General features: G+C 45.4%; 35 protein-coding genes, 6 tRNA genes, 9 rRNA genes and 1 riboswitch (2 of these 51 cut by a window edge). Of the genes, 36 read left to right on the top strand and 14 right to left on the bottom strand.

Going from position 1 to position 57,671, the window contains the following annotated elements:
• Positions 1 to 781: the 5' portion of a homoserine kinase gene (locus MN210_RS12555; RefSeq protein ID WP_155587286.1), read on the bottom strand. 461 nt of this gene lie to the left of the window's left edge; only the first 781 of its 1,242 coding nucleotides appear in the window; the start codon lies at positions 779 to 781; the stop codon falls past the left edge of the window.
• Positions 782 to 926: 145 nt separating this feature from the next.
• Complete coding sequence (locus MN210_RS12550; RefSeq protein ID WP_338412296.1) at positions 927 to 2,789, bottom strand: Na/Pi cotransporter family protein; 1,863 nt, start codon at positions 2,787 to 2,789, stop codon at positions 927 to 929.
• A 343-nt stretch (positions 2,790 to 3,132) separates the two neighbouring features.
• Here MN210_RS12550 and hisF point away from each other — a divergent pair, with 343 nt between their 5' ends.
• From hisF to glmS, 7 genes are all read left to right on the top strand, one after another.
• Positions 3,133 to 3,903 carry an imidazole glycerol phosphate synthase subunit HisF gene (gene hisF / locus MN210_RS12545; RefSeq protein WP_011961498.1) on the top strand — a complete coding sequence of 257 codons (771 nt, stop codon included), beginning with the start codon at positions 3,133 to 3,135 and terminating at the stop codon, positions 3,901 to 3,903.
• Positions 3,904 to 4,134: 231 nt separating this feature from the next.
• Positions 4,135 to 4,659, top strand: coding sequence for a 6,7-dimethyl-8-ribityllumazine synthase (ribH, locus tag MN210_RS12540; RefSeq protein WP_011961497.1), 525 nt, complete (start codon positions 4,135 to 4,137; stop codon positions 4,657 to 4,659).
• A 139-nt stretch (positions 4,660 to 4,798) separates the two neighbouring features.
• Complete coding sequence (gene nusB, locus MN210_RS12535; protein ID WP_110817173.1) at positions 4,799 to 5,557, top strand: transcription antitermination factor NusB; 759 nt, start codon at positions 4,799 to 4,801, stop codon at positions 5,555 to 5,557.
• 203 nt (positions 5,558 to 5,760) lie between these two features.
• The gene (thiL, locus tag MN210_RS12530) at positions 5,761 to 6,879 is read left to right on the top strand and encodes a thiamine-phosphate kinase (RefSeq protein WP_338412295.1); all 1,119 of its coding nucleotides are present in this window, start codon (positions 5,761 to 5,763) and stop codon (positions 6,877 to 6,879) included.
• The gene (locus MN210_RS12525) at positions 6,866 to 7,489 is read left to right on the top strand and encodes a phosphatidylglycerophosphatase A family protein (RefSeq protein ID WP_338412294.1); all 624 of its coding nucleotides are present in this window, start codon (positions 6,866 to 6,868) and stop codon (positions 7,487 to 7,489) included. Before thiL ends, MN210_RS12525 begins: the two co-directional genes overlap by 14 nt.
• Before the next feature lie 335 nt (positions 7,490 to 7,824).
• A complete protein-coding gene (gene glmU, locus MN210_RS12520) occupies positions 7,825 to 9,192 on the top strand; it encodes a bifunctional UDP-N-acetylglucosamine diphosphorylase/glucosamine-1-phosphate N-acetyltransferase GlmU (RefSeq protein ID WP_338412293.1) in 1,368 nt (455 codons plus the stop codon).
• 179 nt (positions 9,193 to 9,371) lie between these two features.
• On the top strand, positions 9,372 to 11,219 hold the full coding sequence (gene glmS, locus MN210_RS12515; RefSeq protein WP_011961492.1) for a glutamine--fructose-6-phosphate transaminase (isomerizing): 1,848 nt from the start codon (positions 9,372 to 9,374) through the stop codon (positions 11,217 to 11,219).
• A 177-nt stretch (positions 11,220 to 11,396) separates the two neighbouring features.
• Here the strand turns inward: glmS and MN210_RS12510 are convergent, their stop codons facing one another.
• The 5 genes from MN210_RS12510 to MN210_RS12490 form a co-directional block, all read right to left on the bottom strand.
• On the bottom strand, positions 11,397 to 12,218 hold the full coding sequence (locus MN210_RS12510; protein ID WP_201545577.1) for a sulfite exporter TauE/SafE family protein: 822 nt from the start codon (positions 12,216 to 12,218) through the stop codon (positions 11,397 to 11,399).
• Positions 12,219 to 12,348: 130 nt separating this feature from the next.
• Positions 12,349 to 12,861: a flavin reductase gene (locus tag MN210_RS12505; protein WP_241878732.1), complete on the bottom strand. Its 513-nt coding sequence runs from the start codon at positions 12,859 to 12,861 to the stop codon at positions 12,349 to 12,351.
• 68 nt (positions 12,862 to 12,929) lie between these two features.
• Positions 12,930 to 13,958 carry a methionine synthase gene (locus MN210_RS12500; RefSeq protein WP_011961489.1) on the bottom strand — a complete coding sequence of 343 codons (1,029 nt, stop codon included), beginning with the start codon at positions 13,956 to 13,958 and terminating at the stop codon, positions 12,930 to 12,932.
• 78 nt (positions 13,959 to 14,036) lie between these two features.
• Entirely contained in the window at positions 14,037 to 15,056 is a 1,020-nt protein-coding gene (locus tag MN210_RS12495) for a DUF1852 domain-containing protein (protein WP_241878731.1), read from the bottom strand.
• A gap of 492 nt (positions 15,057 to 15,548) precedes the next feature.
• The gene (locus tag MN210_RS12490) at positions 15,549 to 16,067 is read right to left on the bottom strand and encodes an META domain-containing protein (RefSeq protein WP_011961487.1); all 519 of its coding nucleotides are present in this window, start codon (positions 16,065 to 16,067) and stop codon (positions 15,549 to 15,551) included.
• A gap of 467 nt (positions 16,068 to 16,534) precedes the next feature.
• On the opposite strand from MN210_RS12490, the gene MN210_RS12485 reads away from it, so the two are divergent.
• The gene (locus MN210_RS12485; protein ID WP_155587293.1) at positions 16,535 to 17,425 is read left to right on the top strand and encodes a fructose bisphosphate aldolase; all 891 of its coding nucleotides are present in this window, start codon (positions 16,535 to 16,537) and stop codon (positions 17,423 to 17,425) included.
• 125 nt (positions 17,426 to 17,550) lie between these two features.
• Here the strand turns inward: MN210_RS12485 and MN210_RS12480 are convergent, their stop codons facing one another.
• The 3 genes from MN210_RS12480 to MN210_RS12470 all read right to left on the bottom strand — a co-directional run bounded on the left by MN210_RS12480 (position 17,551) and on the right by MN210_RS12470 (position 23,530).
• The gene (locus MN210_RS12480) at positions 17,551 to 20,496 is read right to left on the bottom strand and encodes an autotransporter domain-containing protein (RefSeq protein ID WP_241878730.1); all 2,946 of its coding nucleotides are present in this window, start codon (positions 20,494 to 20,496) and stop codon (positions 17,551 to 17,553) included.
• 151 nt (positions 20,497 to 20,647) lie between these two features.
• Positions 20,648 to 22,648, bottom strand: a complete 2,001-nt coding sequence (thiC, locus tag MN210_RS12475) for a phosphomethylpyrimidine synthase ThiC (protein ID WP_338412292.1) — start codon at positions 22,646 to 22,648, stop codon at positions 20,648 to 20,650.
• Positions 22,649 to 22,936: 288 nt separating this feature from the next.
• A riboswitch (TPP riboswitch) is annotated at positions 22,937 to 23,075 on the bottom strand.
• Between the two features lie 92 nt (positions 23,076 to 23,167).
• Positions 23,168 to 23,530, bottom strand: coding sequence for a septal ring lytic transglycosylase RlpA family protein (locus tag MN210_RS12470; protein WP_241878729.1), 363 nt, complete (start codon positions 23,528 to 23,530; stop codon positions 23,168 to 23,170).
• Positions 23,531 to 24,020: 490 nt separating this feature from the next.
• On the opposite strand from MN210_RS12470, the gene pstS reads away from it, so the two are divergent.
• The 5 genes from pstS (at position 24,021) to phoU (ending at position 29,128) form a co-directional block, all read left to right on the top strand.
• A complete protein-coding gene (pstS, locus tag MN210_RS12465) occupies positions 24,021 to 25,187 on the top strand; it encodes a phosphate ABC transporter substrate-binding protein PstS (protein ID WP_241878728.1) in 1,167 nt (388 codons plus the stop codon).
• 108 nt (positions 25,188 to 25,295) lie between these two features.
• Complete coding sequence (gene pstC, locus MN210_RS12460; protein WP_241878727.1) at positions 25,296 to 26,246, top strand: phosphate ABC transporter permease subunit PstC; 951 nt, start codon at positions 25,296 to 25,298, stop codon at positions 26,244 to 26,246.
• A gap of 147 nt (positions 26,247 to 26,393) precedes the next feature.
• A complete protein-coding gene (gene pstA, locus MN210_RS12455) occupies positions 26,394 to 27,293 on the top strand; it encodes a phosphate ABC transporter permease PstA (RefSeq protein ID WP_011961480.1) in 900 nt (299 codons plus the stop codon).
• A gap of 86 nt (positions 27,294 to 27,379) precedes the next feature.
• Positions 27,380 to 28,291: a phosphate ABC transporter ATP-binding protein PstB gene (gene pstB / locus MN210_RS12450; RefSeq protein ID WP_011961479.1), complete on the top strand. Its 912-nt coding sequence runs from the start codon at positions 27,380 to 27,382 to the stop codon at positions 28,289 to 28,291.
• An 87-nt stretch (positions 28,292 to 28,378) separates the two neighbouring features.
• Complete coding sequence (gene phoU / locus MN210_RS12445) at positions 28,379 to 29,128, top strand: phosphate signaling complex protein PhoU (RefSeq protein ID WP_110817161.1); 750 nt, start codon at positions 28,379 to 28,381, stop codon at positions 29,126 to 29,128.
• Positions 29,129 to 29,212: 84 nt separating this feature from the next.
• On the opposite strand, the gene MN210_RS12440 is transcribed toward phoU, so the two are convergent.
• Positions 29,213 to 29,512, bottom strand: a complete 300-nt coding sequence (locus tag MN210_RS12440) for an oxidative damage protection protein (RefSeq protein ID WP_110817160.1) — start codon at positions 29,510 to 29,512, stop codon at positions 29,213 to 29,215.
• Positions 29,513 to 29,539: 27 nt separating this feature from the next.
• On the bottom strand, positions 29,540 to 30,925 hold the full coding sequence (gene argH, locus MN210_RS12435) for an argininosuccinate lyase (RefSeq protein ID WP_041773855.1): 1,386 nt from the start codon (positions 30,923 to 30,925) through the stop codon (positions 29,540 to 29,542).
• A 334-nt stretch (positions 30,926 to 31,259) separates the two neighbouring features.
• On the opposite strand from argH, the gene hemC reads away from it, so the two are divergent.
• The 4 genes from hemC (at position 31,260) to MN210_RS12415 (ending at position 34,496) form a co-directional block, all read left to right on the top strand.
• A complete protein-coding gene (gene hemC / locus MN210_RS12430) occupies positions 31,260 to 32,279 on the top strand; it encodes a hydroxymethylbilane synthase (protein ID WP_011961475.1) in 1,020 nt (339 codons plus the stop codon).
• Between the two features lie 69 nt (positions 32,280 to 32,348).
• Positions 32,349 to 33,227: a uroporphyrinogen-III synthase gene (locus MN210_RS12425; RefSeq protein ID WP_338412291.1), complete on the top strand. Its 879-nt coding sequence runs from the start codon at positions 32,349 to 32,351 to the stop codon at positions 33,225 to 33,227.
• Between the two features lie 73 nt (positions 33,228 to 33,300).
• Positions 33,301 to 33,786 carry an acyl-CoA thioesterase gene (locus MN210_RS12420; RefSeq protein WP_155587298.1) on the top strand — a complete coding sequence of 162 codons (486 nt, stop codon included), beginning with the start codon at positions 33,301 to 33,303 and terminating at the stop codon, positions 33,784 to 33,786.
• 38 nt (positions 33,787 to 33,824) lie between these two features.
• Complete coding sequence (locus MN210_RS12415; RefSeq protein ID WP_338412290.1) at positions 33,825 to 34,496, top strand: hypothetical protein; 672 nt, start codon at positions 33,825 to 33,827, stop codon at positions 34,494 to 34,496.
• 116 nt (positions 34,497 to 34,612) lie between these two features.
• Here MN210_RS12415 and upp read toward each other — a convergent pair whose 3' ends face one another.
• A complete protein-coding gene (gene upp / locus MN210_RS12410) occupies positions 34,613 to 35,251 on the bottom strand; it encodes a uracil phosphoribosyltransferase (protein ID WP_011961471.1) in 639 nt (212 codons plus the stop codon).
• A gap of 307 nt (positions 35,252 to 35,558) precedes the next feature.
• Between upp and MN210_RS12405 the strand changes: the two genes are divergently transcribed.
• The 17 genes from MN210_RS12405 to MN210_RS12325 all read left to right on the top strand — a co-directional run bounded on the left by MN210_RS12405 (position 35,559) and on the right by MN210_RS12325 (position 55,709).
• Positions 35,559 to 36,194: a DNA glycosylase gene (locus tag MN210_RS12405; RefSeq protein WP_338412289.1), complete on the top strand. Its 636-nt coding sequence runs from the start codon at positions 35,559 to 35,561 to the stop codon at positions 36,192 to 36,194.
• A 675-nt stretch (positions 36,195 to 36,869) separates the two neighbouring features.
• Positions 36,870 to 38,404 (top strand): 16S ribosomal RNA (locus MN210_RS12400).
• A 61-nt stretch (positions 38,405 to 38,465) separates the two neighbouring features.
• A tRNA-Ile gene (locus tag MN210_RS12395) sits at positions 38,466 to 38,542 on the top strand.
• 10 nt (positions 38,543 to 38,552) lie between these two features.
• Positions 38,553 to 38,628 (top strand) — tRNA-Ala (locus tag MN210_RS12390).
• A 335-nt stretch (positions 38,629 to 38,963) separates the two neighbouring features.
• Positions 38,964 to 41,817 (top strand): 23S ribosomal RNA (locus MN210_RS12385).
• A gap of 189 nt (positions 41,818 to 42,006) precedes the next feature.
• Positions 42,007 to 42,120: ribosomal RNA gene (rrf, locus tag MN210_RS12380) — 5S ribosomal RNA — on the top strand.
• A gap of 728 nt (positions 42,121 to 42,848) precedes the next feature.
• Positions 42,849 to 44,383, top strand: a 16S ribosomal RNA gene (locus tag MN210_RS12375).
• A gap of 61 nt (positions 44,384 to 44,444) precedes the next feature.
• Positions 44,445 to 44,521: transfer RNA gene (locus MN210_RS12370), tRNA-Ile, on the top strand.
• 131 nt (positions 44,522 to 44,652) lie between these two features.
• Positions 44,653 to 44,728, top strand: a tRNA-Ala gene (locus MN210_RS12365).
• A 415-nt stretch (positions 44,729 to 45,143) separates the two neighbouring features.
• Positions 45,144 to 47,997 (top strand): 23S ribosomal RNA (locus MN210_RS12360).
• A 163-nt stretch (positions 47,998 to 48,160) separates the two neighbouring features.
• Positions 48,161 to 48,274: ribosomal RNA gene (rrf, locus tag MN210_RS12355) — 5S ribosomal RNA — on the top strand.
• 727 nt (positions 48,275 to 49,001) lie between these two features.
• Positions 49,002 to 50,536, top strand: a 16S ribosomal RNA gene (locus MN210_RS12350).
• A gap of 61 nt (positions 50,537 to 50,597) precedes the next feature.
• Positions 50,598 to 50,674 (top strand) — tRNA-Ile (locus tag MN210_RS12345).
• Positions 50,675 to 50,805: 131 nt separating this feature from the next.
• Positions 50,806 to 50,881: transfer RNA gene (locus MN210_RS12340), tRNA-Ala, on the top strand.
• A 415-nt stretch (positions 50,882 to 51,296) separates the two neighbouring features.
• A 23S ribosomal RNA gene (locus MN210_RS12335) occupies positions 51,297 to 54,150 on the top strand.
• Between the two features lie 163 nt (positions 54,151 to 54,313).
• Positions 54,314 to 54,427: ribosomal RNA gene (gene rrf, locus MN210_RS12330) — 5S ribosomal RNA — on the top strand.
• Together the 16S, 23S and 5S rRNA genes with 6 tRNA genes alongside form the textbook arrangement of a ribosomal RNA operon.
• Positions 54,428 to 54,602: 175 nt before the next feature.
• Positions 54,603 to 55,709: an RNA-guided endonuclease InsQ/TnpB family protein gene (locus MN210_RS12325; protein ID WP_338412288.1), complete on the top strand. Its 1,107-nt coding sequence runs from the start codon at positions 54,603 to 54,605 to the stop codon at positions 55,707 to 55,709.
• A 52-nt stretch (positions 55,710 to 55,761) separates the two neighbouring features.
• On the opposite strand, the gene MN210_RS12320 is transcribed toward MN210_RS12325, so the two are convergent.
• Positions 55,762 to 56,028, bottom strand: coding sequence for a DUF1289 domain-containing protein (locus MN210_RS12320; RefSeq protein WP_041773368.1), 267 nt, complete (start codon positions 56,026 to 56,028; stop codon positions 55,762 to 55,764).
• Between the two features lie 198 nt (positions 56,029 to 56,226).
• Here MN210_RS12320 and MN210_RS12315 point away from each other — a divergent pair, with 198 nt between their 5' ends.
• Complete coding sequence (locus MN210_RS12315; protein WP_338412287.1) at positions 56,227 to 56,853, top strand: YqiA/YcfP family alpha/beta fold hydrolase; 627 nt, start codon at positions 56,227 to 56,229, stop codon at positions 56,851 to 56,853.
• A gap of 141 nt (positions 56,854 to 56,994) precedes the next feature.
• A protein-coding gene (parE, locus tag MN210_RS12310; RefSeq protein WP_162522620.1) for a DNA topoisomerase IV subunit B crosses the window boundary here: on the top strand, positions 56,995 to 57,671 show its start. Its footprint extends 1,213 nt past the window's final position; the window shows 677 of its 1,890 coding nt (coding positions 1-677); the start codon lies at positions 56,995 to 56,997; its stop codon lies off the right edge, out of view.

The raw sequence follows: 57,671 nt of genomic DNA, 5'->3' as shown, positions 1-57,671 counted from the left end.
GCATTTTTTGAGTGTCAAAATTCACCGATTCGCCATCACCGGCCACGCCCCAAGTCGTACAGAAGTCGTTGATCGTAATGGCAATATCCATCACATAATGCTCAACACTCACTTCAGTAAAGTCAAGTAATCCGGTCAGCTCTTCTTTGCCAGAGGTTAGGTTCCACAAGGTGTTATCAGCGAACATATCTAAGTGGCACAAACCTTTGGGCAAAGACTCTAAAGGCAGCGATTCATAGCTTTGCCAGATGTCTTGCATAAGCCGTGCTTCATCAGCGGGCATAAATTTGATTTCACGATCACGCACCTGATGCCAAGGGTATAACGGTACCCCGTAATCTTCGGCTGGCGTGAGACTTTGTAGCGTGTTGTGTAAGGTCGCTAGTGCTTGTCCCATGCTGTAACACATGCTGGGTGTGGTCTTGTCCGGATGACCACCTGATAGGCAAGGCACTAAGGTAATGGCTTTATTTTCGTATTGAATCAGATAGTCGGCTGAGCCATCAGCTTTTCGGGCTTTTTTGGCCAAAGGTGCTGCGACAGGCAAAGTGCCTTTTAAGCGGTTTAAAATGGTGGCCATTTTGGTGATATCAGCTGGTGGACGCTCCTCAAATAAGGTAAAGACATAAGAGTATTCACCGTCTGCATCCTCTGTGGTCTGAATGAACCAGTTTGAGTTTTTAATGCCTTGGGTAATGGGAATGGCTTTAGCAAAAGATACGCCGAAAGCTTGGCAAAAAGCAGCAAATTGGTCTTCTGAAAGATGAGTATAAACAGACATGAGGCTCTCTTAATCGATGAGGGGTTAATGGGTAAAAGCCAGTTAAAAGATACAGCACAAAGGCTCAAAGATAATCGCTAATTTATAGCCTATACTCTCATTATACGCAAAAGCAGGCAAGAGGCATCTGTCTGCACCGCTATAACTAAGCGTTATCTGACTTGTCTACACCAATGGGGGTGTCTATCACTTTAGTGGCAGACCCAGTTGTACTCACGCTGTTAAGGCTTAAATCTTGGCTATTGATTAAAATCTCAGACAATCCACTATTAATACGGCGCACATAGTTCATGTCGTTAATGAGCGAGGAGGCTTGCAGTTTATCAATCTTATGCTCTCTAAGCTTGTCGAGCACATGGTGGTGTGGTGACATGGATGCGTCTGTGTGCTGCACAAAAATCTCGGTGGCCTGCTGCCTATCAAGGCTTTGTTTTTGTAGGCTGCGTACCCGATTAAAGCTTATGAGCATATCAAAAAGATGCTGACGCAGCGCCATGTAATCTTGATAAATAGAGGTGCCAGGAGTATTTAAAAATTGCTGCATATTTTTTTGTAAGTGCTTGCTTTGCTTAACCATTTCTACCACGTGGAAGGCATTGATATGAGCATCGGTAAGCTTCTTTTGTACCTTATTAGCATGGATATCTATTTTACTGGTGAAATTCAATATTTCACTATACAGTGGCTTAATCTGCCACTCGTATAAGCTTTGCACATCAAGCTGCAGCGGCCGAGCAGGGTTAGGCAGCTCAGAAGAAGGCGTATATAGCTGCGCGTTGGGCACATAAATGGCATGACAAACCACCTCAAGCCCTAAGGTGGTTAAGTGCTCAATCTCTTTATGGACGGCATGAATGGCAGTGTCTGTGGACTTGAGCATATTGCGGTGCAAATGTAGGGGGTGTACAGCTTCTGCCCCATCGGGCAGTTGTTTTTTTGGTGATTTATCTGGCAAAAATAGGTGCAGCTTTTCGATAAACGGCTGCTGAATACCCCAAAATACTGAAACGCCCAATACGTTAAATAAGGTGTGGAACAAGGCCAGTTGCAACAACGGTGAGTGCATCCCAATGACAGTGGCAATCGCCCCCACAGCAAAGGTAAGAGGCAGCCATAGTATCAGGGCTAATAATGCGGTCACCCAGTTATATATCAGGTGCGCCAGTGCCAAGCGCTGACCATTTCTATCGCTGCTGAGCATGCCCACCAAGGCGGTGGTAAAGCTACTGCCTAAATTAGACCCTAGCGCAATGGCAAAGCTTTGGGTGAGGGTTAATTGGCCAGCAGCCAAAGCGGCCAATACCAAGATTAAAGTGGCGTGAGAGGACTGCAGTACACAAGTGAGCAAAAACCCCAGCAGGGTGAATAGCAGCACTTGAGAGATACCACTGGCCTTAATATCAGACAACTCAATTTGACCAAAGGCGCCAAAGCCGTCTTTAATGGAATCGATCCCTAAAAAAATTAACGCAATACCAATCAATGCCTGACCGAACACCTTGAGCCGCTTATCTATAAAGCCGAGCAAAACACCCACTACCAGCATGGGCAGTGCAGCCGGACTTAAGCTTAAGCTTTGTCCCGCCCAAGCCAAAAGCCATATACCACTGGTTGCCCCAAAATTGGTGCCCAATATCACCGCCAGTCCGCCGGCAAGACTAATCATGCCTGTGCTCAAAAAAGCGATGGTTAATAAAGAGACTAAGGTGGTGGACTGCAATAAAAAAGTGGCCCCAATGCCGAACAAAAAAGACTTAATCGGAGTCTCAGTGCTTTTGGCCATAATCTGCTCAAGCCTACCGCCAGCCGCGCTTTGCAATGCGCTCTCTATACACTGCATACCAAACAAAAATAGCGCCAGACCATAGCACAATACCAGCCAAGCTGAGCTCATGACAAAAGAGTACACCAAGGCGATAAGCAGCAGCCCCAATCCCAAGAACTTTGCTTTTTTAAGGTGCCTTAATATCACAGGGGGCACCATACTGTTGAGATAGCGATTTTTCATAAGACAGCCAATAAGTCACGGCAAGACAGGGCGATAGATCCGGCTATAATAAGCACAATTGATACTATCATAAGCTGAGCTGAAGATTATAGCCAACCCAGCGTGACAATAAGAGCGCTGTGGGTCATTGAATCAATGCGTATGGGCAGTTATCAGTCAAATGTTTGTTAAATTGTGGGCGTGACCAATAATAGAATAATAGCGCAAATATTACGGTCAATTTTTGCTAAAATGCTAAGCGAAGGCGCAGTTTAAGCGGCTTATTAAGCCAGCTTTATGCTTTATGCTTAAAGCTTAGCCCAGCCGCCACCCCAACCAACCCATTAACGATAGGATGTAGGCAATGTTAGCAAAACGAATTATCCCCTGTTTGGACGTAGACAATGGCCGTGTGGTTAAAGGCGTACAATTTGTGGATATCAAAGATGCTGGCGATCCGGTGGAAGTGGCGCGCCGTTACAACGAGCAAGGCGCAGATGAGATTACCTTCTTGGATATTACTGCGACCCATCATGGTCGTGAGACCACTTATGATATGGTAGAGCGCATAGCAGAGACAGTATTTGTGCCTCTGACAGTCGGCGGAGGGGTGCGCAAGATAGAAGACATTCGCAACCTGCTTAATGCTGGTGCCGATAAAGTAGCGATTAACTCAGCGGCAGTATTCACCCCCGAGTTTGTGGCAGAAGCGGCCGCCAAATTCGGTAGCCAATGTATTGTGGTTGCCATTGATGCCAAACAAGTTGAGGATGTCGAGGGTCAGCCAAGATGGGAGATTTTTACCCATGGCGGCCGTAAGCCGACCGGTCTTGATGCGGTAGCTTGGGCGGTCAAAATGGCAGAGCTTGGCGCCGGCGAGCTTCTGGTAACCTCTATGGATGGCGATGGCACGAAAAAGGGGTATGATTTGGCGTTAATGAAGGCCATTACCAGCGCAGTTAATGTACCCGTGATTGCGTCAGGTGGTGTCGGTAACTTGCAGCATTTGGCAGATGGTGTGCTTGAGGGTGGTGCGGATGCGGTACTGGCGGCCAGTATTTTTCACTTTGGTGAATACAGCATTGCTGAGGCCAAGCAGTTTATGGCTAAGCAAGGCATAGAGATGCGCTTATAGCCGGCTTAGATAAGCGGATAATTGGTAGATAACTGGTAAATAACTGGTAAATAAAAAGGCGCTCAACGCCTAAGCCGCTGCAAAAGTGGCCATTAAGCGCAGGCAAGTGGTCACTGGCCTAAAATTTTTGGCAAAGACTTTACTTTTAACCACCAATCAGCGCTAAAACCGCCTTTAAAAAATGTTATCATAGCTGTAATTTTTCTTCATCATTCACATTAGGATGCCGTTATGCAAGATTTACAAAAAGAACGTGAGGCCATTACTCATATTGAAGGCAATTTATACCAAAACAAAGATGCACGCATTGGTATTGTTGTGGGTCGTTTTAACGCTTTTGTTGTTGAGTCATTAGTAGATGGCGCCATTGATGCATTATTACGTCACGGCGTCTCAGGCAACAACATCAGTGTGATTCGTGTTCCTGGTGCTTTTGAATTACCCTTGACTGCGCAGCGTGCCGCAGAATCAGACCGCTTTGATGCCGTTGTGGCATTAGGCGCGGTTATCCGTGGTAGTACCCCGCACTTTGATGTGGTGGCTAACAGCTCTGCAAGTGGTTTGGCCAGCGTGTCTATGGATTACAATATTCCAGTGATTAACGGTATCTTAACGACAGACACTATCGAGCAAGCCATTGAACGTTCAGGCACCAAAGCGGGCAACAAAGGCGCTGAAGCGGCCATGGTTGCTCTTGAGATGATCGCCGTATTGTCTCAGCTTGATGTTGACTATGAAGATCAAGACCAAGACTAGTTTTTATGGTATCAGCTTATTTTTATAGCGGTACACCCACTGTAGCCTGAGACTGCAGTGGGCTTTTCCACCAATTATTCTGAGTTCATACTCCATAGTAATGTCAAAGCTGCACCTTTGATGATAGGTATTTATATACATGAGCAACAAAAATCCGGCACAAACTGAAGACAACCGTCTAAATGAGCATCAATCAAATGACCAGTTTGATATCAATGAATCTAGTTATAAAACTAGCCACGCAGCTGTGCGTAAGGCACGTCGCTTTGCACTACAAGGATTGTATGAGTGGTTAATGACGGATCATCGCTTCGAGCAGATGGGGCAGGGGGAGTGGAAAGCGAACCCGCCTCATGACATCGCCGCCCGTACACGTGCCACCAATGCCATGCATACCGTACATTTGGGTTACTATCATACCTTAATGCGCGAAATCCCTGAGCAGATTACTGATCTTGAGGCACTTATTGCTCAGCATTTAGATCGGGCCATCGATAAGATTGATATGGTAGAGCATGCGGTGCTACTTATCGGTGCTTATGAGCTAAAAAATAGCCTGCATATCCCTTATAAAGTGGTGCTTGATGAAGCCATGAAGCTCAACACTCACTTTGGTGCCACAGATGCCCACAAACTGATTAATGCTGTGATGGATAAGTTGGCGGCTCAATTACGTACCGTGGAAGTAGAGGCTGACACGGGTACAGGCTATAAACACAAAAAACAGCAGCACTCTCAACAGCAGCAAAGTCAAAGTGCAGATGAAGCACCGATGGTGGCCACTGAATCAGCAAGTGACGAGACAGTAGAGGGGTCAAGCGCTGAGCAATCAAGCAATGAGATAAGTGAAGTATCACGTCAGCCTAAGCCGAGAATTGGATTAAAACCAAAAAAATAGGCAAAGGTTGTGGGTGAATCAGCTTATAGATGAACAACACCTTAGCTGATTATCAATGACCATATTGATGACCACTGCTATAAGTTATCGCCCCTTATGACTGCTTTTTAGGCTATCTATTGCGTCAATAGATGGCCTTTTGTTTAAAGCCTGATATTTATTTAATGTGCAGTTAAGCAAGTCACCCTTTAGGATGAAGACCAATGACTGAATTTGAGCTGATTTCACGCTATTTTACGGCGGCAAGCAGTGAGCAGGCTTTGAGCCAATCGGTAGCATGTACCACGATTGCCAAAGGTGTGGGCGATGATGCAGCCGTGGTTGCCTTGTCCTCGCCGACTCAGTGGGTCACCTGTGTGGATACCTTAGTGCAGGGTCGGCATTTTGCTGAGGATTGGGATCAGGTTGAGACATTGGCCTTTGCCATTGGTTATAAATCAGTAGCAGTGAACGTCTCAGATATCGCCGCCATGGGCGCTAAACCGCACAGTATTTTATTGGCGCTGGCCCTACCACAACAACTGGCAAAGGAGGCTTGGCTAAGCGATTTTGCCAAAGGATTGTTTCATGCTTGCAGCCAATTTGGGGTGCAGCTTATCGGCGGCGACACCACCCGCAGCGAAAAACTGGTCATTAGTGTCACAGCCAATGGGTTTATTGATAAAGCGTTAACCCCTATCTATCGTAGCGGCGCCCAAGTGGGTGATAAGGTGTATGTCTCAGGAACGCTAGGCGATGCTTGCTATGCGCTTTATCATCCGGATACTCAAGTCGGTAAGCAGCTGTCGCACCGCTTAAATATGCCTACCCCGCGTATCAGCTTGGGCAATACTTTAGCGGCTGAAGGTGACGTCACCGCCATGATAGATGTCTCTGATGGCTTAGTTCAAGACTTAAGCCACATCTGTGAACAAAGCGATGTGGCAGTGCAGTTACATTTAGATAAATTGCCGACCAGCAGCGCCTTACAAAACATTGAGCTTACTCAGCGTTTGCGCTGTCAATTAACTGGTGGAGATGATTACGAACTGTTATTTACGTTGCCGGCCTCTGTTAGCCTGTCAGAGACGCTGATGTCCACAGCATTTACCCAGATTACCTGTATTGGAGAGGTAGTGGCTATAGATAAATCTGTCGACAGTAGGGCAGAGGATCTCAACCAAAATAACGACAAGCTATCGTTAATTGAATTAAGATATCAAGGTCAGCGGCTAAGCAAGCAGGCACCTTATCCCTTTACTGAGTATCCTGATTTAAAAGGGTATCAGCATTTTAGCCATGCATCACAGCTAATAGCAGAGCACACCGATGACACCCAGTAATGCCAATCCACCCAATCGAACTGAGCCTGATATGAATCACAATCATAAACCTGATATCCGCAAGGCCAATGTCTGCCCGCCATTACCAAAGGGGGCAACGGCATTAGATAAAGGAGTGTATTGGTTGGGCATTGGTCTGGGTAGTGGCTTACCAAAGCGAGCACCAGGCACTTGGGGTACGGTCGGTGGGCTGATAGTTGCTCTGCCCTTGTTGCAGTTGGGCTTTATTACTTTTTTTATGGTCACTGTGATGGCAAGCATCGTCGGGGTATGGATATGCGGGCGTACTTCAGATTTAATGCAAGTGCATGATGACCCACACATTGTTTGGGATGAATGGGTTGGGATGTGGATTAGCCTATTGCCTTTGTCATTTATTATCACTTATTTGCCGCAGCACTTAAGTCTTAGTTTGTATGGTGCAGCCATTGTGCTGGCTTTTATATTGTTTCGTTTTTTTGATATTGCCAAACCTAATCCCGTGAAGTGGGCTGATAGTAAGCTTAGCGGCGGGCTAGGCATCATGATGGATGATATTTTGGCGGGGATAATGGCACTGGTCGCTTGGCTTATGATAGTGGCCAGTGTAGAGATGTTCTATCCATTGTAACTCTAGCCATTGTCATAAGAGGTCATACAAACTGATAAGTTCATCACAAAAATAGTGAGGCTAGTGCCATACCAAGTAAGGCTTTGCGATGAATGTTATCACCAATATTGGCAACAATTGTACAACTGAAGTGGTCTTGCTGGATTTGATATATTTAGTAACATAATTTTAAACTTTTAATGCGCTAAGCCTCCTTGTATTGGCCTACTTATATCGATATCGACTCAATATCGTTGGATTTATGAGTGCATGTACCAGTGGTACATGTTGTAGCTGGGTCATAATGGTTTTTTGTCTACCCGTTTATATCTCTTTTAGGTAATAGTTGGAAATATATGAATAACACGCTCACCACCATTATTTTAGCAGCCGGTAAAGGCACCCGCATGCAATCTGCCAAACCTAAGGTGTTACAAACACTGGCTGATAAACCTTTATTAGCCCATGTACTCGATACGTGTCAGAGCATCAGCGTGGACAAAACCATTGTGGTGTACGGTTTTGGTGGTGATCAAGTGCAGCAGGCGATGACTGACTATAGCCTCACTTGGGTTGAGCAAACTGAGCAGTTGGGTACCGGCCATGCAGTCAAGGTAGCTTTAGATGAGTTACCAAGTACTGGCAAAAGCTTAATTTTATATGGCGATGTGCCTTTGGTAAGTGCTGAGACCTTGAGCCGATTAAAACAGGCCAATGTACAAGGCATGTCTATGTTGACCTTAACGGTTGATAACCCTTTTGGCTTAGGTCGTATCAAGCGAGATGAGCAAGGCAATATCGTTGCCATTGTTGAGCAAAAAGATGCCAGTGAGCAAGAGCAAGCCATCCGTGAAATCAACAGTGGCATCTACTGTGTAGATAATGCCTTATTGCATCAATATCTGCCCAACTTGAGCAATGACAACGCTCAGCAAGAATATTATTTAACGGATATCGTTAAGATGGCGGTGGCTGATGGTATAGCCATTGCGGCCATTGAGCCTGATTATGAATTTGAAATTGAAGGGGTTAATAACCGTCAGCAATTGGCACAGCTTGAGCGCAAATGGCAAGCCAAACTGGTAGAGGATTTACAAGTCCAAGGCGTGCAATTTGCCGATCCCAATCGTGTTGATATCCGCGGTGAAGTCAGCGTCGGCCAAGATGTGTTTGTTGACATTAACGTGGTGTTCAAAGGTAAAGTCAGCTTGGGTAATAATGTGACAATTGAAGCCGGCTGTATGATTAAAGACAGTCAGATTGGTGACAATGTCCACATCAAGCCTTACTGCGTATTTGATGATGCACAAGTCGCTCAGGGCGCAACCATTGGACCCTTTGCCCATTTGCGTCCACAAACAGTTTTGGAAAAAAATACCCGTCTAGGTAACTTTGTTGAAATAAAAAAATCACGTATTGGCGAGGGCAGCAAGGTTAATCACTTAAGCTATGTGGGGGATGCCCAAATTGGTGCTGGCGTCAACTTCGGTGCAGGCGCTATAACCTGTAACTATGATGGGGTCAATAAGCATCAGACCATCGTCGGTGATAATGCCTTTATTGGTACCAATACCAGTTTAGTGGCACCAGTAACTATTGGTCAAACTGCCACTATTGGTGCAGGCTCTGTCATTACTAAAAACGTCGAAGATAATGCTTTAGCCATCGGCCGAGGTCGTCAAGTTCAAAAAGATAACTATCAGCGTCCTGAAAAGAAGAAGTGATCGGGCTGTAACAGTTAACAACGTCAGTTATTTACCAAGATTTAAAATTAAAGTAATCAAAAAAAGCGCTGAGTGTTCAGGCTGTAGTGCGTCTCTACAGTCCTGCAGCACGAGCGAACCAAGCTATTAATAACAACTATTAATATTAAAGATGAATTTTGCAAGATTAAGGATGGGTTATGTGTGGAATAGTCGGAGCAATTGCTGAACGTAATATTTCTAATGTTCTGCTAGAGGGTCTTAAGCGCCTAGAATATCGAGGTTATGATTCAGCGGGTCTGACCGTGATTCGTGATGGTCAGCTGTACCGTGAGCGTCAGGTGGGTAAAGTACAATCTTTAGTAGATGCTGTGGCCAGTAATACCGATAACTTCAAAGGCAATATCGGTATTGCTCATACCCGCTGGGCAACCCATGGCGAGCCAGCGCAGCAGAATGCACATCCGCATGTATCGGGTAAAGTCGCCGTGGTGCATAATGGTATCGTTGAAAACTATGGCCCTTTAAAACAAGAGATGTTAGATAAAGGCTATATCTTTACCTCGCAGACCGATACAGAAGTGGTGGCGCATCTGGTGGCAGATGCCTATCAGCAAACCAATGACCTATTTAAAGCGGTAGAGCAAGTTGTCCCCCGTTTACATGGTGCTTTTGCGCTGGGTGTGCTACACGTGGATAATCCAGATGAGTTGATTACCGTTCGCTTAGGCTCACCACTGGTTATCGGTGTGGGTATTGGTGAGAACTTTATCGCCTCTGACCAATTGGCACTATTGCCGGTGACCAACCGCTTTATGTATCTAGAAGAGGGTGATATTGCAGTTATCAAGCGCAATAGCATTGAAGTATTTGCCAATGGCGTAGCGGTTGAGCGTGCAGTTACCGAATTAGATGCCAAGCATCACAATGCCGACAAAGGCGAATTTAAACACTATATGCTCAAAGAAATCTATGAGCAGCCTGATGCAGTGGCCCTTACTTTAGAGATGGGTATTGATGCTGATGATCTAAAACCTGAGTTTTTACAGCGTCATGAAGAAGCCTTGGCCAAAGTAAGCCAAATTCAAGTACTGGCGTGTGGTACCAGCTACCATGCAGGCATGGTAGCAAAATACTGGTTTGAGAGCTTAACTCGTCTACCTTGTTCGGTAGAAGTGGCCAGTGAGTACCGATACCGCGAACCGGTAGTGGTAGATAATACCTTGGTGATTTGTTTGTCCCAATCAGGTGAGACAGCCGATACCTTATCTGCCCTTCGTGAGACCCAGCGTAGAGCTCAAGCAGGAGAGTTCAACGGACTGGTCAGCTTGAGCGTGTGTAACGTAGCCACTTCATCCTTGGTGCGTGAAACTGATATTTTTGTTCCGACACTGGCTGGAGTAGAGATTGGTGTGGCCTCGACCAAGGCCTTTACCACTCAGCTTGCCGCCTTAATGCTACTGGTATTAAAAGTGGGTAAAGTGCAGCAGCGTATCAATGCCGATGAGTTAAAAACCATCGTCACCGAAATGCACAATCTAAAAGGTCAGCTTGATAAGAGCTTGGCATTAGATAAAGCCATTGAGGACATGAGCCAGAAATTTGAGGACAAAAAGAGTACCTTATTCTTAGGTCGCGGCGTGCAATATCCTATTGCTTTAGAAGGCGCGCTTAAACTAAAAGAAATCTCTTATATTCATGCCGAAGGTTATGCGGCAGGCGAGCTTAAGCATGGTCCATTGGCGCTAGTCGATAAAGACATGCCGATTGTGGTGCTGGCACCAAAAGATAGCATGTTAGATAAGCTCAAAGCCAACATGCAAGAGGTTCATGCGCGTCATGGCGAGCTGTTTGTTTTTGCCAGTGAGTCAAGTGATTTGGTGAGCGATGAGCGTTTACATGTGATTAATGTGCCCGATGTTAATGAGCATTTAGCGCCCATCGTATACAGTATCCCAGTACAGTTTTTATCGTATCATGTGGCTGTGATGCGTGGGACGGATGTGGATCAGCCTCGCAATTTGGCCAAGTCAGTGACAGTGGAATAATCGGCAGTCATAACACAGGTTAGCTGTCAGCGAGTAATAAAGTATCATACTGCTGACGCCGATATGACTTTAGCACATTCACGGACAAGCACGAAAAAGCCCCTGCTAGATATCTAGCAGGGGCTTTTTGATGGCAGGCTTGAGCCAAGCTTATTAAGTTACAAATGAGGCGAAAACTTAACGTAGTCCTTTGTAAAGAAAATAACAGCCCACAACCGTAAGCAATATGGCAAAGCATTTTTTTAGCATGGCAGGTGATAAAATGTGCGCCACTTTTGCGCCCAGTTTGGCGGTAAAAAAGCTCATGACACTGATGCCCAAAAAAGCATAAATGTGTACGAAACCAATGGTATTAGGGACATCTATTTTTTGCTGCATGCCAAATAACATAAAGCCCAATGCGCCGGCGATGGCAATAGGTAAGCCGCAAGCTGCAGAAGTACCGACCGCTTTTTGCATAACCACGCCATAACGGGTCAAATAAGGCACAGTTAAGCTGCCACCACCAATACCGAAGATGGCAGAAGCAATACCAATCACCCCTCCTGCTGCTAGCTGTTTAGGTTTTGACGGCAGTATGGCCGGCGCAGTATTGGCATCAGTCGTGCTGGCCGCTGCCTTTTTGCCACCGAAGAACATCCTATAGGCAACCCACAGCAAGAAGATACCAACAATAATCTGTAGGTGTAGTCCCGATATCTGGCCGGCCAATCCTGCACCAAAGAAGCAGCCTAATGCCATGCCAGGCGCTAGGTTTTTGAACACCGGCCACATCACAGAGCCCTTTTTATTGTGCGCCATAAGTGAGCTTATCGAGGTGACAATAATGGTCGCCAGTGAGGTGCCTAATGCTAAATGCATGATGGTATCTGGGTCATAGCCCATTTGAGTAAACACAATAAACAACAGCGGTACGATGATGGTACCACCACCCACGCCAAATAGCCCTGCTGCAAATCCTGCCAGAGCGCCAATGATTAAAAAGATGATTAATTCCACAGGGTAATTTCTTCTCAGTTAAAAGTTGGATTAGAGGGCTACTTTATTGAGACAGCCATTTCATTTAAAAGCTGTGTTATTTATAAGGCCTTTTAAGCAAAATAGCCACCGGCATTAATAACTGTCTCGGTTAGGATAGTGCCAGTTGACCCAATTGGCCTAGCCGGTGGTACGAGCGATTAAAGTAAACTAAACTTTGCTCAGCAGTATCTTCGGCTTTAGGCAGATGAATATCTACCACACGGCACATAAACACGCTGTGTGTACCTACCTGCTGGATTTGCTCAATCTCACAATCGAAGCTGACCAAGGCATCTTGTAATACCGGTGCTCCGGTGGCAAGCTCAGTCCATTGGCCTTGCTCAAAGCGCTCAGCCTGAGTGAGTCTTGAGGCAAAGGCATTAGAGAGGGATTCATGCTGCGCGCCCAATACATTGACACTCAAAATTTTATTGTTAACAAAATGGCTGTGTGAGCGTGAGGCTTGATTCATACAAACCAATAAAGTTGGGGGCATATCAGTAACACTACACACCGCAGAGGCTGTGAACCCATGCATGCCAGAGTCGCCAGTGGTGGTCACCACATTGACGGCGGTGCTCAACAAAGACATGGCATCTCTAAAATCAGTAGCTTTAATCATTACTTCAATCCTAAATCAAAAAACGAGGGCGGCTACAGATGAGCCGCTTTTTTTGAGATGACTACAGCTTAAGAGCTTAGCTCATCACGAACAATTTTAGCGCCAGCACTCAATGCTTTTAGCTTACCTTGGGCGACTTGGCGAGACAGCGGCGTCATACCACAGTTGGTCGAAGGATAAAGCTTGTCTGCATCCACAAATTGCAGCGCTTTACGTAAGGTATCCGCCACCTCCTCTGGGGTCTCAATAGTATTGGTGGCCACATCAATGGCACCAACCATGACTTTTTTGCCGCGAATCAGTTCAATTAGATCCATGGGCACCCGTGAGTTTTGACATTCTAGCGACACAATATCAATGTTTGACTGTTGCAGCTTAGGGAATGCCTCTTCATATTGGCGCCACTCTGAGCCTAAGGTTTTTTTCCAGTCATTATTGGCTTTGATACCATAGCCGTAGCAAATATGCACGGCAGTTTCACACTTTAGACCTTCAATGGCACGCTCTAAGGTGGCAATACCCCAGTCATTGACCTCATCAAAAAATACGTTAAAGGCGGGTTCATCAAACTGGATGATATCTACACCAGCTGCCTCGAGCTCACGGGCTTCTTGGTTTAGAATTTTAGCAAACTCCCAAGCCAGTTTTTCACGGCTTTTATAATGACCATCATATAAGGTGTCAATCATGGTCATCGGGCCAGGCAAAGCCCACTTGATTGGCTGATCAGTTTGTTGACGTAAGAACTTAGCGTCTTCGACAAAGACTGGCTTTTGACGACTTACTGCGCCCACTACCGAGGGCACACTGGCCTCATAACGGTTGCGTATTTTGACGGTTTCACGCTGTTTAAAGTCGACACCATCTAAATGCTCAATAAATGTAGTCACAAAATGCTGGCGGGTCTGCTCGCCATCACTAACGATATCGATGCCGGCATGTCGCTGTTCTTGTAAGGTCAAGCGCAGCGCATCTTGCTTGGCTTCAATCAGCTCATCGCCTTCTAGTTTCCAAGGTGACCAAAGCTTTTCAGGCTCAGCCAACCAAGAGGGTTTGGGTAAGCTGCCAGCGGTCGAAGTCGGTAATAATAGTGCCATGGTGGTTATCTTCTCTATTTTAATAAGGCTTAAAAAAACTTAGTTTAAAAGGCGGTACAAGGTTTTTTGTATAAACCATTAAGCCGCGTGTTTTTGAGGCTTGACCGCTTCAGCAGGGTAGCGCACCTCATAGCTTGCTGCCCACTCATTAAGCGTGTCTTGATAAGGCTTGATGAACTGCTGTTCAGTGAACTTGCCTTGTTTTACTGCCAGTTGGCTGCGCTCTTCGCGGTCATATACCACTTGAGTCAGTGAATAGTCTTGATAGTTTAGGCTCGGCTGATACACATCACCCGCCGCTGAGTTGGCATTGTAAATCTCAGGGCGATAAATCTTTTGGAAGGTTTCCATGGTACTAATGGCACTGATTAATTCAAGGTCCGTGTAATCGGCGAGTAAATCACCTGAGAAATAAAAGGCCAATGGAGCCACGCTACCCTTAGGTTGAAAGTAACGAACTCTTAAGCCCATTTTGTGGAAGTAGTCATCAGTCAGTGAATACTCATCTTGCTTGTATTCCACCCCCAACACCGGATGTTGGTTGGTAGTGCGATGATAAGTTTTGCTGGTCGATACACTCAAGCAAATGACAGGCTGCTTATTAAAATTGGCTTTATACGCGTCTGAGTTTAATAAATGCTGAAACAGTTTGCCATGTAGGACACCGAAGCTTGCAGGTGGCGGCGTGTTTGGATTTTTATCAAAATGATCTAGCAGTACCACGCTAAAGTCATAGTCGCGCACATACGATGAGAAGCTGTTGCCAACAATACCCTCGATGCGTCTGTTCTGTTTGTGATCAACAATGGTGGTTTGCAGGATTTCAATGGCTGGGAAGGTATTACCATTACCCTCGACATCTAAGTTTGCAGAAACAATATCAACTTCAACAGAATAGCGGTCAGCATTTGGATTGTCCCAATTTGCCAGTGCATTAAAGCGATTATTAATCATGGTCAGCGTCTTGCGTAGGTTTTCTTGACGGCTCTCACCACGTGCTAAGTTTGCAAAGTTGGTGGTCAGACGGGTGCTATCAGCCGGCTTATAGTGTTCATCAAAACGGATTTTTGAAATCGAATAAGTAAATTTATTGCTCATAATATTTGCTACCCTAGTTGTTCAAGATAAAACCAAATTTGTGTATGAGATGAATGATACTCAAAGTTTGAGATGAATAAAAACGATACTATTTAAATAAAACATGAATTAAATTCATCTTATTGGGTTTTAATAATTTAAGCTATCTAATCATAACGCCTAGGGTGGGTTGGATATTGCAATAATATTTTAGCTGTTAAGCTTGTAATATAAGGCTTTAAAGAGTTTTGAAGTGGTTTTTTGTTGGTGTGGTATCTGATAAACAAGCCATATTGAGCATGAAGCTGAGTCATTAAAGAGCGTTATATGCTCATGTACTACATAGTATATTTTTTAATCAACATGAATTTGGGTCATGATATTGTTAAAAACTATCAGCATGCCAGCTTGACGTTATTCAAAACTTGCCGCCAAAAAAAACACCTGACATAAGACAGGTGCTCTTTTTATTAATACGTTATCAGTCAGTCATCAATACGTGTTACAGACTGATTATTTGCTCTTAGGAACTGCTTTAAAATGCGCTACTTGCTTTTCGCTGCTGATAACCAGCATGGGATGTTTGTTGGTATCTTCACTTAGCGTGTAATTACCCATGGCTGTGGCCACTGTAGCGGCATCGAACTTAGCTTCAGCATCTGGACAGGCCATCATAGTGCTCATAATATTGCCAAGCTTTAGCTTATTATCACTGATGGTATAAGCCGATGAGATGTTATTACAAGTATTGATAAATGACACCATGTCATGATTGTCAATTTTATTGAAGCTTAGTGTTAGTGGCTTGGCAGGATCGATAAATAGGTCAGTAACCTTGTTACCATTGTTGTCCATGGCATCGATTAACTGCCAATCATTGGCTTGTAGTGCAGCATTGGTCAAAGGATGGGTGGTAATTTGTGGGTGCGCATGTGAGGTCGCAGGTGTTACATTGGTGGTGGTTTGACAACCTGTAGCAAGAGCCCCTATAGTAAGGGTGGCAGTCATCATTAAAGTGGTCAAAGCTTTCATGGAATATCCTTCAAATAAAAATAAAATAGAGTAAATCTGCGCAAAGCTATGGTTGTTTAATTGTGGCTATGAGCGCGCAGCTTAAGCCTGCCATTATCACAGAGCCACCAAATCTACACAAGCTGCGTTAACCATTCAAATACCATACTCACGTTTATACCCCTAATAAGCCCCATTTTTATGTCGTCTGTGAGCTGGGACGCGGATTTTTTTGTCAGCCACTTATTTTTCAGTCGCAGTAGCGTATAATAGGCGCAAAGATTATTTTGATAGTGACTGTCATAGGATTTGGTATAGAGTTTGGTATAGGATTTGGGCCTAGATTTTTCTTAGATACTAAGCAATCAGTCCATTAAACACTAAGGTTAAGGATTTTATTGTCGTCCTATGTTACCTTTATAACAAAAATTAAGTCACTGGTTTTATTCCCCGTTTTTCATGACTCTTTAATAGAAATAGGAAGCACTATGAGCTATCAGCAACAGTTAGAACGCATCAAAAATGACATCGGTTTTATCGCAGCTTTAGACCAAAGTGGCGGTAGCACCCCAAAAGCATTACGTATGTACGGTGTGGAAGAGAGCGAATACTCAAATGAGGAAGAGATGTTTGCTAAAGTACACGAAATGCGCACTCGCATCATGACATGTGAGACTTTTGATAGTGGCCGTGTATTAGGTGCCATCTTATTTGAAGATACTATGGATCGCGAAGTCAATGGTAAGCCAACAGCCAATTATCTATGGGAAGACAAAAACATTGTGCCTTTCTTAAAGGTAGATAAAGGTCTGGCTGAAGAGATCGATGGCGTACAAGTGATGAAGCCGATTCCAAACTTAGCAGCACTACTAGAAAAAGCGAAAAATTATCCTATTTTTGGTACAAAGATGCGCTCTGTGATTCATCAAGCTAGCCAGCATGGTATTGAGACTGTGGTTCAGCAGCAGTTTGATGTGGCTAAGCAAATTTTATCTGAAGGCTTTATGCCCATCGTCGAGCCAGAAGTAAACATTGAAAGCAAAGACAAGCTTGAAAGCGAAGTGTTATTAAAAGAAGAGATTTTACGTAACCTAGATAGCTTAGATGATGATCATCAAGTGATGTTAAAACTGACTTTGCCTGAAGAAAAAGGCTTCTACCAAGAGCTTATTGATCATCCAAAAGTGCTTAAAGTAGTGGCGCTATCAGGTGGCTATAGCCGTGATGAGTCTTGTGATCGCTTAGCTCAAAATCCAGGTATGATTGCCAGCTTCTCACGTGCTTTCACTGAAGGCCTATCAAAGTCTCAAACAGACGAAGAATTCGCAGCCACCATCGATGCGTCTATCGATAAAATCTATAACGCCTCTAAAGTATAGTCATTTGTCTTAGAAACACAGTGTTAAGGTGTTAATCTTAGTACTGCTGTTTTAAGTCTATAAAAGAAAAAAGCTTGAATCCTTAGGATTCAAGCTTTTTTTGTTAAACGATTAGGTTGTGCTCATTAAAACTTAGTTTCGAACACGATAGCTGCACCATGATCATCATAGTTACTACGCCATTCGCCGCGGTAGTTAGCAGAGATGGTAGTATTTGCAGTTGGGTTAAACGCTAAGCCAATACCTGCTATGCCAATGGCATCTTTGCTTTCTTGTCCGCGCGTTGTGAACTTGCCTGAGTTTACTTCAGCAAAGCTTGCGGTAATATCAGAGTATTGGTCACCATTTTCAACCGCACCAGCAAGCTGACCGGTTAGAGCAACTGTTGGTGTTAGGGCTTGATTAAAGCGAACACCTGCTGTCCAACGTAATGAGTCATAAGTGTTTGAATCAACGGCTAAGTTATATACACCAGCGCCCGTCTCGCGGTAGCTGTCACTCTTAGCACGGGCATAATTCATACTCGCAAATGGAGATAGGTTACGCTCTGTTGAACCAATTCTATGCGCCACACCAAAGCCTGCTTGTAGCGTGTCGACATCATAGTCTGATTTAGCAATCGCTGGGCTCAATCCGGAAATATGACGCTCACCTTTAATCTGCGATTGACCTGCACCTGCATGGAAGTTAACCGAAGTGGCATCACTTACCGCATAGTTACCATAACCTAAGATTTGCCAGTTTTTGGCATCAATCTCATGCTTTAATGCATGACCATCGGTATCTGCATCACTATCAATGTATGAGACAGCCACACCTAAGTTTAAATTAGGATTAACAGGTACATCTAGACCAACGATAGCACCATAGCTTTCTGAGTTATAACCTGTGACGTAACCATCGGCGTCATGAGTCATATCACTACCGATAGCTTTAGCCCATAAGTTACGCTCAGGAGTGGTTTGGCTGTGCTCTTCGATAGCACGACCAACAGCATAGTTGGTATCCGTTACTAAGCGGTTAGCACCACCCATAAATAGCGGTTGAAGCTGAGCAGTGGCAGCAGCGACTTGTGCTTGATCTAAACCATCCATGTCTGAGATTAGCTGCTTCGCCAGTGGGTTCGCTGATGTTGTTGTATCTAACAGATCATCAATAGCCTGGTCTAAAACAGTTGCTAAGCCAAGAGCAGAATAATTGTTTATAGAGCGCACGGCATTAGACACAACTGTGTAATCGCTACCTGGCTCAGGAGTTGGTTCTGGTGTTGGCACAGGAGTTGGTTCTGGTGTTGGCACAGGTGTTGGTTCTGGTGTTGGTTCTGGTGTTGGTTCTGGTGTTGGTTCTGGTGTTGGTTCTGGTGTTGGTACAGGTGTTGGTACAGGTGTTGGTTCTGGTGTTGGTTCTGGTGTTGGTTCTGGTGTTGGTACAGGTGTTGGCACAGGAGTTGGTTCTGGTGTTGGTTCTGGTGTTGGTTCTGGTGTTGGCACAGGAGTTGGTTCTGGTGTTGGCACAGGCGTTGGTTCTGGTGTTGGCACAGGCGTTGGTTCTGGAGTTGGCACAGGCGTTGTTTCTGGTGTTGGCACAGGAGCTGGTTCTGGTGTTGGCTCAGGAGCTGGTTCTGGTGTTGGCTCTGGAGTCGGTGCTACCATACGCAAATGAACGGCATTGGCGTCACTATAATCTGCTTCAAAATCTACCAGTAGATTGTTATCCGTTACTGATGCAAACTCACCGTTTAGTTTGGTTGCTGAAACAACGTTTTTATACTCTGAGTTTGTGGTGAAATCCTCTAAATAACTGTACGCAAAGACTTTAAGGTTACCTTTAGTGATATCAAGGTCGCCATTTACCTCTATTTGACCATATTCATTATTATCCACATGACCATCTTCATTAACATCGAGTAGGCCGATAACTAAGCTTTCACCTTCTGGTAGAGAGTAGTTACCATTTAGCTTTAAAACGCCTCCTACTGAACCCCAGTCTCCTGTCCATTGCTTATTATCAGTAGTTAGTTCTAGGCTGCCTACACCAGTTTTGATAAACCCACCAATATCATAATCATCTGTAAGATTAAGATCAAAGCTACCAACATTGCCAGTAATAACTGCCTTGGGGTCTACCACAACCGAGATGGGCTTCGCAGCAGCATCACTATATTGCGGTATCTCAGCATCGATAAAAACGCCTTTAGTACCAATCTGAATTATATTTTTATCGGTGAAATTATCGAATAGAAAGTCCTCATCAGACTCTATATTTATTCCACCACCGTTGATATAGATTTCAGATTTAATTGAGTCAGGGTTACGCCCAAGATATTTTGTCTCTAACTCACCAACGTCATTTATATGTAATACGCCCGAACCTGTATTTCCAACTATCATTTTGGGAGTAACAAAAGTGCTATCTGATAATGTGAATTCACCTTTTGCCTCAGCACTATCAAGACCATATCCACCAATATAGGTAGCATAACGAGCTTGAGTCAAACCGCCATGGTAGGGCGTATTTTCAATAACTATATTTCCTTCACCTTGTTTGCCAACTATTAAGTTATTAGTTTCAAGAAATCTATGACCAGAGACGGTTATATTGCCGACGCCTGATTTTTTATTCCCCAGTATCGTATCGTTTATAACGTATAACCCATGAGAAAGATGTTGACTGTTTTCTTCAGTTTGACTCATTGAGAGACTACCATTGCTAGTATCTCCAATGATGACATTGTTTTGAGCACTAATACCGCTGGTAGTATTATCAAGTAGAATAACCTGACTATTATTATCAATAATCAGATCATTTAACAATCCTAAGCTCTCACCGTCACCTAGCTTAATAACCTCGCCTTGATTGATCACTAAATCGTCAGGTGTTGTGGCTGCAACTGCCATAGTTGAAGCAAAAATACTGAGCATAGCAATAGATAGAGTTGTTAAGTGTAAATGAGGCTTCTTAGTAGAAGTCGCTGACTTGCCTGAAGACTTGCCACGAGATTTGGCAATCTCTGAAACACATTGATAAACGCCTAAGGCGCGATTGAAAACAACTCGGTATACATGGTTCATGAAGGAGTACCTAAGGGAAGATATAGTTAAAAAATATGGGGCAGCAATTCGTAAATACAAATTGCTGCCATTTGATAATAATACCTTATCAGTTAAAAATCAATACAAATAATATGGTTTTTTAACTTAATATTTTATTAACCGTAACTTTCTAAACCTCTTTATACAACTGGCGTCCCTCGCTGTTATATTTTTCACTCATCTGCTCCATGCCCTTTTGTACCTCTTCAAAACTGGCTTCACCGACTTGACCAACAAGCTCAGTGTCTACTTCTTTGATAAGATGTACCTCATCAGATAATTCGCCACTACTTGGGGTGACCTCAACACCGGTAGGCAAGCCTGCGGCATACTCACGCACATTTTGGGTGATTTTCATTGAGCAAAACTTTGGACCACACATAGAGCAGAAGTGGGCCGATTTGTGTGCATCTTTAGGCAGCGTTTCATCATGATATTCACGAGCTGTGTCTGGGTCTAACGCTAGGTTAAACTGATCATCCCAGCGGAACTCAAAGCGCGCTTTCGATAACGCATTATCACGTGCCTGAGCGCCAGGGTGGCCTTTGGCTAGGTCAGCGGCGTGAGCGGCGATTTTGTAAGTGATGATGCCATCTTTCACGTCTTTTTTATTAGGCAGACCTAAATGCTCTTTTGGGGTCACATAACACAGCATTGCCGTGCCAAACCAGCCAATCATAGCGGCGCCAATAGCACTGGTAATGTGATCATAGCCTGGCGCGATGTCTGTGGTTAATGGACCAAGGGTATAAAAAGGTGCCTCAGAACACATCTCAAGCTGCAAATCCATGTTCTCTTTAATGCGGTTCATCGCCACGTGACCTGGGCCTTCAATCATCACCTGTACGTCATGCTTCCAAGCCACTTGAGTCAGCTCGCCTAAGGTTTTCAGCTCACCAAACTGAGCCTCATCATTGGCGTCTTGCAAACAGCCCGGACGCAGACCATCACCTAAGCTAAAGGCCACGTCATACTGCTTCATGATTTCGCAGATGTCTTCAAAATGGGTGTATAAGAAGCTTTCTTTGTGATGCGCTAAGCACCACTGTGCCATGATAGAGCCACCACGAGAGACGATACCTGTAAGACGTTTTGCGGTTAAAGGCACATAGCGCAGTAGCACGCCGGCATGAATGGTGAAGTAGTCCACACCTTGTTCAGCTTGCTCAATTAACGTATCGCGGAAAATCTCCCACGTTAAGTCTTCAGCGACGCCGTCAACTTTCTCTAACGCTTGATAAATAGGGACAGTGCCAATGGGTACAGGCGAGTTGCGGATAATCCATTCACGAGTTTCATGAATATTCTTACCGGTCGATAAATCCATGATGGTGTCGGCACCCCAGCGGGTAGCCCAGGTCATCTTGGATACTTCCTCATCAATGCTTGAGCCCAGCGCTGAGTTACCGATATTGGCATTAATCTTTACCAGAAAGTTGCGCCCGATAATCATCGGCTCAGACTCTGGGTGATTGATGTTATTTGGAATAATGGCTCGGCCAGCGGCTACCTCATCACGTACGAATTCAGGGGTGATGATTTTTGGGGTGTTGGCACCGAAGCTTTCGCCAGCATGTTGACGCATATCGGTCAGTTCATGCTGCTTTTGAGTTTCACGAATGGCGATGTATTCCATCTCAGGGGTAATAATACCTTGGCGGGCATAATGCATTTGAGTGACATTTTTGCCAGCTTTGGCACGGCGAGGTTTATCAATATGAGCAAAACGGATGTTGGCGGTTTTGATATCACGCGCACGCTCTTGACCATAGTTGCTTGATAAGCCGTCTAAAACTTCGGTATCGCCGCGCTCTTCAATCCATTTTTCACGTAGCTTTGGCAGACCTTTGGTGAGGTCAATATCGACACTCGGGTCAGTATAGACGCCTGAAGTGTCATAGACATAAAAAGGTGGGTTCTTCTCCCCATTTTCAAGACCAAAGCCGCCAGTAGGGGTATCGGTTAGGGTGATTTCACGCATCGGTACTTGGATGTCAGGGCGTGAGCCTTCGATATATACTTTACGTGAGGCAGGTAGGCTGCGGGTTAAATCGCGGGCCTCTTCGTCAAAGCGCTCATCCTCTACATTACGGTGCGCTGGCGTCTTAATGGTGTGTTGTTCATTACTCATAGAAATGTCCTTATTTTTTGTTAATGGCAAGGTGCCATAGAGGCTTTTAGGGTAAAAGGCTAAAAACCGGTAGTAAAAATAAAGACTCAGTGAGTGCAGATTCTGTCGCTTAACAAAGCGAATCCCTCTTTTTTAACACAAACACATTGACTCATAACGCTTACAGTAACCTGAGATAAGATACATCCAAACTGATTTATCTTAAGCGCATAGCACGCATTAATTCACAACCCTCGAGGGCTGTCATAGTAATAAGCGTTGTGTTTTTTGTGATAAAAATAAGGTATAGGGGAGTTGCAATGACTTTCCTACGGCGGTATTAACCGCATCAGGTTCAACGGGTGATGTCTCAGCAAACGCGTGGTTGTCTATAATCGCATTTCAGCGGCTATCAGATAACGCAAGGTCTGCACCCCGAGTCTTAATGGTTTTATTAAGGGCTATCTTACCAAACTTTTAGAGCAATAACAGTCCTCAATATTATTTTAATTTTTTCTAGGGCGCTGCGGTTTTACAAAGTTATTGTTTGCGGTATTTGCCATCACCCTTGCTTAATACTTCAACGGTCACTTTACAAAGATTGCAATTTAGCGATTGGTTGGCCTTCTTAGACAAATCGATAATACGGCCGGGCGCAAAAGGACCACGGTCAGTTATTTTTACCACCACCGATTTGTTATTTTTAAGGTTAGTAACTTTTACTTTTGAACCAAAAGGCAATGATTTGTGGGCGGCTGTCATGGCGTACATATTATAAATAGCACCGGAAGCGGTTCTTTTTCCATGAAACCCGGGACCATACCAAGAGGCAAGGCCAGCATTGGCAGGCGCACTCAGTAATAAGGTTAATAGAAGGATAACTGGCATAAAAAGCTTTTTCATAAATTGGACCTGTAATGGAATAAATGGTTGGCACCTGTGATGGCAATAAAATCTTGGCGTTACTGTGAAAAGCAGTGAACCGCGATCAAAATCTAATTGTCTGCACCAAAACATCGAGGGCTAATTCTACAGGTCATTAGTTTAGCGATACTTTCTAATGGTTAAAGATAATGTAATGAATCCTTAACCGAGTAGCGTCTTATGCTATGCCAGTAAGGTCCAAACACCGTTATAGCCAAATGTTCAGCGCAGTACAGTCGCGTAACATTACTCACCCGACTTTTTTTGAAATTACCTATTTCTTACAAAAGATATTCATTTCATCAAACTGTCATATTTAGACGTCAAAATGTGTTCAATCCAATACAAGACCGACAAAAGCGTCGTCAATTACAGTGATTTATATCAAGCCGCTTTGCTTTATCCGTTATTAAGTCTCTGTATTTCTTATATTTTATATAAAAACATTTTTTACTCTTTAGGAGAGACCATGCGTTATTCACTATTAGCTGTCACTGTTGCCAGCATGTTGGCCCTAACTGCTTGTGATAAGAAAGAAGCGGCAACAGCTGACAATACGACAGCGGCTAGCTCGGCAGCAGCCAGCACAGCAAATACTTCAGAATCAACGTCTGCTGCAGCGGGTGAGTTCAAGTCAGCTGAAGGCATTGAGATGAATATTACCGGTGCAGGTGCTTCTTTCCCGCAGCCTATCTACATCAAATGGTCAGCGGACTACAACAAAGAAACCAAAGGTCAGGTGAATTATCAGTCTATCGGTTCATCAGGCGGTATTAAGCAAATCGTCTCAAACACAGTAGACTTCGGTGCCTCTGATGCTCCAATGACGCCTGAAGAGCTAGAAAAAGAGGGCTTAATCCAATTCCCAACCGTTATTGGTGGTGTGGTTCCTGTTATCAACGTTGAAGGTATCAAGCCTGGCGAACTAAAGCTAGATGGCGAAACGTTAGCCAATATCTACTTGGGTAAAATCAGCAAGTGGAATGATCCTGCAATCGCTGCCTTAAACCCAGAGTTGACCCTGCCTGACACCGCGATTACTACAGTGTTTCGCTCAGACGGTTCAGGGACTACTTTTAACTTTACAGACTATCTGGCCAAAGTATCACCTGAATGGAAAGACAGCATCGGTGTTGATAAGACCGTGCAGTGGCCAACGTCAGCGACAGGTGTGGGCGGCAAGGGTAATGAGGGCGTGGCCAGCAATGTCAGTCGTATGGCAAACTCAATTGGTTATGTTGAATATGCTTACGCTAAGCAAAACAACATGTCTTATGCTGCCATGAAAAATGCAGCCGGCAATATCGTACAGCCCTCTGCTGAAACTTTCGCCGCTGCCGGTGATATTGATTGGTCAAAACAAGACGGTTTTTACAAGGTTATTACCAACTCAGATACCGATCAAGCGTGGCCTATCGCTGCTGCTACTTTTATCTTAGTGCACAAAAACCCAAAAAACCCACAAAAAGTGGCCGGCGTGCTTAACTTCTTTGACTGGGCATATACCCGCGGTGATGAAGATGCTATGAGCTTAGACTTTGTACCCTTCTCAGATAAAGCTGTGGCTTTATTCAAAGCTAAGTGGAATGAAGTTGTGGATAAAGATGGCAAGCCAGTTTATACCCCAGCGCAGTAAGCAATATTCGTATTAACATTTAGGTACCTAAATACCCAGTTATTTAGGTACGCAAGCAGTAGCAGCTAGATTAGGTGTTATTTAGGTATTCAATAAAACGAGGCTGTCATGGCAGATCTACACTCCCAGTTAGCAAAACAAAAGCGTTATGATTTTTTATTCGTTAATGCGACCAAAGCATTTGCGATACTGGTGTTATTGTCATTAGGCGGTATCTTACTGTCATTAATTATAGGAGCTTGGCCAAGTATCCAAGAGTTTGGCCTGGGCTTTTATACCAGTAATGACTGGAATACGGTAGAGGATAAATACGGCGCATTAGCGCCCATCTATGGCACTTTGGTCACTTCAGTTATTGCCATTTTAATCGCTGTGCCAGTCAGCTTCGGTATTGCAATCTTCTTAACTGAGCTGTGCCCTGCATTTCTAAAGCGTCCTTTGGGCATCGCTATTGAGTTGCTGGCGGGTATTCCCTCTATTATTTATGGTATGTGGGGGCTGTTTGTATTCGTACCATTTTTTAGCACTTATATTCAGCCGTGGTTTATTGAGCATGTCTCTTCACTGCCAGTGGTGGGTCAGCTTTTCGCTGGTGCCCCAATTGGTTTGGGTATGTTTACCGCCTCTTTAGTGTTGGCCATTATGATCATTCCTTTCATTGCAGCCACCATGCGTGATGTGTTCTCCGTCGTACCTGACTTATTAAAAGAGTCAGCTTATGGCATGGGTGCGACCACTTGGGAGGTGATGTTCAAAATTATCTTGCCCTACACCAAAGCGGGTGTAGTCGGTGGGGTGATTTTGGGTCTGGGCCGCGCTTTGGGAGAGACAATGGCGGTGACCTTCTTAATCGGTAATGCTTATAACATTAGCCCAAGCCTGTTTACTTCAGGGGTAACCATCACTTCAGCTTTGGCCAACGAATTTGCGGAGGCGGGCAGTGAATTACACTTAGCTTCGTTGCTACATTTGGGTCTAATCTTGTTTGTTATTACCTTTGTTGTACTGTCTATCTCAAAGCTTATGCTGATGCGTATCGACAAAAAAGCAGGCAATTAGTCACTCTAGTCACCGACCAAGTCTTCACTGTTTATCAGTATTTACCAACGTTTACCAACGATTTTTTATTTCAACGAATTAAATGACCGAATATAAGTTTGTCAAAGCCGCGGTTGTGGTTTTTGATAAATACGGAGAAAAAAGCCAATGCGTTCTGCTAATGCCACTACTGCCATTTCAACCTCAAGTTTTGAGAGCCGTTATAACAAAGGTCTTTATAGTAAGCGCCGCTTTATTAATAAGCTTGGCTTGGGCTTTGCAATCTCTGCTATGGCATTTGGCTTGTTTTGGTTGGCTTGGATTTTAGTTACCTTGTTTGTTGAAGGCTCTCAAGCGGTTTTAGACATGCCGATCTTTTTGGCAGACACGCCGCCGCCACAGACTGAGGGTGGGCTACGTAACGCCATTGTTGGCTCTATCATGTTGGCTTTCTCAGGCTTATTTATTGGAGCGCCTATCGGTATGATGGCCGGCATTTATCTGGCGGAATTCTCACAAGGCAGCTGGCTTGGCAAAGTAACCCGTTTTTTAAATGATATTTTATTATCGGCACCTTCAATTGTTATCGGTCTATTTATCTACGCGCTGATGGTAAAAGGTCAGCACTTCTCAGGTTGGGCTGGTGCATTGGCTTTGGCACTGATTGTGATTCCAGTTGTGGTACGTACCACAGAAAACATGCTTAACCTCGTACCCAACACTTTACGCGAAGCTGCTTATGCCTTAGGTACCCCTAAATGGAAGCTGGTTACCACAGTGACGGTTAAAGCGGCTCGAGTGGGCTTGACGACCGGTGTGTTATTAGCCTTTGCACGTATTACTGGTGAGACAGCGCCTTTACTATTTACCGCCTTTAACAACCCGTTCTTTAGTACCGATATGAATCAGGCGATGGCCAATTTGCCCAATACCATCTATCAGTTTACCTCAAGCCCTTATGATAACTGGCACACACTAGCTTGGGCGGCGGCACTACTTATTACCATGACGGTACTGACACTAAATATCTTGGCCCGTTTAATCAGTGGCAAAGAGCAAAGCCGCTAAGCCCAAACTGAATTTAGCAACACATGACGCACAAGCACTAAGTCAACCAATGACAGCACATACTGCACGCAAGATGGGACACAATTATGAGTGATACATTAAAGAGAAAACCTGTGAATAAAACCACCAGCACGCAAGCGACAAGCTTACTGGGCCAGCCGATGACTACCGGTGCCCAAATTGCTCAGCCGGATACCACAAGCTTTAACCAGCAAACGCTAGCGGATATACCAGACAACATGCCAGCCGCTAAAATGCAGGTGCGTGATTTGAGCTTTTATTATGGCGATTTTAAAGCCCTAAAAAACATCAATATCGATATTCCAGAGAAAAAAGTCACCGCTTTCATTGGTCCTTCAGGCTGCGGAAAATCTACTTTGCTGCGTACTTTTAACCGCATGTATGATCTGTATCCTGGTATGCGTGCTGAAGGTTTGATTAATCTTGATGGCAAAAACATTTTAGATAAATCAGTGGATGTGAACTTACTGCGTGCCCGTGTTGGTATGGTATTCCAAAAACCCACCCCCTTTCCGATGTCTATTTATGACAATGTGGCGTTTGGTGTGCGCTTGTACGAAAAGCTTAGCAAATCAGAGCTTGATGAGCGTGTGGAGTGGGCGCTTAAAAAGTCAGCCCTTTGGCCTGAAGTCAAAGACAAGCTAAAAGCCTCTGGTCTATCCTTATCTGGCGGCCAGCAGCAGCGTTTATGTATCGCTCGCGGCGTCGCAACCAAGCCTGAGGTATTGCTGTTAGATGAGCCAACCTCAGCCCTCGATCCTATCTCAACTGGTGCAATTGAGGACTTAATTGAAGATTTAAAACACGACTATACCATCGCTATTGTGACCCACAATATGCAGCAGGCGGCACGTGTGTCTGATTACACAGTTTATATGTATCTGGGCGATATGGTTGAGATGGGTGAGACCAATCAAGTCTTTACCAATCCGGCTCAAAAAGCCACGGAAGACTATATTACCGGCCGTTATGGCTAACACAGTATTGACTTGGACTGGGGTTTTTATGATTACCTGTCTATCACTATCTTGCATGATATTTTCCAACTTTAGGAATGCCTTACAATGTTCACTGAAAAGCACTCGTCTCGAAGCTTTGATCATGACCTAAATCAGTGCATTGATTTATTTTTAAAGATGGGTCGTATGGCAGCTGAGCAGGTCACCTTAGCGACGCACGCGTTGGTCGATAGTAATGAGGAAATGGCCTCTACTGTGATTGAAGCTGATCATCAAATTAATCAGATGGAGATTAAGGTTGATGAACAGGTGATCTTATTGGTTGCCAAACGCCAACCTGCCGCAAGCGACTTAAGGTTGATAATGGCCCTATCAAAAGGGGTGGTGGATTTAGAGCGGGTAGGTGATGAGGCCAGTAAAATTGCGCGTATGGCTTGCAAGCTTAAAAAAGAAGGCGTCTCTCCGCGGGGCTACTCTGAAGTGCAGCACTTATCCAATCAAGTCCGAGTGATGTTATTGGATGCGCTGGATGCTTTTAACCGTATGGATCCTGAACAAGCTTTTATGGTGCTGCAAAGCGATGAGGTGGTCAACGAAGAATATCAGTCGGCCAGCCGCTCATTAATGACTTATGTGATGGAAGACAGCCGTCATGTCTCCAAAGTTATTAATATTCTGTGGGTTCTGCGGGCGTTAGAGCGGGTAGGCGATCATGCGCGCAATATTGCTGAATTGGTGATTTATTGCACCAGTGGCAAAGATGTGCGCCATACCGACTTTGTCACCGTGGAACAGGCGGTGCAAGAGGCCTCTAATAATATTGCGGCTCGCACCAATACCAATAGCGGCGATTAACAGGCTCAACATGTCTGCCAAAAAAAAGGAGCACTCAAATGAGCGCTCCTTTTTTGATTACTGAGTTGTGGCGAAGTAAGCGGCTTACTGGTTGTCACCTTCAGGTGTCCAACCTTGTGGACGCTCATAATCGGCGTTGTCAAAAAACTTCTCACGCTGTTCGGTGATGAATTTTTTGGCCTCAGGGTTAATCATGCTTAAATGGTTTTCATTAATCAGCATCGTTTGTAGCTCTAACCACTCATCCCACGCTTTTTTTGAAACCGTGTTTTGGAGCTCCTCTCCTTTTTTATTAGGAAAAGGTGGGTTTGGCATTTTTGGTAAATCCTGCTGATACTTACGGCAAAATACCATATTGGCTTTTGGGTCAAAAGTCGCTGTCATTGTATTATCCTATTAATTATCAACTGATTATTTCAAATTGCTATTGTATTTTTCCAGACGTTTGCGACCACGAGCCACGGCTTGGATGACTTGGTTTGGCGCTGTGCCGCCTAAGTGGTCACGCGCAGCCAGTGAACCCTCTAAGGTCAGATAATCAAATACATCATCGCCAATAGCATCACTAAATTGCTGTAATTGCTCAAGTTTTAATTCACTTAAATCCACACCTTGTTTAATACCTAGAGCAACAGCATTACCCACTACCTCGTGGGCATCACGGAAAGCAACGCCGCGGCGCACTAAGTAGTCAGCCAAGTCGGTGGCTGTGGCATAGCCTTTCATGGTGGCGGCGCGCATGTTTTCCTTATTAGGTACTATATTAGGCAACATATCGACAAATGCAAGTAGTGAGCCGGTTAGGGTATCTACGCAATCAAATAACGGCTCTTTGTCTTCTTGGTTGTCTTTGTTGTACGCCAATGGCTGGTTTTTCATGAGTGTCAGTAGCGTGATGAGTTGACCAAAGACGCGGGCAGCTTTACCACGCACTAATTCTGGCACATCTGGATTTTTCTTTTGCGGCATGATGGATGAGCCGGTGCAGAAGCGATCTGGGATTTGTACAAAGCCAAATTGTGCTGACATCCACAGAATAATCTCTTCACTCATGCGCGATAAATGCATCATCAAAATAGACGCAGCAGAAGTAAATTCAATCGCAAAGTCTCTATCAGATACCGCATCTAGTGAATTTTCACAAATACCTTCAAAGCCCAACAGCTCAGCGGTGATGGTACGGTCGATAGGGAAGGTGGTGCCGGCCAGTGCGGCGCTACCCAGAGGCATTTGGTTGATACGGCGACGGGCGTCAATTAAGCGCTCTGTGTCACGATTTAACATCTCAAACCAAGCCAATACATGATGACCAAAGCTTACGGGCTGTGCAGTTTGCAGATGGGTAAAGCCTGGCATGATGGTATCTGTATGCTGCTCAGCCAAAGTCAGTAGACCTGATTGTAATTTAACCAACAACTCAACAATGTTATCGACTTCTTGACGTAACCATAGGCGGATATCGGTGGCCACCTGATCATTACGGCTGCGTCCTGTGTGCAGCTTTTTACCCACAGTGCCAATAATGTCGGTCAAGCGAGATTCAACATTCATGTGCACATCTTCAAGCGTAATAGACCAGTTAAATTCACCAGCATCAATTTCTTGTTGCACTTGATGTAGACCACTGATAATGGTGTCTACTTCTTGTTGCGTTAAGATACCGCATTTACCCAGCATAGTGGCATGAGCGATAGAGCCTTGGATGTCTTGTTTGGCGAAGCGCTGGTCAAAGCCTACTGAGGCGGTAAAGGCGGCAACAAAGCTGTCGGTAGCCTCAGAGAAGCGGCCGCCCCACATTTGTTGGCCTTGTCCACTGCCAGCTTTGGCGTTAGAAGTAGTAGTGGCTGTATCGGTTGCAAGAGGGGTCGAATCGTTATTTGCAGTCATATCGGTTAAAATCCAGTAAAGGGCACAAAGCGGTTAGAATACTTAAAGCAGTATAGCAAACCAGACGCCAGCCATGCTAGTTAAGCCGCCGCTGTTTTTAGCACCCAGTTTTGTGCGTTAAGCCTTGAAACTTAAGTGCTAAGCGCCCACACAAACATATCAACACTGCATTACCCCTTTATTTATGGTTAAATATGAGGGTATTTATACTTTCTTCTTCTACTTATACTAATAAAAGATATTTATGACCACATCAGCCCACACCACCTCATTAAAAACCCTTAATATTGCCACTCGTAAAAGCCCCTTAGCCATGTGGCAAGCAGAGCACATTAAGGCACGTCTAGAGTCGCTATATCCAGATTTGGAGGTGAATCTAGTGACTATGGTTACTCAAGGTGACAAGATTTTAGATACCCCGCTGGCGAAAATTGGCGGTAAAGGGTTGTTTGTTAAAGAGCTTGAGCAGGCATTGTATGATGGCCGTGCTGATATCGCTGTGCATTCATTAAAAGATGTGCCAATGGTTTTGCCTGAAGGGTTAATCTTGGGCACTTACTGTAAGCGTGAAACCCCAACCGATGCTTTTGTGTCAAATACCTATGATTCACTAGATGCGCTGCCCCAAGGTGCAGTAGTGGGTACGGCCAGTTTGCGTCGTCAATGTCAGATAAAGGCACATCGCCCCGACTTAATCATTAAGTCATTGCGTGGCAATGTTCAGACCCGTTTAAGCAAATTAGATGCCGGCGAGTATGACGCCATCATTTTGGCGACCAGTGGTCTAAAGCGTGTTGAATTAAGTGATCGTATCAAACAAGAGATTGATATCGATATCAGCTTGCCTGCCGTGGGTCAAGGCGCTTTAGCCATTGAATGTCGTAGCGATGATGACGCGGTATTGAGCTTATTAAAGCCATTAAACGATGGCCAAGCCCGTATTCGTCTCATGGCAGAGCGTGCCTTGAACCGCCGTTTGGAAGGGGGATGTCAGGTGCCGATTGCCGCTTTTGCTGTCATTGAAAAAGGGGCTGAAAATGACGACACAGGGTCGCATAACAAGACCCTATGGCTACGTGGCCGTGTGGGTTCAGAAGATGGAACGACTCTACTTAAAGCTGACAAGCGCATTGCTTTGATGGGTAATCAAGCAGACCGTGAAGCACAAGCTGAGCAATTGGGTATAGATGTGGCAGATGAGCTGTTGTCATTGGGTGCAGATGGTATATTAGCGACCATTTACAACAATAAAGACAAAGCGTGATGATTGGGGGTGTTGCCAACTTAGGCGCCATTTGCTTGAACTTTAAATGACCTCACTTAAAGGGGTGCTATGATTTTTATCAATACCCGTCCCATCGAACGTGCGCAGCCATTAACGCAGGCCATGCAAGATAAAGGGTTGACGGTACTAGAACTGCCGCTGCTTGAGTTGACAGCGATTGAGATTGGCCAAAGAGAGCAGCAATATCAACAGCATTTTTATCAGCAGCCAGATCAATATCAGGCTTTGGTAGTGGTCAGTCCCACTGCGGCTCGTATGGGACTGGCGGCGTGTCCGGTAGGCTTTGTTCCTCGCTGTGCGGTGATTGCGGTAGGCCATGCCACAGCCGAGGTGTTACGCGTTGCCGGCTGGCAAGTGCATTGTCCTGTAGAGTACAGCAATGAAGGTATGATGCTTATGCCTCAGCTGAACCGCTTGGGGGTGGGTAATCGTATCTTGGTCTGGCGAGGCAGAGGTGGCCGCCGAGTTTTGGTGAATTTTTTGCAAGAAAATGGCGTGGGTGTCGATGCCATTGCTTGGTATCAGCGCCAATGCCCACCACAGGCTGAGCATGATTTTAAGCAGCTGCTGCCACAGCTGGGTTTGTCGGAAGTAGCGAGATTGCCGGATGCAATTAACTTAAATGGCCTAAATAGCTTACACATCAGCCCATTAGACAACCCAGACGCTAACTCTAAGCACAAGCCTTTGGTACTAATCAGCAGTGGTGAAGCGTTTACCAATTGGCGCTTGCTGATGGCTTCGATAGATGAGATATCAGATAAGGCCGTGCCTAACTATCAATTAAATGATTTTAACTATCTGACCTTTGGAAAGCGCTTAACGGATACCTTAAACCAGCTACAACTAAACTGCGTGCGTATTGAGAATTTGGATACATCTGAGGTGTGGCGCGGGGTTAGCGCTCTGTACTCTGATTTATCTTGAGGTTAATTTAAAATTACTGGCAGTCTTGTTTCACCCCATGAGTCAGCCAATTGCATAAGGATTGTTTATTACCATGAGCCAGAGCGTTTCTAGCAGTGAATTTTTAAGCGAGCATGTTAAGCCGCCTGAAGCTTTAGCCGGCTTTGGCAGTATTTATGTGCAAAATGTGGTCTGGAATGACATGGATGCCTTTAATCATGTCAACAACGTGGTCTATTACCGATATGCGGAGTCGGCTCGTATCAATTATCTTAATGAGCTGGGCGCTTTTAGTAATGAGGTGACGACCGTATTGGCGCAGTCGAGCTGTACTTATTTAAAGCCTGTGGTATTCCCAGATACTTTGTTAATCGGCGTGCGTACTAAGAAGCTAGGTAATACCAGTATTATTATGGAATACGCTTACTTTAGTACCGCTCAGCAAGCTTTAGTGGCCACAGGAGAGTCAGTGCTGGTGCGTCTAAATAAAGAGGGTACAAAGAAGCTGCCTTGGTCGACGACCGAGCGCAGCAATATATTGGCCTTTGAAAAGGCTGCCGGCCACAGTCCCCAAATTTGATGTTTTCTTTATTTGTCAAACGCCCCCCAACACAACTTGTGCCAGCTTTACCTTTATTGGATGAGAGCCTATATCCACTGTTGTGGCAAGACAAAAGCTTTAAGAGTGCACAAGCGCTTATCGCTGTGTTATTACAAAACTCGGATTTAACAGATGCCTCGAGTGCTCAGAGTATCGCCCAAGCACAGCAGCAGTTTAGTCAGCATCTACAGCACAATGCCCACTACCAAGACTGGGTGAACTTTACCGTATTTGGACGTTATATACAGCGCAGCTTCAGCGCCTTTTATCGTCAAAACGAAGATGTATTTAATAGCGATATGCCCGAGCTGCTTCGCTATGAGCTGATGCGCCATACTCAGCGGTTACCTGTGGGACAAGTGTTATTGTTTGGTGGTGTGCTGCCTAAGAGCGTGCGTCAAGAAAAACTGCTCATTGCGACTGTGAATCCGTATCAAGCCTTGCAGCAGGCACTGCGATCTTATAGCAAAGCCAAAGCCACCGATCCAATCATTATTAACCTCATCACAGCCCAGTCTGATAAGGTCAAAGCCTTTGCCATCAAGCACAATAAGCGCACTCGAGATGGGCGACGCAATGATGTGATGATTTTAGATTTCACTCAGTTGGTGTTGGTCAAAGAGGACGCGATCAAAAAAAATACCCAATCAGACAGGCAATATCTGATTAGGCATTATCGCATAAGCTAAGCTGTTGCCCTCGCTACTTGCTATGATTATTGGCTCATTATCGCCAGTAGTTGGTTATGGCAAATAGCGAGTTATGGCTAATGACTCGATAGCTTTTGATGGTTGGTCATAAACACTTATTTAGTACCAAAAATCTTATCACCTGCATCGCCAAGACCTGGGATGATATAGCCATCTTCATTTAAGTGACTATCTAAAGAGGCGGTATAAATCTTCACGTCTGGGTGCGCTTCGTTTACCAAACGTACGCCTTCAGGCGCTGCAACCAATACTAATGCCTTAATCGTAGAGCAGCCTTTTTTCTTAAGCATATCAATAGTAGCTACCATCGAGCCACCAGTGGCCAACATCGGATCGATAATCAGTGCAGGACGCTTATCGACATCAGCCACTAGCTTTTCAAAAAATGGTACAGGCTGTAGTGTCTCTTCATCACGCTGCAAACCCACCATAGAGATTTTGGCAGTCGGGATTAAGTCGAGCACACCATCTAACATACCAAGGCCGGCACGTAGAATAGGTACGATTGTCACAGTTTTACCAACAATTTGCTCACCGGTAATCTCTGTATTATCCCAGCCCTGCATAGCGAATTCTTCGATTTCAAAGTCACGGCACGCTTCATAGGCCATTAAGCGAGCAAGTTCGCTGGTTAAGGTGCGGAATTTATAAGTACTACAGTCTTTGGCACGCATTAAGCTCAGTTTGTGGCGCACTAAAGGGTGTTTAATAATTTCTATGTTTAAATTGTTCATAAAACCTCTTTGAGCATCGTCTGTGTGGGAACAGCGGGCTTGAATTTAGGGCAGAGTATCAAGGGGATACAAGTGACAATATAAATTGGATAAAAAAATGCTGCACCCAAACATATGGAATGCAGTTAACAAAACAATTATACCAATAAAACAAAAGCAACTGACAGACTTCGTAGTTCAGATACTCTATGTTACAAGCTATTTTAAAAACACTATTTAAAACTCAAGTACTTACCCAGTGAAATAAAAAGCAATAATCACGTTGATTTTAAAAAAATAACAAGAGACAAAATAAGGAGCTAATCCCTTGAGTTCGACAAGAGAAAACCATTTGCAAGAGCTGCCTATAGAGAGTCATCCCTTTAAGCCAGTGCTACCCAGCAATGCTACTATCATGATGATGGGAACTTTTCCACCAACCCAAGATAAGTGGGCGATGCCATTTCATTATCCTAACTTCTATAATGATATGTGGCGTATATATGGCCGGGTGTTTTTTGATGATGCAGACTACTTTCGTGTGGGCGATGAGAAGCGCTTTGATCCTGAGCGTATTAAGGATTTTTTGAGTCAGCACGCTATTGCCTCGTGTCCCACCGTAAAAAAAGCCATCCGTGAGCAAGGTAATGCTGCAGATAAGGACTTAACCATTGTAGAAGCGGTTAATTTAAAGCAGGTATTGAACCAAGTTCCAAAAGTTGACGTACTATTTACCACTGGCGGTAAAGCGACAGAAATCCTGATGGACTTATTAGCGCAAGAGCAAGGCAAAGCTATTCCTAAATCTAAGATGCCCAAAACCAATCAGCATATAGACTATAACTATGGTGGGCGTCAGCTTACTTTATATAGGTTGCCATCGACCTCTCGTGCGTATCCACTGGCTTTAGATAAAAAAGTAGCCGCTTATCGGGATTTCTTCCAAGCGATGGGGAAGCTCTAATCGCTAGTGGACAGAAAAACCAGCGCATAGATAAGATGAAAAGAGAGTGGGCTATGTCAAAATTTTGATTTTATTAATAAAATTAACTCAGGCTGTTTGCTTAATCTTCTAGAGTCTAGTATACTTTATCTCCTGTTAAGGAAGCACTTTAGTGGATTTGGTTAAAATAAGATTGGTAATACACCAAACGATAAAAAATCAAATAAAGCGAAAAAAGCCCTTGACTAAGAAAATAAAGCGTCTATAATACGCACCTCATCGGGACAACGGGATTGATAATCGATAAGATTTAGAGATTGTTACCTGATGAAACGAATTAAAACAAAAGCTTGACACATACCGAATTGATGGTATACTGGATGGCTCGCTAAGTAGGAAAGCAAATTGCTTAAACTTCTCTTAGTGTGATTAACTTAATACGGACGACGTAATAAGTCAACTATTTAAAAGCTTAAATCAAAGAACAACTTGTGTGGATTTTTGCTGATTTAGGATGCTAAAAATTAAAGTTGGGACGTCATCTTTTCGGTGATGTGACTAACTATAAAAATTATCATTCTTTATTAGTAGAAAAACTCGAAGTTAATTCATTATATGAAACATACGGAAAAGCAATTTGCTAGTATTGAATGAGCCAAGTTTAGAAGCTTCTTTAAAGAGCTTCATAGCAAGATTAAACTGAAGAGTTTGATCATGGCTCAGATTGAACGCTGGCGGCAGGCTTAACACATGCAAGTCGAGCGGTAACAGGAGAAGCTTGCTTCTTGCTGACGAGCGGCGGACGGGTGAGTAATACTTAGGAATCTGCCCAGTAGTGGGGGATAGCTCGGGGAAACTCGAATTAATACCGCATACACCCTACGGGGAAAAGGGGGCGCTTGCGCTCTCGCTATTGGATGAGCCTAAGTCGGATTAGCTAGTTGGTGGGGTAAAGGCCTACCAAGGCGACGATCTGTAGCTGGTCTGAGAGGATGATCAGCCACACCGGGACTGAGACACGGCCCGGACTCCTACGGGAGGCAGCAGTGGGGAATATTGGACAATGGGGGCAACCCTGATCCAGCCATGCCGCGTGTGTGAAGAAGGCCTTTTGGTTGTAAAGCACTTTAAGCAGTGAAGAAGACTCTATGGTTAATACCCATAGACGATGACATTAGCTGCAGAATAAGCACCGGCTAACTCTGTGCCAGCAGCCGCGGTAATACAGAGGGTGCAAGCGTTAATCGGAATTACTGGGCGTAAAGCGAGCGTAGGTGGCTTAATAAGTCAGATGTGAAATCCCCGGGCTTAACCTGGGAACTGCATCTGATACTGTTAGGCTAGAGTAGGTGAGAGGGAGGTAGAATTTCAGGTGTAGCGGTGAAATGCGTAGAGATCTGAAGGAATACCGATGGCGAAGGCAGCCTCCTGGCATCATACTGACACTGAGGTTCGAAAGCGTGGGTAGCAAACAGGATTAGATACCCTGGTAGTCCACGCCGTAAACGATGTCTACTAGTCGTTGGGGAACTTGATTCCTTAGTGACGCAGCTAACGCAATAAGTAGACCGCCTGGGGAGTACGGCCGCAAGGTTAAAACTCAAATGAATTGACGGGGGCCCGCACAAGCGGTGGAGCATGTGGTTTAATTCGATGCAACGCGAAGAACCTTACCTGGTCTTGACATATCTAGAATCCTGCAGAGATGCGGGAGTGCCTTCGGGAATTAGAATACAGGTGCTGCATGGCTGTCGTCAGCTCGTGTCGTGAGATGTTGGGTTAAGTCCCGCAACGAGCGCAACCCTTTTCCTTAGTTACCAGCGGTTTGGCCGGGGACTCTAAGGATACTGCCAGTGACAAACTGGAGGAAGGCGGGGACGACGTCAAGTCATCATGGCCCTTACGACCAGGGCTACACACGTGCTACAATGGTAGGTACAGAGGGCTGCTACACAGCGATGTGATGCGAATCTCAAAAAGCCTATCGTAGTCCAGATTGGAGTCTGCAACTCGACTCCATGAAGTCGGAATCGCTAGTAATCGCGGATCAGAATGCCGCGGTGAATACGTTCCCGGGCCTTGTACACACCGCCCGTCACACCATGGGAGTTGATTGCACCAGAAGTGGGTAGCCTAACTTTTAGAGGGCGCTCACCACGGTGTGGTCGATGACTGGGGTGAAGTCGTAACAAGGTAGCCGTAGGGGAACCTGCGGCTGGATCACCTCCTTATTGACGCATCCGGTCAGCAAGAATTCACAACAAGTTGTTCTTTGATTTAGCAAGCTCTTAAGGGTCTGTAGCTCAGCTGGTTAGAGCACCGTGTTGATAACGCGGGGGTCATAAGTTCAAGTCTTATCAGACCCACCACTTATAATACGGGGCCATAGCTCAGTTGGTAGAGCGCCTGCCTTGCACGCAGGAGGTCAGGAGTTCGACTCTCCTTGGCTCCACCATATTGGAAGCAGATTTAAGAGTGAAAAGACATAAGCCAGAATTAAGCAATTGGCTAGTATAAAAAGCTAGAAACGATTACTTACTTCTGTTTTATACAGAAATTATATGACGACTGGATGACAGCGTTATTACTATTTAAAAACATAGATATGAGTTGTAATACGGTTAGACGATGAATCATTCACTGAGCCATTGTCTAACCAGTAACCAACCTTTTAATGACATCAGTTGTTATCCCAAGGGGTTGGTTACAAAGTAAAGAGAACTGAATCAAGCGTAAATTATCAAGGTGATATCGTTATAATTACAGACTAAAGACCCTTTGGGGTTGTATGGTCAAGTAATTAAGCGCACATGGTGGATGCCTTGGCAGTCAGAGGCGATGAAAGACGTGACAGCCTGCGATAAGCTTCGGGGAGGCGGCAATATCCTGTGATCCGGAGATTTCTGAATGGGGAAACCCACTTAGCGTAAGCTAGGTATCCTAATTTATTAGGAAGCGAACGAGGGGAAGTGAAACATCTCAGTACCCTTAGGAAAAGACATCAATAGAGATTCCCCTAGTAGCGGCGAGCGAACGGGGAGGAGCCGACGGATTTATATGTAGAAGAACAGTGTGGGAAAACTGGCCATAGTGGGTGATAGCCCCGTATTCGAAACATATAATGAAGCATATTAAGTAGTGCGGGACACGAGAAATCCTGTATGAAGATGGGGGGACCATCCTCCAAGGCTAAATACTCCTGACTGACCGATAGTGAACCAGTACCGTGAGGGAAAGGCGAAAAGAACCCCTGTGAGGGGAGTGAAATAGAACCTGAAACCGTGTGCGTACAAGCAGTGGGAGCACCCTTGAGGTGTGACCGCGTACCTTTTGTATAATGGGTCAGCGACTTATATTCTGTAGCAAGGTTAACCGTTAGGGGAGCCGTAGGGAAACCGAGTCTTAATAGGGCGCCATAGTTGCAGGGTATAGACCCGAAACCGAGTGATCTATCCATGAGCAGGTTGAAAGTGCCGTAACAGGCACCGGAGGACCGAACCCACTGTCGTTGAAAAGCCAGGGGATGACTTGTGGATAGGGGTGAAAGGCTAATCAAACTCGGTGATAGCTGGTTCTCCCCGAAAGCTATTTAGGTAGCGCCTCGGACGAATACCATTGGGGGTAGAGCACTGTTTCGGCTAGGGGGTCATACCGACTTACCAAACCGATGCAAACTCCGAATACCGATGAGTAATATCCGGGAGACACACGGCGGGTGCTAACGTCCGTCGTGGAGAGGGAAACAACCCAGACCGCCAGCTAAGGCCCCAAATTCCTAGTTAAGTGGGAAACGAAGTGGGAAGGCATAGACAGCTAGGAGGTTGGCTTAGAAGCAGCCATCCTTTAAAGAAAGCGTAATAGCTCACTAGTCGAGTCGGCCCGCGCGGAAGATGTAACGGGGCTCAAACTAGGAGCCGAAGCTGCGGATTTGAAAATTGTTTCAAGTGGTAGGGGAGCGTTGTGTAAGCCTGTGAAGGTGTATCGTAAGGTATGCTGGAGGTATCACAAGAGCGAATGCTGACGTGAGTAACGATAATGCGAGTGAAAAGCTCGCACGCCGGAAGATCAAGGGTTCCAGTCCAACGTTAATCGGGGCTGGGTGAGTCGACCCCTAAGGCGAGGCCGAAAGGCGTAGTCGATGGGAAATCGGTTAATATTCCGATACTTGTTTATGATGTGATGGAGGGACGGAGAAGGTTATGCCAGCCTGGCGATGGTTGTCCAGGTGGAAGGATGTAGGTAGACGGCTTAGGCAAATCCGGGCTGTTAATACTGAGATCTGATAGCAAGCTGTACTTGTACAGCGAAGTGGCAAATACCATGCTTCCAGGAAAAGCTTCTAAACTATAGTCATAAACGAATCGTACCCTAAACCGACACAGGTGATCAGGTAGAGAATACCAAGGCGCTTGAGAGAACTCTGCTGAAGGAACTAGGCAAAATGGTACCGTAACTTCGGGAGAAGGTACGCTGTCGATGGTGAAACCCTTGCGGTGTAAGCTATTGACAGTCGCAGATACCAGGCTGCTGCAACTGTTTATTAAAAACACAGCACTCTGCAAACACGAAAGTGGACGTATAGGGTGTGATGCCTGCCCGGTGCTGGAAGGTTAATTGATGGGCTTAGCGTATGCGAAGGTCTTGATCGAAGCCCCAGTAAACGGCGGCCGTAACTATAACGGTCCTAAGGTAGCGAAATTCCTTGTCGGGTAAGTTCCGACCTGCACGAATGGCATAATGATGGCAGCGCTGTCTCCAGCAGAGACTCAGTGAAATCGAAATCGCAGTGAAGATGCTGTGTACCCGCGGCTAGACGGAAAGACCCCGTGAACCTTTACTACAGCTTTACATTGAACTTTGACCTGACTTGTGCAGGATAGGTGGGAGGCTTTGAAGCAGATACGCCAGTATCTGTGGAGCCATCCTTGAAATACCACCCTGGTCATGTTGGGGTTCTAACTCAGGTATAACAATACCGAGGACAATGTATGGTGGGTAGTTTGACTGGGGCGGTCTCCTCCTAAAGAGTAACGGAGGAGTACGAAGGTGCGCTCAGAACGGTCGGAAATCGTTCATAGAGTATAAAGGCAAAAGCGCGCTTAACTGCGAGACCCACAAGTCGAGCAGGTACGAAAGTAGGTCTTAGTGATCCGGTGGTTCTGTATGGAAGGGCCATCGCTCAACGGATAAAAGGTACTCTGGGGATAACAGGCTGATACCGCCCAAGAGTTCATATCGACGGCGGTGTTTGGCACCTCGATGTCGGCTCATCTCATCCTAGGGCTGAAGCAGGTCCTAAGGGTATGGCTGTTCGCCATTTAAAGAGGTACGCGAGCTGGGTTTAGAACGTCGTGAGACAGTTCGGTCCCTATCTACCGTGGGCGTTGGAAATTTGAGAGGATCTGCTCCTAGTACGAGAGGACCAGAGTGGACGAACCGCTGGTGTTCGGGTTGTCATGCCAATGGCATTGCCCGGTAGCTACGTTCGGATTGGATAACCGCTGAAAGCATCTAAGCGGGAAGCCAACCTCAAGATTAGATTTCCCTTAAGAGCCGTTCAAGACTAGGACGTTGATAGGCAGGGTGTGGAAGCGCAGTGATGCGTGTAGCTAACCTGTACTAATTGCTCGTTTGGCTTGACCATACAACACCCAAGTGGTTTGTAGCTCTCTCTTTATAAAAAAGAGTAAGAGCAAGCTATAATTATTTCGATATCATCCTGATAATCATTTATAAATAATCACTATAAACAGTGACTTGATTCAGGTTCTTGATATAATAGTCAAATCAAAGTTAAGCTCACCCTTAACCAACTCATATCTATACCCCCTTTGCTGACGACAATAGCACGATGGAACCACCTGATCCCTTCTCGAACTCAGAAGTGAAACATCGTCGCGCCAATGGTAGTGTGGTTCGCCCATGTGAGAGTAGGTCATCGTCAGCTCCCTATACCTTAAAAGCCCCCGCTCATGCCGAGTGGGGGCTTTTTCCTTTGCAGGGGGTTTTAAAGATCGCACATCTACTAGAGTGATCTTTCATTTAATGAACACAAGATTATGTAGAGGTAATCTTTGCAGTGTTATAAATATCGTTGATTATTAAGTCTATGACTTGCCTAGTTTAATTGGCAATATATCCAGCAACTTAGGCCTTCATCACTTAAAACTGAGTCTAATTAGAGAAAATAGTAGAAAATATTGAATTAAGGGTTGACTCAAAAAATAAACCCTCTATAATACGCCCTCACTAAGACGAACATCGGGCAACAAATCGAGAGATTGAAAGCCAGTCAGCTTAGAAAAGAATAAAATTAAGTGTTGACAACGATATTAAAATCTATATAATAGTCAGCCTGCTCAGCGATAACGGTGTTACTAATTAATAACAACGATGCTAAGCAAAGATATAACTTAGGCTTGGACGACAAGCTAAGTAATTATTTAAAAGCTTAAATCAAAGAACAACTTGTGTGGATTTTTGCTGATTTAGGATGCTAAAAATTAAAGTTGGGACGTCATCTTTTCGGTGATGTGACTAACTATAAAAATTATCATTCTTTATTAGTAGAAAAACTCGAAGTTAATTCATTATATGAAACATACGGAAAAGCAATTTGCTAGTATTGAATGAGCCAAGTTTAGAAGCTTCTTTAAAGAGCTTCATAGCAAGATTAAACTGAAGAGTTTGATCATGGCTCAGATTGAACGCTGGCGGCAGGCTTAACACATGCAAGTCGAGCGGTAACAGGAGAAGCTTGCTTCTTGCTGACGAGCGGCGGACGGGTGAGTAATACTTAGGAATCTGCCCAGTAGTGGGGGATAGCTCGGGGAAACTCGAATTAATACCGCATACACCCTACGGGGAAAAGGGGGCGCTTGCGCTCTCGCTATTGGATGAGCCTAAGTCGGATTAGCTAGTTGGTGGGGTAAAGGCCTACCAAGGCGACGATCTGTAGCTGGTCTGAGAGGATGATCAGCCACACCGGGACTGAGACACGGCCCGGACTCCTACGGGAGGCAGCAGTGGGGAATATTGGACAATGGGGGCAACCCTGATCCAGCCATGCCGCGTGTGTGAAGAAGGCCTTTTGGTTGTAAAGCACTTTAAGCAGTGAAGAAGACTCTATGGTTAATACCCATAGACGATGACATTAGCTGCAGAATAAGCACCGGCTAACTCTGTGCCAGCAGCCGCGGTAATACAGAGGGTGCAAGCGTTAATCGGAATTACTGGGCGTAAAGCGAGCGTAGGTGGCTTAATAAGTCAGATGTGAAATCCCCGGGCTTAACCTGGGAACTGCATCTGATACTGTTAGGCTAGAGTAGGTGAGAGGGAGGTAGAATTTCAGGTGTAGCGGTGAAATGCGTAGAGATCTGAAGGAATACCGATGGCGAAGGCAGCCTCCTGGCATCATACTGACACTGAGGTTCGAAAGCGTGGGTAGCAAACAGGATTAGATACCCTGGTAGTCCACGCCGTAAACGATGTCTACTAGTCGTTGGGGAACTTGATTCCTTAGTGACGCAGCTAACGCAATAAGTAGACCGCCTGGGGAGTACGGCCGCAAGGTTAAAACTCAAATGAATTGACGGGGGCCCGCACAAGCGGTGGAGCATGTGGTTTAATTCGATGCAACGCGAAGAACCTTACCTGGTCTTGACATATCTAGAATCCTGCAGAGATGCGGGAGTGCCTTCGGGAATTAGAATACAGGTGCTGCATGGCTGTCGTCAGCTCGTGTCGTGAGATGTTGGGTTAAGTCCCGCAACGAGCGCAACCCTTTTCCTTAGTTACCAGCGGTTTGGCCGGGGACTCTAAGGATACTGCCAGTGACAAACTGGAGGAAGGCGGGGACGACGTCAAGTCATCATGGCCCTTACGACCAGGGCTACACACGTGCTACAATGGTAGGTACAGAGGGCTGCTACACAGCGATGTGATGCGAATCTCAAAAAGCCTATCGTAGTCCAGATTGGAGTCTGCAACTCGACTCCATGAAGTCGGAATCGCTAGTAATCGCGGATCAGAATGCCGCGGTGAATACGTTCCCGGGCCTTGTACACACCGCCCGTCACACCATGGGAGTTGATTGCACCAGAAGTGGGTAGCCTAACTTTTAGAGGGCGCTCACCACGGTGTGGTCGATGACTGGGGTGAAGTCGTAACAAGGTAGCCGTAGGGGAACCTGCGGCTGGATCACCTCCTTATTGACGCATCCGGTCAGCAAGAATTCACAACAAGTTGTTCTTTGATTTAGCAAGCTCTTAAGGGTCTGTAGCTCAGCTGGTTAGAGCACCGTGTTGATAACGCGGGGGTCATAAGTTCAAGTCTTATCAGACCCACCACTTATCTCTGAGTACAGTGAAGCCTAAGAGGTTTCAAGCTCTACTAGGAAATTGGGCTTTTAGAATTTTCCCTTTAAGGAAAATTCTCTTGCGCTCGGGTCAAAGCAGTGCTTTGACTGTATCCTCGCTCAGGGGCCATAGCTCAGTTGGTAGAGCGCCTGCCTTGCACGCAGGAGGTCAGGAGTTCGACTCTCCTTGGCTCCACCATATTGGATACAGATTTAAGAGTGAAAAGATATAAGCCAGAATTAAGCAATTGATAAAACGATTACTTACTTCTGTTTTATACAGAAACTATATGACGACTGGATGACAGCGTTATTACTATTTAAAAACATAGATATGAGTTGTAATACGGTTAGACGATGAATCATTCACTGAGCCATTGTCTAACCAGTAACCAACCTTTTAATGACATCAGTTGTTATCCCAAGGGGTTGGTTACAAAGTAAAGAGAACTGAATCAAGCGTAAATTATCAAGGTGATATCGTTATAATTACGACAAACAACCTGTTAAGAACTAGATTTATGCATTGGTTAAAACACCTCGGATTACTTCGAGGTTGTCTTTAACCAATAGTAAATAAAAGCTTAGCGAACCAAGACTACTTGGGGTTGTATGGTCAAGTAATTAAGCGCACATGGTGGATGCCTTGGCAGTCAGAGGCGATGAAAGACGTGACAGCCTGCGATAAGCTTCGGGGAGGCGGCAATATCCTGTGATCCGGAGATTTCTGAATGGGGAAACCCACTTAGCGTAAGCTAGGTATCCTAATTTATTAGGAAGCGAACGAGGGGAAGTGAAACATCTCAGTACCCTTAGGAAAAGACATCAATAGAGATTCCCCTAGTAGCGGCGAGCGAACGGGGAGGAGCCGACGGATTTATATGTAGAAGAACAGTGTGGGAAAGCTGGCCATAGTGGGTGATAGCCCCGTATTCGAAACATATAATGAAGCATATTAAGTAGTGCGGGACACGAGAAATCCTGTATGAAGATGGGGGGACCATCCTCCAAGGCTAAATACTCCTGACTGACCGATAGTGAACCAGTACCGTGAGGGAAAGGCGAAAAGAACCCCTGTGAGGGGAGTGAAATAGAACCTGAAACCGTGTGCGTACAAGCAGTGGGAGCACCCTTGAGGTGTGACCGCGTACCTTTTGTATAATGGGTCAGCGACTTATATTCTGTAGCAAGGTTAACCGTTAGGGGAGCCGTAGGGAAACCGAGTCTTAATAGGGCGCCATAGTTGCAGGGTATAGACCCGAAACCGAGTGATCTATCCATGAGCAGGTTGAAAGTGCCGTAACAGGCACCGGAGGACCGAACCCACTGTCGTTGAAAAGCCAGGGGATGACTTGTGGATAGGGGTGAAAGGCTAATCAAACTCGGTGATAGCTGGTTCTCCCCGAAAGCTATTTAGGTAGCGCCTCGGACGAATACCATTGGGGGTAGAGCACTGTTTCGGCTAGGGGGTCATACCGACTTACCAAACCGATGCAAACTCCGAATACCGATGAGTAATATCCGGGAGACACACGGCGGGTGCTAACGTCCGTCGTGGAGAGGGAAACAACCCAGACCGCCAGCTAAGGCCCCAAATTCCTAGTTAAGTGGGAAACGAAGTGGGAAGGCATAGACAGCTAGGAGGTTGGCTTAGAAGCAGCCATCCTTTAAAGAAAGCGTAATAGCTCACTAGTCGAGTCGGCCCGCGCGGAAGATGTAACGGGGCTCAAACTAGGAGCCGAAGCTGCGGATTTGAAAATTGTTTCAAGTGGTAGGGGAGCGTTGTGTAAGCCTGTGAAGGTGTATCGTAAGGTATGCTGGAGGTATCACAAGAGCGAATGCTGACGTGAGTAACGATAATGCGAGTGAAAAGCTCGCACGCCGGAAGATCAAGGGTTCCAGTCCAACGTTAATCGGGGCTGGGTGAGTCGACCCCTAAGGCGAGGCCGAAAGGCGTAGTCGATGGGAAATCGGTTAATATTCCGATACTTGTTTATGATGTGATGGAGGGACGGAGAAGGTTATGCCAGCCTGGCGATGGTTGTCCAGGTGGAAGGATGTAGGTAGACGGCTTAGGCAAATCCGGGCTGTTAATACTGAGATCTGATAGCAAGCTGTACTTGTACAGCGAAGTGGCAAATACCATGCTTCCAGGAAAAGCTTCTAAACTATAGTCATAAACGAATCGTACCCTAAACCGACACAGGTGATCAGGTAGAGAATACCAAGGCGCTTGAGAGAACTCTGCTGAAGGAACTAGGCAAAATGGTACCGTAACTTCGGGAGAAGGTACGCTGTCGATGGTGAAACCCTTGCGGTGTAAGCTATTGACAGTCGCAGATACCAGGCTGCTGCAACTGTTTATTAAAAACACAGCACTCTGCAAACACGAAAGTGGACGTATAGGGTGTGATGCCTGCCCGGTGCTGGAAGGTTAATTGATGGGCTTAGCGTATGCGAAGGTCTTGATCGAAGCCCCAGTAAACGGCGGCCGTAACTATAACGGTCCTAAGGTAGCGAAATTCCTTGTCGGGTAAGTTCCGACCTGCACGAATGGCATAATGATGGCAGCGCTGTCTCCAGCAGAGACTCAGTGAAATCGAAATCGCAGTGAAGATGCTGTGTACCCGCGGCTAGACGGAAAGACCCCGTGAACCTTTACTACAGCTTTACATTGAACTTTGACCTGACTTGTGCAGGATAGGTGGGAGGCTTTGAAGCAGATACGCCAGTATCTGTGGAGCCATCCTTGAAATACCACCCTGGTCATGTTGGGGTTCTAACTCAGGTATAACAATACCGAGGACAATGTATGGTGGGTAGTTTGACTGGGGCGGTCTCCTCCTAAAGAGTAACGGAGGAGTACGAAGGTGCGCTCAGAACGGTCGGAAATCGTTCATAGAGTATAAAGGCAAAAGCGCGCTTAACTGCGAGACCCACAAGTCGAGCAGGTACGAAAGTAGGTCTTAGTGATCCGGTGGTTCTGTATGGAAGGGCCATCGCTCAACGGATAAAAGGTACTCTGGGGATAACAGGCTGATACCGCCCAAGAGTTCATATCGACGGCGGTGTTTGGCACCTCGATGTCGGCTCATCTCATCCTAGGGCTGAAGCAGGTCCTAAGGGTATGGCTGTTCGCCATTTAAAGAGGTACGCGAGCTGGGTTTAGAACGTCGTGAGACAGTTCGGTCCCTATCTACCGTGGGCGTTGGAAATTTGAGAGGATCTGCTCCTAGTACGAGAGGACCAGAGTGGACGAACCGCTGGTGTTCGGGTTGTCATGCCAATGGCATTGCCCGGTAGCTACGTTCGGATTGGATAACCGCTGAAAGCATCTAAGCGGGAAGCCAACCTCAAGATTAGATTTCCCTTAAGAGCCGTTCAAGACTAGGACGTTGATAGGCAGGGTGTGGAAGCGCAGTGATGCGTGTAGCTAACCTGTACTAATTGCTCGTTTGGCTTGACCATACAACACCCAAGTGGTTTTGTATAAGCTATAATTATTTCGATATCATCCTGATAATCATTTATAAATAATCACTTATTAACAGTGACTTGATTCAGGTTCTTGATATAATAGTCAAATCAAAGTTAAGCTCACCCTTAACCAACTCATATCTATACCCCCTTTGCTGACGACAATAGCACGATGGAACCACCTGATCCCTTCTCGAACTCAGAAGTGAAACATCGTCGCGCCAATGGTAGTGTGGTTCGCCCATGTGAGAGTAGGTCATCGTCAGCTCCCTATACCTTAAAGCCCCCATTCATCCGAATGGGGGCTTTTTCCTTTGCCGAGAGTTTTTAAAGATCGCACATCTACTAGAGTAATCTTTCATTTAATGAACACAAGATTATGTAGAGGTAATCTTTGCAGTGTTATAAATATCGTTGATTATTAAGTCTATGACTTGCCTAGTTTAATTGGCAATATATCCAGCAATTTAGGCCTTCATCACTTAAAACTGAGTCTAATTAGAGAAAATAGTAGAAAATATTGAATTAAGGGTTGACTCAAAAAATAAACCCTCTATAATACGCCCTCACTAAGACGGACATAGGGCAATAAATCGAGAGATTGAAAGCCAGTCAGCTTAGAAAAGAATAAAATTAAGTGTTGACAACGATATTAAAATCTATATAATAGTCAGCCTGCTCAGCGATAACGGTGTTACTAATTAATAACAACGATGCTAAGCAAAGATATAACTTAGGCTTGGACGACAAGCTAAGTAATTATTTAAAAGCTTAAATCAAAGAACAACTTGTGTGGATTTTTGCTGATTTAGGATGCTAAAAATTAAAGTTGGGACGTCATCTTTTCGGTGATGTGACTAACTATAAAAATTATCATTCTTTATTAGTAGAAAAACTCGAAGTTAATTCATTATATGAAACATACGGAAAAGCAATTTGCTAGTATTGAATGAGCCAAGTTTAGAAGCTTCTTTAAAGAGCTTCATAGCAAGATTAAACTGAAGAGTTTGATCATGGCTCAGATTGAACGCTGGCGGCAGGCTTAACACATGCAAGTCGAGCGGTAACAGGAGAAGCTTGCTTCTTGCTGACGAGCGGCGGACGGGTGAGTAATACTTAGGAATCTGCCCAGTAGTGGGGGATAGCTCGGGGAAACTCGAATTAATACCGCATACACCCTACGGGGAAAAGGGGGCGCTTGCGCTCTCGCTATTGGATGAGCCTAAGTCGGATTAGCTAGTTGGTGGGGTAAAGGCCTACCAAGGCGACGATCTGTAGCTGGTCTGAGAGGATGATCAGCCACACCGGGACTGAGACACGGCCCGGACTCCTACGGGAGGCAGCAGTGGGGAATATTGGACAATGGGGGCAACCCTGATCCAGCCATGCCGCGTGTGTGAAGAAGGCCTTTTGGTTGTAAAGCACTTTAAGCAGTGAAGAAGACTCTATGGTTAATACCCATAGACGATGACATTAGCTGCAGAATAAGCACCGGCTAACTCTGTGCCAGCAGCCGCGGTAATACAGAGGGTGCAAGCGTTAATCGGAATTACTGGGCGTAAAGCGAGCGTAGGTGGCTTAATAAGTCAGATGTGAAATCCCCGGGCTTAACCTGGGAACTGCATCTGATACTGTTAGGCTAGAGTAGGTGAGAGGGAGGTAGAATTTCAGGTGTAGCGGTGAAATGCGTAGAGATCTGAAGGAATACCGATGGCGAAGGCAGCCTCCTGGCATCATACTGACACTGAGGTTCGAAAGCGTGGGTAGCAAACAGGATTAGATACCCTGGTAGTCCACGCCGTAAACGATGTCTACTAGTCGTTGGGGAACTTGATTCCTTAGTGACGCAGCTAACGCAATAAGTAGACCGCCTGGGGAGTACGGCCGCAAGGTTAAAACTCAAATGAATTGACGGGGGCCCGCACAAGCGGTGGAGCATGTGGTTTAATTCGATGCAACGCGAAGAACCTTACCTGGTCTTGACATATCTAGAATCCTGCAGAGATGCGGGAGTGCCTTCGGGAATTAGAATACAGGTGCTGCATGGCTGTCGTCAGCTCGTGTCGTGAGATGTTGGGTTAAGTCCCGCAACGAGCGCAACCCTTTTCCTTAGTTACCAGCGGTTTGGCCGGGGACTCTAAGGATACTGCCAGTGACAAACTGGAGGAAGGCGGGGACGACGTCAAGTCATCATGGCCCTTACGACCAGGGCTACACACGTGCTACAATGGTAGGTACAGAGGGCTGCTACACAGCGATGTGATGCGAATCTCAAAAAGCCTATCGTAGTCCAGATTGGAGTCTGCAACTCGACTCCATGAAGTCGGAATCGCTAGTAATCGCGGATCAGAATGCCGCGGTGAATACGTTCCCGGGCCTTGTACACACCGCCCGTCACACCATGGGAGTTGATTGCACCAGAAGTGGGTAGCCTAACTTTTAGAGGGCGCTCACCACGGTGTGGTCGATGACTGGGGTGAAGTCGTAACAAGGTAGCCGTAGGGGAACCTGCGGCTGGATCACCTCCTTATTGACGCATCCGGTCAGCAAGAATTCACAACAAGTTGTTCTTTGATTTAGCAAGCTCTTAAGGGTCTGTAGCTCAGCTGGTTAGAGCACCGTGTTGATAACGCGGGGGTCATAAGTTCAAGTCTTATCAGACCCACCACTTATCTCTGAGTACAGTGAAGCCTAAGAGGTTTCAAGCTCTACTAGGAAATTGGGCTTTTAGAATTTTCCCTTTAAGGAAAATTCTCTTGCGCTCGGGTCAAAGCAGTGCTTTGACTGTATCCTCGCTCAGGGGCCATAGCTCAGTTGGTAGAGCGCCTGCCTTGCACGCAGGAGGTCAGGAGTTCGACTCTCCTTGGCTCCACCATATTGGATACAGATTTAAGAGTGAAAAGATATAAGCCAGAATTAAGCAATTGATAAAACGATTACTTACTTCTGTTTTATACAGAAACTATATGACGACTGGATGACAGCGTTATTACTATTTAAAAACATAGATATGAGTTGTAATACGGTTAGACGATGAATCATTCACTGAGCCATTGTCTAACCAGTAACCAACCTTTTAATGACATCAGTTGTTATCCCAAGGGGTTGGTTACAAAGTAAAGAGAACTGAATCAAGCGTAAATTATCAAGGTGATATCGTTATAATTACGACAAACAACCTGTTAAGAACTAGATTTATGCATTGGTTAAAACACCTCGGATTACTTCGAGGTTGTCTTTAACCAATAGTAAATAAAAGCTTAGCGAACCAAGACTACTTGGGGTTGTATGGTCAAGTAATTAAGCGCACATGGTGGATGCCTTGGCAGTCAGAGGCGATGAAAGACGTGACAGCCTGCGATAAGCTTCGGGGAGGCGGCAATATCCTGTGATCCGGAGATTTCTGAATGGGGAAACCCACTTAGCGTAAGCTAGGTATCCTAATTTATTAGGAAGCGAACGAGGGGAAGTGAAACATCTCAGTACCCTTAGGAAAAGACATCAATAGAGATTCCCCTAGTAGCGGCGAGCGAACGGGGAGGAGCCGACGGATTTATATGTAGAAGAACAGTGTGGGAAAACTGGCCATAGTGGGTGATAGCCCCGTATTCGAAACATATAATGAAGCATATTAAGTAGTGCGGGACACGAGAAATCCTGTATGAAGATGGGGGGACCATCCTCCAAGGCTAAATACTCCTGACTGACCGATAGTGAACCAGTACCGTGAGGGAAAGGCGAAAAGAACCCCTGTGAGGGGAGTGAAATAGAACCTGAAACCGTGTGCGTACAAGCAGTGGGAGCACCCTTGAGGTGTGACCGCGTACCTTTTGTATAATGGGTCAGCGACTTATATTCTGTAGCAAGGTTAACCGTTAGGGGAGCCGTAGGGAAACCGAGTCTTAATAGGGCGCCATAGTTGCAGGGTATAGACCCGAAACCGAGTGATCTATCCATGAGCAGGTTGAAAGTGCCGTAACAGGCACCGGAGGACCGAACCCACTGTCGTTGAAAAGCCAGGGGATGACTTGTGGATAGGGGTGAAAGGCTAATCAAACTCGGTGATAGCTGGTTCTCCCCGAAAGCTATTTAGGTAGCGCCTCGGACGAATACCATTGGGGGTAGAGCACTGTTTCGGCTAGGGGGTCATACCGACTTACCAAACCGATGCAAACTCCGAATACCGATGAGTAATATCCGGGAGACACACGGCGGGTGCTAACGTCCGTCGTGGAGAGGGAAACAACCCAGACCGCCAGCTAAGGCCCCAAATTCCTAGTTAAGTGGGAAACGAAGTGGGAAGGCATAGACAGCTAGGAGGTTGGCTTAGAAGCAGCCATCCTTTAAAGAAAGCGTAATAGCTCACTAGTCGAGTCGGCCCGCGCGGAAGATGTAACGGGGCTCAAACTAGGAGCCGAAGCTGCGGATTTGAAAATTGTTTCAAGTGGTAGGGGAGCGTTGTGTAAGCCTGTGAAGGTGTATCGTAAGGTATGCTGGAGGTATCACAAGAGCGAATGCTGACGTGAGTAACGATAATGCGAGTGAAAAGCTCGCACGCCGGAAGATCAAGGGTTCCAGTCCAACGTTAATCGGGGCTGGGTGAGTCGACCCCTAAGGCGAGGCCGAAAGGCGTAGTCGATGGGAAATCGGTTAATATTCCGATACTTGTTTATGATGTGATGGAGGGACGGAGAAGGTTATGCCAGCCTGGCGATGGTTGTCCAGGTGGAAGGATGTAGGTAGACGGCTTAGGCAAATCCGGGCTGTTAATACTGAGATCTGATAGCAAGCTGTACTTGTACAGCGAAGTGGCAAATACCATGCTTCCAGGAAAAGCTTCTAAACTATAGTCATAAACGAATCGTACCCTAAACCGACACAGGTGATCAGGTAGAGAATACCAAGGCGCTTGAGAGAACTCTGCTGAAGGAACTAGGCAAAATGGTACCGTAACTTCGGGAGAAGGTACGCTGTCGATGGTGAAACCCTTGCGGTGTAAGCTATTGACAGTCGCAGATACCAGGCTGCTGCAACTGTTTATTAAAAACACAGCACTCTGCAAACACGAAAGTGGACGTATAGGGTGTGATGCCTGCCCGGTGCTGGAAGGTTAATTGATGGGCTTAGCGTATGCGAAGGTCTTGATCGAAGCCCCAGTAAACGGCGGCCGTAACTATAACGGTCCTAAGGTAGCGAAATTCCTTGTCGGGTAAGTTCCGACCTGCACGAATGGCATAATGATGGCAGCGCTGTCTCCAGCAGAGACTCAGTGAAATCGAAATCGCAGTGAAGATGCTGTGTACCCGCGGCTAGACGGAAAGACCCCGTGAACCTTTACTACAGCTTTACATTGAACTTTGACCTGACTTGTGCAGGATAGGTGGGAGGCTTTGAAGCAGATACGCCAGTATCTGTGGAGCCATCCTTGAAATACCACCCTGGTCATGTTGGGGTTCTAACTCAGGTATAACAATACCGAGGACAATGTATGGTGGGTAGTTTGACTGGGGCGGTCTCCTCCTAAAGAGTAACGGAGGAGTACGAAGGTGCGCTCAGAACGGTCGGAAATCGTTCATAGAGTATAAAGGCAAAAGCGCGCTTAACTGCGAGACCCACAAGTCGAGCAGGTACGAAAGTAGGTCTTAGTGATCCGGTGGTTCTGTATGGAAGGGCCATCGCTCAACGGATAAAAGGTACTCTGGGGATAACAGGCTGATACCGCCCAAGAGTTCATATCGACGGCGGTGTTTGGCACCTCGATGTCGGCTCATCTCATCCTAGGGCTGAAGCAGGTCCTAAGGGTATGGCTGTTCGCCATTTAAAGAGGTACGCGAGCTGGGTTTAGAACGTCGTGAGACAGTTCGGTCCCTATCTACCGTGGGCGTTGGAAATTTGAGAGGATCTGCTCCTAGTACGAGAGGACCAGAGTGGACGAACCGCTGGTGTTCGGGTTGTCATGCCAATGGCATTGCCCGGTAGCTACGTTCGGATTGGATAACCGCTGAAAGCATCTAAGCGGGAAGCCAACCTCAAGATTAGATTTCCCTTAAGAGCCGTTCAAGACTAGGACGTTGATAGGCAGGGTGTGGAAGCGCAGTGATGCGTGTAGCTAACCTGTACTAATTGCTCGTTTGGCTTGACCATACAACACCCAAGTGGTTTTGTATAAGCTATAATTATTTCGATATCATCCTGATAATCATTTATAAATAATCACTTATTAACAGTGACTTGATTCAGGTTCTTGATATAATAGTCAAATCAAAGTTAAGCTCACCCTTAACCAACTCATATCTATACCCCCTTTGCTGACGACAATAGCACGATGGAACCACCTGATCCCTTCTCGAACTCAGAAGTGAAACATCGTCGCGCCAATGGTAGTGTGGTTCGCCCATGTGAGAGTAGGTCATCGTCAGCTCCCTATACCTTAAAGCCCCCATTCATCCGAATGGGGGCTTTTTCCTTTGCAGGGCGTTTTATCACCGGTCGCCGTAAAACCACCCACTTCAGGGGGTAGATATAAGGCGACACACACTGTCGTGATTAGTACTTAAAGTATTGCAAGTTAAAATTAACCTCGCCATACTAACCCTATGAAAACCCTCAAGCTACGCATCAAAGACAAACATGCAAACCAGCTAAACAAACTAGCTGGGAGTGTTAACTATGCGTGGAACTATGTTAATGCGTTAAGCTTTGAGCATTTAAGACGCACAGGTAAGTACTTTTGGGCCTATGATTTAAGCCAATACACCAAAGGCAGTGGTGAGTATTTAGGCTTGCACTCGCAAACCTTACAAGCTATCAATGAAACTCACGCCAAATCTCGTAAACAGTTTAAAAAAGCCAAACTCAATTGGCGAACCAACCGACCCGATGCCAAACGCAAATCGCTTGGTTGGATACCCTTTAAAAAATCAGCCATCAAGTATCTACATACCAGACAAACAGGTAAAAAAGCACTGAAATCAACCATACAGCTATCGCTCTGTAAAGGTCAAAAGCTTATCATAGACGTATTCGATAGCTATAATCTAAGCCTATATCAAATCAATACGCTTGAGATAGTGCAAGACAGCCGTAACCGTTGGTATGCGTCTATTACCGTCAAAGATTTTCCTAGACAAGTAAGTGGCAAAGGCAGCGTTGGTATTGACTTAGGCTTAAAGGAATCTGCTACCACATCAAACGGTGACAAGCTGACAACCAAACAAACGCAAAAGTGGGCTAAAAAGCTTGCAATAGCTCAAAGAGCGAAAAACAAACAGCGTATCAAAGCAATCCATGCCAAGATCAAAAACTCAAGATTAGATGCCATACACAAATTCACCACCCAATTAGTCAAGGATAATGCCTTGATTGTGGTTGGTGATGTTAAATCACGCTCATTTACCAATAAAAAGACCAAGCTCGCTAAATCGACATACGATGCAGGATGGTTTGAACTCAAAAGACAACTGGACTATAAATGCAAGTATGCAGGTTGTCAGCTTGAGATAGTAAATGAGAGTTACACTACCCAAACCTGTTCGCACTGTCTTAAAATAAGTGATAGTAGTCCGAAAGGTAGAGCGGGACTTGGAATAAGAGGATGGAGGTGTGCTGAGTGTGGCACATGGCATGATAGAGATATCAATGCTGCTAAGAACATCCTTGCGGTCGGGCTTGACCGTCTAGTTGTAGGAATCCCCTCGGTTTAGCGAGGGGAGGAGGTCAAAACTATAAGCCATTTATTGTAATAGTTTGCCGTAGCTAATTATCAAATAAATAATGCAGCTCCTCTGCTGAACCAAAGTCTAGTTCCATTTGTTCACGCTGGCGTAGGCGCATTTGCTCTATTCTTTTTTTGCGGCCTATAATAAGCCTTAGCACCTCACGCTTTTGTTCATCCGTCATCTGGAGCCACAATTGACGCTCTGTCCGGCTGCGCAGACACCCAAAGCAATAACCTTTTTTATTGCTTTGACAGACGCCAATACAGGGATTTTCAATAGCAAAGAGCTCTATTTGGTCGAACATGAGTATCACCTCGCCCCTGCCGAAGATATGATATTGTGAAGCTTAAGACGTAACTTTGAGGTTGAAGAGACCATGAGCTATAAGCGGAGCCAATATAGAATAACCTTTTAGTGTTTTATCAATTTTAGCATGATTCCCCTAGTGGTTTCTTTCGTGATAATCTTCATTAAAACATAAAAAGTAAAAGGATAAACATCTATGAAGATCATTTATATACATGGTTTAGACAGCCGGTCTAATTCAGTTAAGGGGATGTTGCTCCAAAAATACTGCAACAATCATCATGCCGATATTCAGGTTATTAGACCTGACTTGAATGAATCTCCTGATAAGGTATTTGCTCGACTATGTGAGCTGGTACAACAAGCTAAGGAAGCGGATGATAAGGTAGTAGTAATGGGTAGCTCGTTAGGTGGCTATTTTGCCACTCTAGTCAGTAATAAGACAGCTTGCCCAGCGGTATTGTTAAACCCCAGTACTCAGCCGCATATTAGCTTACAGCGCTTCGTTGATGACCACGTGGTAGATGGTATTGCGTGTGATGATGGTGCTGATACGGTGATTTACCGAACCACTGGTGGCTGGGCGATGACTTTAAAAGATTTAGATTGGTTTAACGCGCACAAGCTACAGCAGATAACTTATCCTGAGAAATTATTCGTCGTGATTAAGCAAGGCGATGAACTCCTAAATCCTCAAGTTGCGGCCGATTTTTATCAAGCCCAAGGAGTGACGGTTGATTTACAGTCTGGAGGCGATCATCGCATGACAGATTTTGAGCAACAGTTACCTATGATTATGAGTCATCTGCAGTCTCTTGCGTAACTTACCTTACTGACTTGTTTTCTTTGCGTCACCTGCTGTCGTTAACACAGTCGCTAATCTCTATACATCACCCATTAGGTGCACGATATTGGGTATAATATAGGTAATAATTAAAGGCTGAATCAAGCAAAGGATATCACTGTGAGTAACTATACCGCCCAATCGCTCGAAGTCTTAGAAGGGCTTGAGCCGGTCCGTCGTCGCCCTGGTATGTATACCGATACCACACGGCCCAATCACCTTGCGCAAGAGGTGATCGATAACTCAGTGGATGAAGCCTTAGCGGGCCATGCTAAGACTATCAAAGTACAACTGCACAATGATGGTTCGTTATCTGTGGAAGATGATGGACGCGGTATGCCCACTGATATTCATCCTGAATTCAAGCAAACAGGTATTGAAATTATCTTAACTCGCTTGCATGCTGGGGGTAAGTTTAATACCAGCAACTACCAAGTTTCCGGGGGATTGCATGGGGTAGGCATCTCAGTAGTGAATGCCTTATCTAAACGTGTAGAGGTGACCGTTTGGCGTGATGGTAGCCAATATGATATTGCCTTTGAAAATGGGGCGCCGGTCACTGAGTTGGTTGAGTCTGTGAGTTCTAATAAGCGCAAAAAAGGGACGAAAGTTCGTTTTTGGGTGGATGAATCCTTTTTTGACACTCCCAAATTTAGCGTAAAGCAGCTTAAGCATAACCTAAAGGCCAAAGCGGTATTAGCAGCTGGTCTGACTATTGAATTCTTCGATGAGATTAATAATGATAAAGTGGTCTGGCAGTTTGCTGATGGGGTCGTTGAATACCTAAACGAACAGCT

Origin of the sequence: Psychrobacter raelei (assembly GCF_022631235.3) — a bacterium.
Taxonomy (GTDB): domain Bacteria; phylum Pseudomonadota; class Gammaproteobacteria; order Pseudomonadales; family Moraxellaceae; genus Psychrobacter; species Psychrobacter raelei.
Note: the sequence above shows the minus strand (reverse complement) of the source record. Positions and strands in the feature narration are given on the sequence as shown.

What these genes read in the sequence shown, in the direction of transcription:
- MN210_RS12550 (WP_338412296.1), bottom strand. Translation starts at nt 2,789, where the DNA reads ATGAAAAATCGCTATCTCAACAGTATGGTGCCCCCTGTGATATTAAGG.
- hisF (WP_011961498.1), top strand. Translation starts at nt 3,133, where the DNA reads ATGTTAGCAAAACGAATTATCCCCTGTTTGGACGTAGACAATGGCCGT.
- ribH (WP_011961497.1), top strand. Translation starts at nt 4,135, where the DNA reads ATGCAAGATTTACAAAAAGAACGTGAGGCCATTACTCATATTGAAGGC.
- nusB (WP_110817173.1), top strand. Translation starts at nt 4,799, where the DNA reads ATGAGCAACAAAAATCCGGCACAAACTGAAGACAACCGTCTAAATGAG.
- thiL (WP_338412295.1), top strand. Translation starts at nt 5,761, where the DNA reads ATGACTGAATTTGAGCTGATTTCACGCTATTTTACGGCGGCAAGCAGT.
- MN210_RS12525 (WP_338412294.1), top strand. Translation starts at nt 6,866, where the DNA reads ATGACACCCAGTAATGCCAATCCACCCAATCGAACTGAGCCTGATATG.
- glmU (WP_338412293.1), top strand. Translation starts at nt 7,825, where the DNA reads ATGAATAACACGCTCACCACCATTATTTTAGCAGCCGGTAAAGGCACC.
- glmS (WP_011961492.1), top strand. Translation starts at nt 9,372, where the DNA reads ATGTGTGGAATAGTCGGAGCAATTGCTGAACGTAATATTTCTAATGTT.
- MN210_RS12505 (WP_241878732.1), bottom strand. Translation starts at nt 12,861, where the DNA reads ATGATTAAAGCTACTGATTTTAGAGATGCCATGTCTTTGTTGAGCACC.
- MN210_RS12500 (WP_011961489.1), bottom strand. Translation starts at nt 13,958, where the DNA reads ATGGCACTATTATTACCGACTTCGACCGCTGGCAGCTTACCCAAACCC.
- MN210_RS12495 (WP_241878731.1), bottom strand. Translation starts at nt 15,056, where the DNA reads ATGAGCAATAAATTTACTTATTCGATTTCAAAAATCCGTTTTGATGAA.
- MN210_RS12490 (WP_011961487.1), bottom strand. Translation starts at nt 16,067, where the DNA reads ATGAAAGCTTTGACCACTTTAATGATGACTGCCACCCTTACTATAGGG.
- MN210_RS12485 (WP_155587293.1), top strand. Translation starts at nt 16,535, where the DNA reads ATGAGCTATCAGCAACAGTTAGAACGCATCAAAAATGACATCGGTTTT.
- MN210_RS12480 (WP_241878730.1), bottom strand. Translation starts at nt 20,496, where the DNA reads ATGAACCATGTATACCGAGTTGTTTTCAATCGCGCCTTAGGCGTTTAT.
- thiC (WP_338412292.1), bottom strand. Translation starts at nt 22,648, where the DNA reads ATGAGTAATGAACAACACACCATTAAGACGCCAGCGCACCGTAATGTA.
- MN210_RS12470 (WP_241878729.1), bottom strand. Translation starts at nt 23,530, where the DNA reads ATGAAAAAGCTTTTTATGCCAGTTATCCTTCTATTAACCTTATTACTG.
- pstS (WP_241878728.1), top strand. Translation starts at nt 24,021, where the DNA reads ATGCGTTATTCACTATTAGCTGTCACTGTTGCCAGCATGTTGGCCCTA.
- pstC (WP_241878727.1), top strand. Translation starts at nt 25,296, where the DNA reads ATGGCAGATCTACACTCCCAGTTAGCAAAACAAAAGCGTTATGATTTT.
- pstA (WP_011961480.1), top strand. Translation starts at nt 26,394, where the DNA reads ATGCGTTCTGCTAATGCCACTACTGCCATTTCAACCTCAAGTTTTGAG.
- pstB (WP_011961479.1), top strand. Translation starts at nt 27,380, where the DNA reads ATGAGTGATACATTAAAGAGAAAACCTGTGAATAAAACCACCAGCACG.
- phoU (WP_110817161.1), top strand. Translation starts at nt 28,379, where the DNA reads ATGTTCACTGAAAAGCACTCGTCTCGAAGCTTTGATCATGACCTAAAT.
- MN210_RS12440 (WP_110817160.1), bottom strand. Translation starts at nt 29,512, where the DNA reads ATGACAGCGACTTTTGACCCAAAAGCCAATATGGTATTTTGCCGTAAG.
- argH (WP_041773855.1), bottom strand. Translation starts at nt 30,925, where the DNA reads ATGTGGGGCGGCCGCTTCTCTGAGGCTACCGACAGCTTTGTTGCCGCC.
- hemC (WP_011961475.1), top strand. Translation starts at nt 31,260, where the DNA reads ATGACCACATCAGCCCACACCACCTCATTAAAAACCCTTAATATTGCC.
- MN210_RS12425 (WP_338412291.1), top strand. Translation starts at nt 32,349, where the DNA reads ATGATTTTTATCAATACCCGTCCCATCGAACGTGCGCAGCCATTAACG.
- MN210_RS12420 (WP_155587298.1), top strand. Translation starts at nt 33,301, where the DNA reads ATGAGCCAGAGCGTTTCTAGCAGTGAATTTTTAAGCGAGCATGTTAAG.
- upp (WP_011961471.1), bottom strand. Translation starts at nt 35,251, where the DNA reads ATGAACAATTTAAACATAGAAATTATTAAACACCCTTTAGTGCGCCAC.
- MN210_RS12325 (WP_338412288.1), top strand. Translation starts at nt 54,603, where the DNA reads ATGAAAACCCTCAAGCTACGCATCAAAGACAAACATGCAAACCAGCTA.
- MN210_RS12320 (WP_041773368.1), bottom strand. Translation starts at nt 56,028, where the DNA reads ATGTTCGACCAAATAGAGCTCTTTGCTATTGAAAATCCCTGTATTGGC.
- MN210_RS12315 (WP_338412287.1), top strand. Translation starts at nt 56,227, where the DNA reads ATGAAGATCATTTATATACATGGTTTAGACAGCCGGTCTAATTCAGTT.